Source organism: Micromonospora sp. NPDC003944, assembly GCF_053605225.1.
The window spans coordinates 55505-112267 of sequence record NZ_JBSGIV010000003.1 but is presented as its reverse complement, the minus strand read 5'-3'; the positions used below and the strand labels follow the sequence as shown (position 1 = coordinate 112267).

Sequence of the window (56763 nt, the reverse complement as noted above, 5' to 3'; positions counted from 1 at the left end):
CGCTGGAAGCGCAGGAACACCGCGACGGTGGGTACGGCGGCGATGACCGTACCGGCGGCGATGACGTTCCAGGAGGAGACGAACTGTCCCTGGAGGGCGAGCAGCGCCGGCGTCACCGGCATGTTGTCGTCGGTACGCAGCACGGTGATCGCCCAGAGCAGGTCGTTGAAGATCCAGGTGAAGGAGAGCGCCCCGAGCGCGGCAAGCGCTGGTCGGGTCAGCGGCAGCATCACCCGGGTGAAGATCTGCGCGGTGCCGGCGCCGTCGATTGTGGCCGCCTCCTGGATCTCGCCCGGCAGGTCCCGCATGAAGCCGTGCAGGACGAACGTGTAGAAGCCGAGCCCGAAGCCGACCTGCACCGCGATCAGCGCCCAGAGCGTGTCGTACAGACCGGTCAGCTCGCTGAACTTCGCCACCGGGATGAGCAGGATCTGCGGTGGCAGCAGGTTGCCGGCGAGCATCAGCAGCAGGATGGTCCGCCGGCCGGGGATCCGGAAGCGACTCAGCGCGAACGCGGCCATCGCGGCCAGAGCGAGGCTCACCAGCACGGACGGGACGGTGACCAGCATGCTGTTGATCAGCGCGCGCAGCTCGCCGCCGTCGGTCCACGCCTGCCGGTAGGTGTCCAGGGTGAACGACCGGGGCAGGCTGCCCACGCCGTGCGCGGCGATGTCGTCGAACGACCGGGTGGACATCACCACCACCCAGAGCACCGGGCCCAGCCAGAGCAGCGAGAGCAGGATCATGCCGGTGTGGAAGGCCCCGGTACGGAGCTTGTTCATGACGCTTCCTCCCGGAACGCCCGGACCAGGTAGCCGAGGATGACGGCGAGCGCGAGCACGAAGATCACGACTGCGATCGCCGAGGCGTAACCCAGCCGCAGGCTCTGGAACGCGGTCGAGTACATGTAGGTGCTGAGCAGCTCCGACGAGTGGTACGGCCCGCCCTTGGTCAGCGACCAGACGATGTCGAACGAGCGCAGCGAGTCGATCACGATGACCGACAGGACCACGGCGTTGACCCCTCTGAGCTGCGGGATGGTGACGTGCCGCAGCCGCTGCCAGGAGTTGGCGCCGTCCATCCGGGCCGCCTCGTGCAGCGCCGGGTCGATCGCCTTCAACCCGGCCAGGAACAGCACCATGACGTACCCGATCTGCCGCCACAGCGCGGGCAGGATCACCGCGTACAGGGCGGTCTGCGGGTCGGCGAGCCAGGGCCGGATCAGGTGCTCCAGCCCGACGGCCCGCAGCAGCGTGTCGGCGATGCCGTCGGGCTGGTAGAACACCCGCCAGACCAGCGCTGTCACCACGAGCGAGAAGACCACTGGCGTGAACAGCGCGGCCCGGTAGAAGCCGACCCCGCGCCGTTCCTTCTGCAGGACGAGCGCCATCCCGAAGCCGCCCAGCACGGAGAGGCCGCCGAACAGCACCAACCAGATCACCGTGTTGACGAGCGCGCCCCGGAAGGTGGCGTCGCCGGCCAGCTCGACGTAGTTGTCCGCGCCGACGAAGGTCGGCGGTGTCATCCCGTCCCAGCGGGTGAGCGAGAACCAGAAGCCCTGGAGCGCCGGCCAGAACACCCAGATGCTCTCGACCGCGAACGGCACGAGGACGAACGCCACCAGCAGCGGCGACAGTCGGGCCGACCGTCGCCGCCGCTGGTTGGGGGTGACCGAAGTCGGGGAGATCGTTGCTGTCACGTCAGCCCTTGAAGACCTTCTCGGCGCCGGCCTGCCACTCCCGCAGGATCGCGTCGATCTGGTCCGGCTTGTCGATGAACTTGGTCAGTGCGGTGTCCGCGGTCGGCTGGAGCGCGTCGCTGGAGTCCCGGTTGAAGAACTGGGTCAGCTCCTTGGCCTCGCCGAGCATCGCCTTGCCCTTGACCACCAGCGGCGAGTCGGACGCCTTGGCCTTGGGGTTGGCCGGCAGCACGATGCCGGAGCTGGCCTTGACGTACGCCTCCTGGGCCTCGACCCCGGCCAGGTAGCTGAGCAACGCCTTGGTGCCGGTCGGGTTGGCGGTCTTCGCACTCGCGAAGAAGCCGTCGGTGGGTGCCTCCTCGGCCAGCGGCACCGCCGGGTCGATGATCGGGAACCGGAAGAAGTCCAGGTCACCGAGCGCGTCCTTGGGCGCCGCGTCGGCGAAGAACGTGCCGATCAGGAACATGCCGGTCTTGCCGGCCAGCAGGGCGGTGGTCGCCTCCTGGAACGGGTACGCCTTGCCCTTGGGGTCGAAGTAGGGCAGGGCCTCGCGCCAGCGGGTGAAGACCGCCTTGACCTTCGGGTCGTCGAAGCGCTGCTTACCGGCGAGCAGCTCGCGGTGGAACGGCGCGCCGTTGATCCGGATGTTCAGGTAGTCGAACCAGGCCGAGGCCACCCAGGGGGTGTCGCCGAGACCGATGCCGATCGGCGGGACGCCCTTGCCCTTCAGCGTCTCGCAGAGCGCCAGGAACTCGGTCCAGGTCTTCGGCTCCTGCACGCCCCACTTGGCGAAGTTGGACTTGCGGTAGAAGAAGCCCCACCAGTAGTTGTTCATCGGCACGAAGATCTGCTTGCCGCTGGCGTCGGTGGAGAGGGTGCGCAGCGACTCGGGGTAGTCGCCGAGCGACTTCCAGACCTCGGAGACGTCAAGCAGCAGGTTCTTGCTCGCGTAGTCGTTGGCGACCGAGCCCGCGTACCAGGTGTAGAGGTCCGGCGGGTTGGCCGAGGTCAGGTAGGTCGGCAGCTGGGTCCGGAAGGTCTCCGCGGCGATCGTGTTGAGGCTCGCCGTGCCCTTGCCCTGCGCGTTGAAGGTCTCGATCAGCTTCTCCATCGCCGCCTTGGCCTGCGGCGAGGAGAGGTTGGACTGGATGGTGACCGCGCCCGAGCCGCCGCTCGTCGTCGGCCCGCTGGCGGAGCTGGCGCAGGCGCTGAGGAACGAGCTGGCGCCGAGCGCGCCCAGGCCGGCGAGCCCGAGGTGGCCAAGGAATCGCCGGCGACCGGGGTCGAAGTCGCTCACGGAGGTATCCCTTCCTTTACGACACTCAGCGTCACCACGCGATGTGTCGTCCATGTGAATGCTGTGACCAGAAGGTTGCATCGACCCTCGCCGGCTGTCAAGATATCTTCGTAATTAATGATTAGACGAGACCAAGGCGAGGGTCAGGTGGATCAGCCTATGCGCCGGCTTGAAGGCAAGAACGCGCTGGTCACCGGTGCCATGGGCGGGATCGGCGCGGCCATCGCCCGGCGTCTGGCCGCCGAGGGAGCGGCTGTCGCGCTGCTCGACGTCCACGATCCGACGCCGCTGGCCGACGAGCTGACCGCCGCCGGCCACCAGGCACTGTCCGTAATGGGCAGTGTCAGCGAGGAGAGCGACTGGACGGCCGCGGTAGCGGCGACACGAGCGAGCCTCGGCCCGGTCGACATCCTGGTCAGCACCGCGTACGCGGTGCGGGTCGCGCCGGCCCACGAGACCAGCCGGCAGTCCTGGGACGACCAGCTCGGCGTCAGCCTCACCGGCTCGTTCCTCGGCGTCCGCGCCTGCCTGGACGACCTGCGCGCCCGCTCGGGCGCGGTCGTGCTGATCTCCTCGGTGCACGCGCTCGTCGGGTTGCCCGGTCGGCCCGCGTACGCCGCGGCCAAGGGCGGCCTGGTCGCGCTCGGCCGCCAGCTCGCCGTGGAGTACGGCCCGCAGGTCCGGGTCAACACCGTGCTTCCCGGGCCGATCCTCACCGCCGCCTGGGCCGACGTGTCCGAAGAGGACCGGCAGCGCAGCGTCGCGGAGACCGTCGCGAAGCGCTTCGGCACACCGGACGAGGTGGCCGCCACCGTCGCGTTCCTCGCCTCGCCGGACGCCGCCTACGTCACCGGGGCGAGCCTCGTGGTGGACGGTGGCTGGACAGCGGTGAAAGCCTCGGCCTGAGAGATCGATACCGACCAGCGAAAAGGCCAGGAGCATTGGCACAGTACGCACGCCGCGGCGTCCACGGGCAGACCGTCGAAGCGATCGCCCGTCGCATCCTCACCGGCGAGATCGCGGCCGGCGCGACCCTGAACATCGTCGCGTTGCAGGAGGAGTTCGACGTCAGCCTCACGGCGCTCCGCGAGGCGCTGAAGGTCCTCTCGGCCAAGGGCATCGTCGACGCCCGACAGAAGCGCGGCACCTTCGTCCGCCCCCGGGCGGACTGGAACCTGCTCGACGGGGACGTGATCCGCTGGCAGTTCGCCGAGGGCACCGACCAGCGCTTGCTCGACCAACTGCACGAGGTGCGCGCCATCATCGAGCCGGCCGCCGCCCGGCTGGCCGCCACCCGTGCCACCGAGGACGACCTGACCGCCCTCGACCGGGCTCTGGCCGAGATGGCCCAGGCCGACGGTGACCCCGCCGCAGCCACCGCCGCCGACCTCGCGTTCCACCGCGCACTGCTCACCGCCACCCACAACGAGCTGCTGGAGCGGATGGAGGTGGTGATGGAGACCGGGCTCGCCGAACGGGACCGCCTGGTGCACGGCGGCACCGGGCACGACGACCCGGTGCCCAGCCACCGCGCGGTCGTCGACGCGTTGCGCGACCGGGACGAGACGGCGGCCGAGACCGCGATGCGTCAGTTGCTGGACAAGGCCGTCCGCGACGTCGAGAAGGCACGGGGACGAAGGGGCAGTCGGTGAAGATCGAGCGGATCGAGACCTTCCTGGTCGCGCCACGGTGGTTGTTCTGCCGGGTGGAGACCGACGACGGGCTGGTCGGGTGGGGCGAGCCGGTGGTCGAGGGCCGCGCCGAGGTGGTGCGCAGCGCGGTCGAGGTGCTCTCCGAACACCTGATCGGTGCGGATCCGCTGCGCATCGAGCAGCACTGGCAGGTGCTCACCAAGGGTGGTTTCTACCGGGGTGGCCCGATCCTCTCCAGCGCGGTCGCCGGCCTCGACCAGGCGCTCTGGGACATCGCCGGCCAGGCGTACGGCGCTCCGGTGCACGCGCTGCTCGGCGGGCCGGTGCGCGACCGGGTGCGGATCTACTCGTGGATCGGCGGGGACGAGCCCGGCGAGGTCGCCGACGCCGCCGCCGCACAGGTCGCCGCCGGTCTCACCGGGGTCAAGATGAACGCCTGCGGCCGACTCTCGCCGATCCCCACCTCCGCCGAGGTGGACGCGGTCGTCGGTCGGGTGGCCGCCGCCCGCGAGGTGCTCGGCCCCGACCGGGACATCGCCGTCGACTTCCACGGTCGCGCCGGGATGGCCGCCGTCCGCCGGATCCTGCCCGAGCTGGCCGCCCTGCGCCCGTTCTTCGTGGAGGAGCCGGTCCTGCCCGACCAGGCACACCACCTGAGCGACATCGTCGCCAGCACGCCGATCCCGGTGGCCACCGGCGAGCGGCTCTACGGTCGCACCGAGTTCCTCGGCCCGTTGCAGGCCGGGGTCGCCGTGGTCCAACCCGACCTGTCGCACGCCGGGGGGATCTCCGAGGTCCGCCGGATCGCCGCGCTCGCCGAGACGTACGGCGCGCTGCTCGCCCCGCACTGCCCGCTCGGCCCGATCTCCCTGGCGGCCAGCCTCCAGGTGGCCTTCGCGACGCCGAACTTCCTCATCCAGGAGCAGAGCATCGGCATCCACTACAACGCCGGCTCGGAGTTGCTCGACTATCTGGTCGACCCGGAGCCGTTCCGATTCGTCGACGGGCACATCGCCCGCTTCGACCGGCCCGGCCTGGGCATCACCGTCGACGAGGCGGCGGTCCGCAAGGCTGCCCAGACGCCGCACGCCTGGCGCAACCCGGTCTGGCAGCACGCCGACGGGTCGTTCGCCGAGTGGTGACCGGCGCGAGGCCGGTGGCACTGCGGGCGTCGTACGACGCGGCGCACGGCGGCCGGTGGACGAGTCTGCACGGCGGCGAACGGGAGTGGCTCTGGCGGGGCCCGGAACCCGGCCGGCACGAGGTACGCCCCGACGACGCGTTCGTCGACGCCGGCGGGCTGGAGGAGTGCCTGCCCACCGTTCGTGGCGAGCCCGACCATGGCGAGGTGTGGTCGCGGCCGTGGCGGAGCGCCGGCCCCGGCACCGTGGTCATCGAGCGGCCGTCGTTCACCCTCGCCCGCCGGGTCAACGACGAGGGCGGCGTGGTGGTCGCCGACTACCGACTGACCGCAGACCCCGGTTACCGATTCGTCTGGGCCGCGCACGCCCTGCTCGACCTCTCCCCCGCCGCCCGCCTCGACGCGCCCCTCGGCATCCCGACCCGGCTGCACCCGGAGGCCGCCGTACTCCTGCCGCCGGGCGGCTGGCCCACCGGCGAGCCCTGGCTGACCGGGCCGTGGCCGGCCCCGGCCGGGCTGACCCTGGACGCCTTCGGGCCGGACGACGGGACGGCGCTCGGTGCGGTGCTGCTCGACTGCGCCCGAGTCCAGGTGGTCGACGGGGCCGACCGACTCACCCTGGAGCTGGAGTGCGCGGACCAGCCCCGCAGCACCGCGCTCTGGCGCAACCTGGGCGGCTGGCCGGCGAGCCACCCCTACCGCAGCATCGGCGTCGAACCGATGCTCGGCGCGGCCTTCGACCTGGCCGACGCCGGCCCCGACGACGCGGCGGTCGTCCCGCCCACCGGCGAGGTCACCTGGCGACTCACCATCTCCGCCCACCGCATCCACTGAGGACACACCGTGTTGAACCTGCTCGACGAGCTGCGTACCCATCGACTGTTGGCCATCGTGCGCGGCCCGGACCCGGCGGCGGCGCTCGCCGCCGTGCTCACCCTGGCCGAGAGTGGCGTCGCCCTGGTCGAGGTCTCGTTGACGAGCGCCGACGCGCTCGGCGTCATCCGGCGCGCCAGAGCCGCCCTCGGGTCCGACTTCGCCCTGGGCGCGGGCACCGTGCTCAGCGCCGAGGACGCCCGCGCGGCAGCCGACGCGGGTGCCGGTTTCCTGGTCACCCCGGCGATCGCACCGAGCCTCGCCGAGGCCGGCCGACTCGGGCTACCGGTGCTCGCCGGTGCGCTCACCCCCAGCGAGGTGGTGCAGGCGAACAACTGCGGGGCCACCGCGATCAAGCTCTTCCCGGCCTCCCTCGGCGGGCCCGACTACCTCGGCGCCCTGCGCGACCCGTTCCCCGGCACCTCGTTCGTCCCGGTCGGCGGGGTCGACGCGGACGGCGCGCGGCGCTACCTCGACCGGGGCGCGACAGCCGTCGGCGTCGGTTCCCCGCTGCTCGGGGACGCCGTCCGGGGCGGGGACCCGACGGCGTTGCGTACCCGCGTCGCCTCCTTCCTCGCGGCGGTCCGGCAATGACCGACCTGCTCACGCTCGGCGAGACGATGGCGGCGTTCCGCACCACCGGCCCACTGCGGCTGGGCGGCACCGCCGGGATCACCGTCGCCGGCGCCGAGTCGAACGTGGCGATCGGTCTGGCCCGGCTCGGCCACCGGGCCGCCTGGGTCGGTGTCACAGGCGCCGACGAGCCCGGCGAGCTGGTCCGCCGTACGCTGCGCGCGGAGGGCGTCGACCTGACCTGGTCCCGGGTCGACGCGACCGCCCCCACCGGGCTGATCCTCTTCGAGAACCGGGTCGCCGACATCAACCGGGTCACCTACCACCGCGCCGGGTCGGCCGGCTCCCGGCTCGGCCCGGCCGACGTGACCAGGGCCTTCGACGCGTCCGGGTCGCCACCCCGACTGCTGCACGTCACAGGCATCACCTGCGCGCTCGGCGTCGAGCCCTACCAGGCGGTGGTGGAGGCCGTACGACGCGCCCGAGCGGCCGGTACCACGATCTGCCTGGACGTCAACCACCGCAACCGGCTCTGGTCGATCGTCCGGGCCGCCGGCGCGCTGCGTCCGCTGCTGCCCTCGATCGATCTGGTGATCGCCTCCGACGACGAGTTGGCCGTGCTCACCGACGCGACCGACCCCGCCTCGGCACTACTCTCGGCCGGCGTCACCGAGGTCGTCGTCAAACACGGCGCCGGTGGAGCGACGAGCCACAGCGCGACCGGCACGATCCACCGTCCAGCCCGGACGGTGCCGGTCGTGGACACCGTCGGCGCGGGTGACGCCTTCGTGGCCGGGCTGCTCTCCGGCTGGCTCGACGGCGACGACGCGTCGGCCCGACTGGACCGGGCCGTCACCACCGGCGCGTTCGCGGTCGCCACCCGGGGCGACTGGGAGGGCCTGCCCGACCGGGCCGAACTGGCGCTGCTCGACCAGGACCCCGGCGGTACGGTCCGCTGACCAACCTTTGGAGGAGCACCATGGAGTTGACCGAGCCGACCGTCTGGAGCACCGACCGACTGGAGCTGGGTGAGGGCCTGCGCTGGGTCGACGACCGGCTGGTCCTCGTCGACCTGCTCGCCGGGCGGCTGCTGGAGACCGACGGCGACGCCCCGACCCCGCTGCGCCAGTTGCGCCGCCTCGACGTACCGCTCGGCGCGGTCGCCCCGGTGGTCGACCGACCCGGCGAATGGTTGGCCGCCGCCGGGACCGGCGTCACGGTGCTGCCCGCCACCGGCGACCCCCGGCCGGTGGCCGAGCTGGTCGCCGACGCAGCCGAGCCGACCCGCATGAACGACGCGGTCGCCGACCCGCACGGCCGCTTCTGGGCCGGCAGCATGACGTACGCGATGGTGCCCGGCGGTGGCACGCTGTTCCGCCTCACCCCGGGCGCCGAGCCGGTCCCCGCGGTGACCGGGCTGACCATCCCGAACGGGCCGGCGTTCGACGCGGCCGGCACCACCATGTACCTGGCCGACACCCCGCGTGGCGAGATCGACAGGTTCACCGTCGACCCCGCCACCGGGGCACTGAGCGGGCGGGAGCCCTTCGTGCGGCTGTCCCCCGCCGACGGGGGCCCGGACGGCATGACGCTCGACGCGGCCGGTCACCTCTGGATCGCGCTCTGGGGCGGCTCCGCGGTACGCCGTTACCGGCCCGACGGCACCCTCGACCGGGAGATCCGACTGCCGGCCACCCAGCCGGCCGGCATCTGCCTGGGCGGCCCCGACCTGCGCCGACTCTTCATCGGCACCGCGCGGGTGGGGCTGGACACGCCGGGCCCGGCGGACGGGGCACTGCTCGCGGTGGACGTCCCGGTCCCCGGCCTGCCCGCCGCGCCGGCCACCGCGGGCGGCTCTACCTGACCTCGTACGAGCACGACGCGGTGCTGCGTCGACTGCCGGACGGCGAGTACGAGACGGTGGTGCACGACCCCCGACTGCTCTGGCCGGACACCATGTCGGTGGCCACCGACGGGTACCTCTACGTCACCGCCAACCAACTGCACCGGCAGCCGCAGTACCAGCGGGGCCAGGACCTGCGGCGCAAGCCGTACGCGCTGTTCCGCACCCGCATCGACGCCGGCCCGGTGCTGCTGCGCCGCTGAGCACCCGCCGCCCGGCCCACCGTGTCCACCGCGCCACATGGGCACCGCGCCCACCATGATCATGATCAAGTGATGAGAAGTAGGTCTCCGGATCGTTTCCGACCTACTTTTCATCACTTGATCACTGCGCCGCAGGGCGCCGCCGGCCGTCAGGCGGTGGGCCGCAGTCGTCAGGCGACGGGCAGGGTGCGGTCCAGGAGGTCGAACAGGGCGGCCCAGTGCCGCTCGGTGGCCTTCTCGTCGTACGCCGGGGTGTCGGCCATGGTGTAGCCGTGGTGGGCGCCCGCGTACAGCTCGGAGCGGTAGCGCACCCCGGCGTCGTCGAGCGCCTTCTCCAGCGTGGCGATCTGCTCGGGCGTCATCGACTGGTCGGCGTCGGCGTGCCCGAAGTACAGCTCACCGATGATCGGGGCGACGCCCAGGTGTGGGCTGTCCGGCGCGTCGGTGACGATCCGCCCGCCGTGGAAGCTGGCGACCGCGGCGATGCGGTCCGGGTGCGCCTCGATGGCCCGCAGCGCGTTCGTGCCGCCCATGCAGTATCCGGTGATGGCGACCGGGCCCGGCTGGACGTCCTCGCGGGAGGCCAGGAAGTCCAGGTACGCGGCGGTGTCCCGACTGATCACCTCGGGGGTCAGCGCGCCGACCAGCGGCATGATCTTCTGGAAGAGGGCACCACGCTGGTCCGCCTCGGCGAGTCGGGACAGGTCGAACAGCGGGGCCCGACCGGCCCGGTAGAACAGGTGGGGCGTCAGCACCAGATAGCCGCGCTCGGCGATCCGCTCGGCCATCTCGACCAGGCGCGGGCGCGGCCCGAAGGCGTCCATGAAGAGCAGCACCGCCGGGAACGGGCCGTCCCCGTCCGGTCGGGTCAGGCTCGCGTCCGCCACTCCGTCGCTGGTCGGGATGTCCACCGTCGTCGTCAGCACTGTGCCTCCTCGTACGCCGATCTTGGGCCGTTGGGAACGTTACTCGCCGTGTCGGCGCTCCCGGCCGGCAGCCGCGTGAACGCAGCGTCAAGAAATGGCGGTGGCCCGTCGAAACGGCGTATCGACTGGTGCGCCGCCGCCGACCGGGTGGTGACGATGGGTCCATGAGTCCTTGGCGGATGACACGCTGGGAACGCGGCGGCCTGCCACCCGGCACCGAGCCGGCCAGCGACCCCGGTGAGCCCGCGACCGGATCCGACGCGTCGGAGCGGCGGCACGAGGCGCTCGTGAGCGTCCGGCTCGGCCCGTCCGCGCCCGGCAGTCGGCTTGTGGAGTACCTGCGGCACGAGCCGTGCGCCGTCGCGGCGTGGTGGATCGCCGCCGACGTCGACGCCGTGGTCCGCCTCTCGGCCGACAGCATCACCGTGCTGCACCGCGCCGTGGCCGACCTGCGCCTGCGCGCCGGCGTGGAGGTGGTGGAGGCCAACTACATCCTGCGCGCGCTCGACCTGACCACGGCGGCCGACCCACTCGCCGCAACTGACGCCCGGATGGGGTCCGCCGCATGAGCCGCCCCGGCGGTGCCCACCGGGTCGTGGTGGGGGTCGACAGGTCGTTCGCCGGGATGCAGGCGCTGCGCCGAGCGACGCAGCTGGCCCGCCGCGACGGCGCGCAGTTGGACGCGGTCCGCGCGTGGGTCTTCGCCCCGACGTGGCGGCCCGGCACCCTGACCTGGCGCTGGCAGGACGAGTGCGACCGGGCGGCACTGGTCTACCTGCGCAGCGTGTTCGACGCGGCGCTCGGTGGGGTCCCCCGGGACGTGACCGTGCGGCTGGTGGCGACCCAGGGGTACGCCGGGCAGGTGCTCGTCGACCACGCCTGCCGGGAGTCGGACCTGCTTGTCGTCGGCAGCCCGGAACGCGGCCGGTTCGGTCGGTCCCGTGGCCACGTCACCAGGTACTGCGTGACACACGCGGACGTGCCGGTCATCGCGGTGCCCGCGCCGTCCTGGGCGCGGGCCGCGACGATCCGCCGCTTCGCCCATGACCTCGAACGATTCAGCAGATGACCCGTCGCCGTGGCGGCGCCACTCTTCCGACACGTCTGGAAAGGACCGACCCGACCATGGACGAGGCCCCGATAATCTTCGCTGTCCCGGTGCGTGACCTGCCGGGACGGCTTGTGCGGACGGTGCGGACCGGTCGTTCGCCGCAGGGGCAACGGGTGGGCATCGCCTTCACCCGACCGGAGCTGCTTGTCGCCGCGATGGGCGCGGACCAGCCCTGGGAGGAGCTGTGCGAGGCCGCACTGCGGGGCATGCTGCGCCCGCTCGGCATCGACGTGATCCAGGTCGACCCGCTGCTTGTGGCACCACCGCTGGACCCGCAGACCGCCGCCCGACCGCAGACCGCCGCCCGACCGGCCGCTCAGGCGCGGACGAAGCGGACCGCGTCGGCGACCACGTAGCCGTCGGTGTCCTCGGTACGGATCAACACGCTGCCGTCGGTGCCCGCCGTGAACGGGTAGGTGCCGAGCGCCACCCACTGGCCGCCGGCCTGCCGCTGGTCGACGGTCCTGGTGACCAGCCCGCCGGCGTACGCGATGTCGACAGGCACGTTCGTCGCCCGGTTCGGGTGCCCGGTCCAGCGCAGGTGCACCGTCCACGACCCGGAGGCGGGCAGCGTCGGGCGGAACCGCAGCCGGTTGATCCCCTTGCCGACGTTGTCGTCGTGCTCGTAGTCCGGACCGTAGTAGCCGCCGGTGCTGGTGCTGCGCAGCCACGTCCCGGCCCGGGTGATCCCGGTGGTCGACGCGTTGTCGAGGATCACCTCGCTTGTGGAGCCCCACTCCAGCACCGCGCCGTCCTGTCGCAGTCGGGCCTGGAGAGCGGGCACCGAGACGGCCTGCACGGGGAGGTTCCCGGCGAGCGCCAGGGACGCCGCGGTGGCCGCCGCCTGCCCGAGGATCATGAACACGGGTTCCATCCGGATCGAGCCGTACGCGATGTGGCTCGCCGAGAGGCAGACCGGGACGAGCAGGTTGGCGCACTGCGCCTGGTGCGGAACGATCGAGCGGTAGCTCACCGGGTACGGCGACGGCACGCCGATCTGCACGTCACCCTCGTTGCGGACCTTGCCGTCGACCACCACCCGCTGACAGTTGTGCGAGTCCATCGTGTAGCTGGCCAGGCCCACCGAGTCGGCGGCGCGTATCCGGCCCCGGCAGTCGGCCTCGGTCATCACGTACGCGGAGACCATCCGTCGGGCCTCGCGGATGTAGAGCAGCGGTGGCCACCCGCCGGTGCCGGTGAACTCGTCCACCGGCAGCCCCCACCGGGCCGTCGAGTCGCGCACCGACGCGGGCAGTCGGCTGTCGTTCGCCAGGAACCACATCAACCCCTGCTGGTAGGTGCGGTGCTCGGCGATGATGCTCTCCCGTACCGCCCAACTGGCCGTCGGGTATGAGTAGTTGAAGCCGATGTTGTCGGTCGACACGGCACCGTTGTTGTTGGAGTCGGTCTTCCCGCCGCCGATCGAGTGGGTGGTGAAGTACGGTCCGGCGTAGCCGGCCTGGATGTGCCGCAGCAGCAGCTCGTACCGGATCGGGTCGTAACCGGACGGCTTGCCGAACGGGATCCGGTTGGTCGCCTGGGTCAGGCACATCCGGAAGCAGTACGCCTGGATCCGGTCGTCGCCGCTGCCCTGTGGGGCGAGCGGAGTGGCCGAGATGCCCGGCAGCAGACCGCTGGCCGGCGAGCCGGCCGTGACGTACGGGTCGACGGGGTAGGCGAACTGGTGGGTGTTGCGCGACTGCACCCCGTTGATCGTCTCGCCGTAGGTGTCGTTGGACTCCCGCCCGACGGTGAACCCGACCCCGGCCATGGCCAGCAGGTCGCCCTCGTAGGTGGCGTCGACGAACACCCCGCCCCGGTAGATCGACCCGTCCTCGGTGCGCAGCTCGGTGATCCGGTTGCCGGTACGGCCGATGCCGCTCAGTCGGGCGTCGACGACCACCGGAACGTCCGCCTCGGCGAGCATCTCGGCGAAGACGGCGGTGGCGACGTGCGGTTCGAAGGTCATCCGCAGGGGCGACGTCGGGGTGAGGGTTCCGCCGTGGTACTTCACGTACACCCGGCGGTAGAACTCGGCGGCCAGCCCGCCGATGGACGCCTGGACGCCGGTGTCGGTGGCGCCCAGCCCGGCGGTGCTCAACCCACCGACGTGGCCTGTGGGCTCCACCACCACCGCGGTGCGGCCGAGTCGGCGCATGGTGATCGCTGCGGCCAGCCCGCCGGAGGTGGCGCCGTAGACGACCAGGTCGGCGGTGGTGACGGCGGCTCGGGCGGGGTCGGCCCGGATCGGGTCGTCGAGGCTGGCCAGGACGAGGCCGGCGCCGCCGACTGTCAACAGCCGACGACGGGACAGGTGCAGGGACACGGCGGGGCTCCCGGGGGGTCACCGGTGGAGGGGACGGTCGCAGAAGCACGCCGCTGCCACTGCGAGCGAGATTCTTCAATCTCTGCCGGCGGGTGTCAACAGGTCACGGCCGGTAACGGTAGCCCATTCCCGGCTCGGTGATGAGGTGCCGGGGGCGGGCCGGGTCGTCCTCCAGCTTGCGTCGCAGCTGAGCCAGGTACTGCCGCAGGTAGTTGGTCTCGTTCTGGTATTCCGGCCCCCACACGTCCTGCAGGAGTTGGCGTTGACTGACCAGCTTGCCGGGGTGACGCAGCAGCTTCTCCAGCACGCTCCACTGGGTGGGGGTCAGCTTGACCTCGGTGCCGTCGTCCCTGCGCACGCTGTGGTCGGCCAGGTCGACGGTGTGCTGGCCGATGCGCAGCGCCGGCACCGACTCGCTCGGTGCGCCGAGGCGGCGGGTCACCGCGCGGATGCGCGCCAACAGCTCCTCGACCCCGAACGGCTTGGTGACGTAGTCGTCCGCCCCCGCGTCGAGCGCCGCGACCTTGTCCTCGCTGCCGGCCCGACCGGAGAGCACGATGATCGGCACGGTGGTCCACCCGCGCAGACCCCGGATCACCTCCACGCCGTCGATGTCTGGCAGGCCGAGGTCCAGCACCACCAGGTCGGGCGGGTGGCTCGCGGCGGCCTTCAGCGCGGCGGCCCCGGTGCCGGCGACGTCCACGTCGTACCTGCGGGCACGCAGGTTGATGCGCAGCGCCCGCAGGATCTGCGGTTCGTCGTCGACGACCAGGATGCGCGTCATTCCTGCGGCCCCTCCGAGCTGGTCTGCGCGGCCGGCAGCCGCAGCACCATGGTGAGCCCACCGCCCGGGGTGGTCTCCGGGGTGATGCTGCCACCCATCGCCTCGGCCAACCCACGGGACAGGGCAAGACCGAGACCGACGCCGGTCTGGTTGTCCCGGTCGCCGAGGCGTTGGAACGGCAGGAAGACGTGCTCCCACTGCTCCTCCGGGATGCCCGGCCCCCGGTCGATCACCCGCAGCTCGACCTGGCCGGCGTGGGCGCTCGCGGTGATCGTCGGCGGCTGACCCGGCGGGCTGTAGCGCAACGCGTTGGCGACGATGTTGACGAGCACCCGTTCCAGCAGGCCCGGGTCGGCGGTGGCGGCCGGCAGGTCGGCCGGGATGTCCGTGCCGACGGTCGCGGCCGCCGGGCCAAGTTCGTCGAGCGCCAGGGGTACGGCGTCCTCCAGCCCGATCGCGGTCGCCGAGATGCCGAGGACGCCCGCCTGGAGGCGGCTCATGTCCAGCAGGTTGCCGACCAGCCGGGCGAGGCGGTCCAGCGACTCCTCGGCGGTCTCCAGCAACTCCTCGCGGTCGGCCTCGTCGAACTCGATGTCGTGGCTGCGCAGGCTGGTCACCGCCGCCTTCGCCGACGCCAGCGGCGTACGCAGGTCGTGGCTGACCGCCGCGAGCAGCGCGGTGCGCATCCGGTCGGCGGCGGCGAGCGGCCGGGCGGTGGCCGCCTCCTCGGCGAGCCGTTCCTGGCGCAGCGCGACGGCGGCCTGGGCGGCGAACGCCTCGACGATCCGCCGGTCGGCGGCCTCCAGCCGTCGCCCGCTGAGCACGACGGTGATCCGCTCGTCGACAGGCACCGCCGTCTCCCCGCCGTCGGGCGTGCAGGCGGGCTGCTCGCCGACGCTCGCCACCACGCACCACGCGTGCTCCTCGCGGGCCCGCTCCGGACGCCCGCTCGCCTCCTCGGCCAGCTCCAGCACGCTCACGGCGCGCAGCCCGAAGGTCTCGCGGAGCTGGTCCAGCAGGGCGGGCAGTGGGCGTTCACCGCGCAGCACGCCACCGGCGACGGCGGCGAGGGTCTGCGCGTCGGCGGCGGCCCGAGCGGCCTCCCGGGTACGCCTGGCGGCCACGTCGACGATCCAGCTCACCGCCAGGGCCACCCCGACGAAGACGGCCAGGGCGAGCAGGTTGTCGGCCTCGGCGATGGTGAGCGTGCGGAAGGGCGGGGTGAAGAACCAGTTGAGCAGCAGCGAGCCGCCGAGCGCGGCGACCAGGGCCGGCCACACCCCGCCGACGAGCGCGACCCCGACCACCCCGGCGAGGAAGAGCAGGATGTCGTTCGTCAACGTCAGGTCGGGCAGGGTCCTCAGCAGCAGGGTGAGCAGCGGCATGCCAAGCACCGCCAGGCCGAAGCCGAGCAGCCGGCGGCGGCGGGACAGCGCCGCCGGCACGGCCGCCGCCCGACGGCCCTTGCCGGCCTGCTTGTGGGTGACGAGGTGGACGTCGATCGAGCCGGAGAGGGCGGTGGTGGTCACCCCGACACCCCTGGCGAAGATCTGCGCGAGTCGGCCCCGCCGGCTGGCGCCGAGCACCAGCTGGGTGGCGTTCACACCCTGGGCGAAGTCGAGCAGCGCGGCCGGCACGTCGGTGCCGAGCACCTGGTGGTACGTGCCACCCAGGCTCTCCACGAGCACGCGTTGGCGGGCCAGCTGGGCCGGGTCGGCACCGGCCAGGCCGTCGCTGCGGGCCACGTGCACGGCGAGCAGGTCGGCGCCCTTGCTGCGGGCGGCTACCCGGGCCGCCCGACGGATCAGCGTCTCGCCCTCCGGGCCGCCGGTCAGCGCCACCACGACCCGCTCCCGGGCCTCCCAGGTGGCGGCGATGCCCTGCTGGCTGCGGTAGCGGTCGAGCTGCTCGTCGACCTTGTCGGCAAGCCAGAGCAGCGCCAGTTCGCGCAGCGCGGTGAGGTTGCCGACCCGGAAGTAGTTGCCGAGCGCGGCGTCGATCTTGTCGGGCCGGTAGATGTTGCCGTGCGCCATTCGCCGGCGCAGCGCCTCCGGGGTCATGTCGACGAGCTCGACCTGCTCGGCGGCGCGGACGATCTCGTCCGGCACGGTCTCCCGCTGGGTGGTGCCGGTGATCTGCGCGACGACGTCGTTCACCGACTCCAGGTGCTGCACGTTGACCGTGGACAGTACGTCGATCCCCGCGTCGAGCAGCTCCTGGACGTCCTGCCAGCGCTTGTCGTGCCGGGAACCGGGCACGTTCGTGTGCGCCAGCTCGTCGACGATCGCGATCTCGGGCCGGCGGGCCAGCACCGCGTCCAGGTCCATCTCGGTGAACTCGGCACCCCGGTAGTCCATGCTCCGGCGGGGCACCTGCTCCAGGTCGCCGAGCATCGCGGCGGTGTGCTGCCGGCCGTGGGTCTCCACGAAGCCGATCACCACGTCGGTGCCGCGCGCGGCGCGCCGCTGGGCCTCCTCCAACATGGCGTACGTCTTGCCGACGCCCGGGGCGGCTCCGAGGTAGATGCGCAGTTCTCCGCGTGGCACGGGAACATCCTCCCTGCTCAGATCGGCGGGCGGGGCCGTGCCCGGTGGACACGGCCCCGCCCGCGGTGTGCTCAGCGCGCGGCGAACTGCTTGTCGAGGGCGAGGTTGAGTTCCAGCACGTTGACGCCGGGCTCACCCATGAATCCGAGCGCCCGCCCGTCGGTGTGCTCCTCGACCAGCTTGCGCACCGCCGCCGGGTCCGCGCCGCGCTCGCGCGCGACCCGGTTCACCTGAAGTTCGGCGTACGCCGGGCTGATCTGCGGGTCGAGACCGCTGGCGCTTGCGGTGACCGCGTCGGCGGGTACTGCGGGGTCGGCGGGCGCGTCGCCCCGGATCGGGGTGACCACCCCGCCAGCGGCCACGTAGTCCTCGCCGGGCTTGGCCAGCTCCACCGGCACCCCCTGGTACTCGGCGACGAACGGTGTCGCCGGGGCGGCCTGGTTGACGCTTACCACCCGGGTGACCGTGCCGGTCAGACCGTCGGCGTGGAAGACCGCGAGCACCGCGCCCACCCCGTCGTCGGTGCAGTACGGACGCCGGCCGTCGACCCCGTTGAGTTCGCCGACGGACTTGCTGCGACCGCAGACCTGGGTGAGCAGGCTCTCGCTGGACTCCTCCGGGTCGGTGGCGATGGTGTCGACGACGCTCTCCGGGCCCAGGTTGCTTGCCGAGGTGGAGGTCGGGTCGTAGCCGTCGCCGGCGGCCGAGGGGCGGGACTGGAAGTACCGGGCGACCGGGTTGCCGTCCGCGTCGGTGAAGGACTGGCCGATCAGCGCGCTGCCGACGGTGTTGCCGCCCACGGTGATCAGCGAGCCGTCGGCCCTGTGGTTGAGGCCGGGCAGTTGGCCGAGCGCTACCAGGGCCAGCGGGTAGACCAGGCCGAGCAGCACCGTGAAGACGAGTACGGCGCGCAGCGCGGCGAGGTGTTGGGCGATCCAGGTGGGTAGACGCATCACGAAATCCCCGGGAAGAACTGGATGATCAGGTCGATGAGCTTGATCCCGATGAACGGCACGATGATGCCGCCCAGGCCGTACACCAGGAGGTTGCGGCTGAGCAGCTTCGACGCGGCGGCCGGCCGGTACCGCACGCCGCGCAGGGCGAGCGGGATCAGCGCGATGATCACCAGGGCGTTGAAGATGACTGCGGACAGGATCGCCGACTCCGGGCTGGCCAGGCGCATGATGTTCAGCGCGTCCAGGCTCGGGTAGAGGCCGGCGAACATGGCCGGGATGATCGCGAAGTACTTCGCGATGTCGTTGGAGATGCTGAACGTGGTGAGCGCGCCGCGAGTGATCAGCAACTGCTTGCCGATCTCCACGATCTCGATCAGCTTGGTCGGGTCGGAGTCGAGGTCGACCATGTTGCCGGCCTCCTTCGCGGCCGACGTGCCGGTGTTCATGGCCACCCCGACGTCGGCCTGGGCGAGCGCCGGTGCGTCGTTGGTGCCGTCACCGGTCATCGCGACCAGCCGGCCGCCCTCCTGCTCCCGCTTGATCAGCGCGAGCTTGTCCTCCGGCGTCGCCTCGGCCAGGAAGTCGTCCACCCCGGCCTCGTCGGCGATCGCCTTGGCGGTACGCGGGTTGTCGCCGGTGATCATCACGGTCCGGATGCCCATCCGGCGCATCTCGTCGAACCGCTCCCGCATCCCGGACTTGACCACGTCCTTGAGGTGGATGACGCCCAGCGCGCGGGCGGGCTCACCGTCGACGTGCTCGGCGACGACGAGCGGGGTGCCGCCGGTGCCGCTGATCGCGTCCACGATCTCGCCGACCTGCTCGGTCGGGTGGCCGCCGTTCTCCCGTACCCACTTCATCACCGCGGCGGCGGCGCCCTTGCGGACCCGACGGGCCGTGCCCACCGCGCCGCCGTCCACGCTGGCGTCCGGGGTCAGGTCGACGCCGCTCATCCGGGTCTGCGCGGTGAACGGTACGAAGGTGGCGTGTGGCATCACGCCGGGCTCGCGCTCGCGCAGCCCGAACTCGTTCTTCGCCAGGACGACCACCGAGCGCCCCTCCGGGGTCTCGTCGGCCAGGCTGGACAACTGCGCGGCGTCGGCAACCGTCGCGGCGTCGACCCCCTCGACCGGTACGAACTCGGCGGCCTGCCGGTTGCCGAGCGTGATGGTGCCGGTCTTGTCCAGCAGCAGGGTGTTGACGTCGCCGGCCGCCTCGACGGCCCGCCCGCTCATGGCCAGCACGTTGCGCTGGACGAGGCGGTCCATGCCGGCGATGCCGATGGCGGAGAGCAGTGCGCCGATGGTGGTGGGGATCAGGCAGACAAGCAGCGAGACCAGCACGACGCCTGTCACACCGGAGCCGGTGATCGCCCCGCTGTCCGGTGCCGCCGCCTGGTACGCCTTGGAGAAGATGGCGAGCGGCTGGAGGGTGACCACCGCCAGCAGGAAGATGACCGTGAGCGCGGCGAGCAGGATGTTCAGCGCGATCTCGTTCGGCGTCTTCTGCCGGTTGGCACCCTCGACCAGGGCGATCATCCGGTCGATGAAGCTCTCCCCCGGCTTCTGGGTGATCTTCACGATGATCTGGTCGGAGAGCACCTTCGTGCCGCCGGTGACCGCGCTGCGGTCGCCACCGGACTCCCGGATGACCGGGGCCGACTCGCCGGTGATGGCCGACTCGTCGACGCTTGCGATGCCCTCGACGATGTCGCCGTCGCCGGGCACGATGCCACCGGCCTCGATCAGCACGATGTCGCCCTGCCGCAGCTCCGGGGCGGGCACCGCCTCGTCGCGGTAGGTGTTGGCCCGTGCGCCCGGCTTCCAGTCGATCAGCCGGGTGGCGATGGTGTCCTTCTTGGCCTGCCGCAGCGTCGCGGCCTGGGCCTTGCCCCGCCCCTCGGCGACCGCCTCGGCGAGGTTGGCGAAGACCACAGTCAGCCAGAGCCAGATGGTGATCGCCCAGGCGAACACCGACGGGTCGGTCAGCGCCAGGACGGTGGTGAAGGCCGCACCGACCTCCACGATCAACATCACCGGGTTGCGCCACATCGTGGCGGGGTTGAGCTTGCGTACCGCGTCCGGCAGGGACCGGACCAACTGCTTGGGGTCGAGCAGGCCCCCGCCGATCCGGTTGCCCTGGGTGGCGGGCGTACCGGGGAGCTGCTCTGTCGGGGCGGACGTGACGGACATGTCCTCGTTCCTCATGATGGTCAGAGCCCCTCTGCCAGCGGGCCGAGCGCGAGCGCGGGCAGGAAGGTCAGCGCGACGAGGACCACCGTGACGCCGACGACCATGCCGATGAACAGCGGTCGGTGGGTCGGCAGGGTGCCCTCGGACGCGGGGGTGGGTGCCTGGCGGGCCAGCGAGCCGGCCAACGCGAGCACGAAGATGAGCGGCAGGAACCGGCCCAGCAGCATGCACAACCCCAGCGCCGTGTCCCACCAGGTGGTGTTGACGGTGATGCCGCCGAAGGCCGAGCCGTTGTTGTTGCTGGCCGAGGTGAACGCGTACAGCACCTCGGAGAGGCCGTGCGGGCCGACGTTGAGCGCCGTGGCGTTGTTGCCGGTGGCGAACGCCGCCGCCGTACCGACGAGCACCAGGATCGGCGTGATCAGGAAGTACAGCGAGGCGAACTTGATCTCACGCGACCCGATCTTCTTGCCCAGGTACTCGGGCGTGCGGCCCACCATCAGCCCGGCCACGAAGACCGTGATCACCGCGAGGATGAGCAGGCCGTAGAGCCCTGAACCGGTACCGCCCGGCGCGACCTCGCCGAGCATCATGTTGACCATGGTCATCATGCCGCCGAGCGAGGTGAACGAGTCGTGGAAGGAGTTCACCGCACCTGTCGAGGTGAGCGTGGTGGCGGCGGCGAAGGTGGCCGAGTTCGACACGTCGAACCGCACCTCCTTGCCCTCCATCGCCGCGCCGACCGCCTGCGGCACCGTGCCGTGGCCGGCCAGCTCGAAGATGTTGGTGATGGCGACGCTGAGGAACGCGAGGATGCCCATCACCGCGGCGATGGCGTAGCCCTGCCGGTTCTGCCCGACCATCCGGCCGAAGACCCGGGGCAGGCTGAACGGGATCAGGAAGATCAGGAAGATCTGGAGCCAGTTCGTCCAGGTGGTGGGGTTCTCGAACGGGTGCGCGCTGTTGACGTTGTAGAAGCCGCCACCGTTGGTGCCCAGCTCCTTGATCACTTCCTGGCTGGCGACCGGACCGCCGGTGATGGTCTGGGTGCCACCGGTGAGCGTGCTCACGTCGGTGCCGCCGGACAGGTTCTGCACAACCCCGCCGATCATCAGCGCGATCGCGCCGAGCACCGCGATCGGCAGCAGGATCCGCAGCGTGATCCGGGTCAGGTCGACCCAGAAGTTGCCGAGCTGCCCGGTACGGCTGCGCGCGAAGCCGCGTACCAACGCGACCGCCACCGCGATGCCGACCGCCGCCGAGACGAAGTTCTGCACGGCCAGACCGGCCATCTGCACCAGATGGCCCATGGTCGACTCACCCGAGTACGACTGCCAGTTGGTGTTGGTCACGAACGACACTGCCGTGTTCCACGCGCCGTGCGGCACCACCGGGTCGAACCCCAGCGACAGCCACAGGTGGTTCTGCACCCGCTGGAACAGGTACAGGAACAGGATCGAGACCGCGGAGAACGCCAGCACGCTGCGGGCGTACACGCCCCACGTCTGCTCGGCGGCCGGGTTGACCCCGACCAGTCGGAAGATCCCCCGCTCGACCCGCGACTGCCGGGTGCCGGAGACCGCCCGGAACATGTAGTCGCCGAACGGTTTGTAGACGGCGACGAGGGCCGCCACAAGCGTCACGATGAAGATGACGCCCGCTGTTGTCATGGTCATCAGAAGCGCTCCGGGAACAGCAGGGCGAACACCAGGAACGCGCCCAGGACGATCGCGAGCACCAGACCGACGGCGTTTACCGCGTTCACAGCTTCTCCACCGCCCGGACCACCAGGGCGAGCACTGCGAACAGCGCCACCGTCAGGACCACGAACACCACGTCAGACACGCTGACTCCTCATAGCGGAAAGGTTCGTCGCGACCGCCTTCCGATCGCGCCGGGCAATCAAAGCCCCACCACCCGCCGGACGGCAGGGGTCATAACGCGACCATGACGGCGGCGAACCCTTTCTTGACGTGGTTTTCACACAGGCACCCTGAACAGGTGAAATGGGGCACAGAACCCCCGCGCGGTCCGCGCGGTCAGGACTGGTTGTCCGCCCTTTGCTCTGCACCTGCGGAGGCACCAGCTACAGAGCGTGAGTGTCGCCTCCGCGGGTGCAGAGCAAAGGGCACGCGAGAGGCATGCGCGACCCGGATGGGGTGGCGCATGGGTGGCGGGAGCGGAGGTGCGAGGCCGGGTCAGACCGGGCGGCGGGCCACCAGAACGTCTCGCATGATCGACTGGTCCACCCGGTGCCGCAGCGCGCGGTAGGGCTCGTCGTCGACCACTGTCAGTCCCGCGTCGGCCAGCGCCGCCGCGGCGTCGTCGCGGCTGGCGACATGGGTGTTCCAGGAGATCCCGAGCGCACCGCCGGGGCGCAGCAACCGGGCCCAGACCGGCGCGGCGTCCGCGAGCAACGCCAGCGGGTCGCGCGCCAAACCTCGATCGGCGGTACGACTGCCGTGCTGTACGCCGTACGGCGCGTCGGCCACGACCAGGTCCACGGTCTCCGGGCGGAAGAACTCCGCCGACCGGGCGGTGTCGGCGTTGACCACGTCCAGCAACTGCGTCTGGCCGGCCTTGTGCTCCTCGCGGGTCGCCGCCAGCTCGATCCGCACCCGTCGCCCGACCACCTTGCGCTCCCGCCGCACCGGCCCCGACTCCAGCACCCGGTGCTTGACCCGCTTCTGCTTGAGCCAGGTGGTGATGAACGCCCGGTACGCCTCGACGTCCTTCTGGTCGCGCTCGATCCCGGCGGCGTCGAAGCCGTACATCAGTGCCTGGTTGAGGGTGGTGCCCCGACCGCAGAGCGGGTCCAGAACCCGGAACCGGCGGCTGGTCATCTCGGTGGCCCAGTCCGAGGCGAGCAGGGTGACGTTGAGCAGCAGCTTGGTGAACTGCTCATTGGTCTTGCCCGGGTACTTCTGGATGGTGAGCAGGTCGTCGTCGTAGCGATCCAGCCGGCGCCACTCGATCGGCCGCAGCAGCTCACCGACGATCTCGAAGAGCGCGTACCCGGCGGAGAGGTTGCCCAGGACGGCCAGGTCCCGCTCGGTCAAACCGTCGCCACCGAAGGTGACGTAGGAAGCCCCTCCGACAACCTCGGTGTCCAGCTCGCCGATCCGGCCCTCGAGCGCCGAGCGGCCGAAGATCTCCAGCTCGGCGCGGGTGAGGTCGACGGCGGCGCGGGCGTACACCCGGTTGGTGGCGGGCAGGATGAGCAGGCCGTAACGCGTCATGATCCGGCGAGTATTCCACAACCAGTCACGGTCGCCGGGAACCGGAGCGGCCGCCGGAGCGACTACCGATACATGGGGTGTGAGCAGTGGCGGGAGGTCCTGTCCGCGCAGCTGGACGGGGAGGAGACCGCCGCCGAACTGACGGCGGTGCAGGGGCACCTCGACGGGTGCGCCGAGTGCCGGGCCTGGTTCACGCAGGCCGCGGCGGTGACCCGTCGGGTTCGTACCCGATTGGTCGTTGAGGTGCCCGACCGCACGGCGGCGATCCTTGCCGCCACCGCGGCGGCGCCGGCCCGTCCGTCGTGGTGGCGGCGCGTGACCGGGCGAGGTCGGCTGGTGTCCGGGCCGCGCCCGGCGCGCGGGCGTGGTGGTGCGGTCGCCGGCCTGCGTGCGGTGTTCGGGCGCGGCCCGCTCGTCGTCGGCCTGCGGTCGGCGCTCGGGCTGCTCGGCGCGGTGCAACTGGTGCTCGGCCTGGCCCAGGTGGGCCGGGGCGCGACCGCCGACCACCTGCACCCCACCGGCCAGCACCTGTGGCACGAGTCAGCGGCGTGGAATGTCGCCGTGGGCGCGGGCTTCCTGTTCGTGGCGGTGCGCCGCAGCCCGCCCGCCGGGCTGCTGCCGATGCTCAGCGCGTTCGTCGGCACGCTGCTGCTGCTGTCGGTCAACGACCTGGCCACCGGATCGGTGGGTGGGGAACGACTGATCAGTCACGGCTTCCTGGTGGTCGGCTACCTGATCACCGTGCTGCTGTCCCGGCCCGGTCTGCGCCCAGGCGGGCCGGCACCGCAGCGGCAACCGACACCGTCCCGCTGGCGGTTCGGGGCCGACGAGGTGGACCGGCCGCTGCGGGTGGTGGGCCCCGAGTCCTACCCGGCCCAGGCCGCCGACAGGTACGCCGCCCCGGCAGCGCACACCGGCCCGGCCGACGAACGCCGCGCCGCCTGAGCGGCGCACGCCCTCACCCGTCGGCGCTCAGCTCTCTGGGCGTGCCGGCCCGTCGGCGAGGATCTGCGGCACGACCTGTTCGACAATCGTCAACAGGGTGGTGCTGAGCAGCAGGTGCACCTGGGGCCGGGTCAACGCGCCACGCTGGAGCCACTCCCGGGCGGTCGACGTCGCCAGCCCGCAGTACGCCCGGACCATGCCGCGCAACTCCTCGTGGTGCTCGGCCTCGCCGGCCAGCCCGACGGCGACAAGCATGCGGTCCGCGGCGACCTCCTCGGCCTCGGCGAGCACCCGCTCCACGTCGGCGTCGCCGCCCATCCCCCGGGCGGTGACCGCCGCCAGCCACGAGGTGCTGTGCCGGGACACCACGTCGAGGAACCAGCTGACGCTGGCATCGACCCGGGTCCGCAGATCACCCTTGGGCAGCCGCTCGACGGCCACCTCGGGGATGGTCACCATGACCCGGACGGCCTCCAGGTAGAGGTCCTTCTTCGCACCGAAGTAGTGGTTGACCAGGCCACGGGCGACACCCGCCGCACGGGCCACGTCGGTGGTCGACACGTCCGCGTACGGGCGCTCGCCGAAGAGCCGGACCGCACAGGCCAGGATCTGGCCGCGCCGGGCGTCCGGCTCCAAACGGCGGCGGCGCGGGGCCGTCTCGACACTCATCTGCCCGACCCTATCGACAGCTCACCGGTCAGCCACCGTTCCGCACCTCGATCGCCGAAGCCGGCCACGCCACACGCTCACCTCCTTGATCTTGGCTCACCATGGGGCGGGCGGCTTATTGACAGGTTGCCAACAGGGCGCGAGGGTGGTGCACATGTCGACGCCCGACGGTCCCCCCGCACCCTGGCGCGAGCCGGAACACGACGACCTGGCCGAGCTGGCCCGGGCGTTCTTCACCAAGGAGGTGCTGCCGCACGCCGAGCGGCTGTCGGCGCAGGGTCATCCGGACCGCGAGCACTACCGGCGCGCCGGCGAGCTGGGGTTGCTCGGCCTGTCGGTCCCGGAGGAGTACGGCGGTGGGGGCGGCGGGTTCACCCACGAGGCGGTGCTGCTGCACGAGCAGGCGTACACCGGGGAGAGCAGCCTCGGGCTGGCCGTGCACAGTGGGATCGTCACCGGCTACCTGGCCGCGTACGGCAGCGAGGAGCAGAAGCGGCGCTGGCTGCCCGGCCTGTGCAGTGGTGAGCTGGTCGGCGCTATCGCGATGACCGAGCCGGACGGTGGCTCCGACCTGCAGGCGATGCGGACCCGGGCGGTCCGCGACGGTGACGACTATCTGGTCACCGGCGCGAAGACGTTCATCACCAACGGCGGCCTGGCCGATCTGGTCATCGTGGCCGCGAAGACCGACCCCGAGCAGCGGGCGGCCGGGGTCTCGTTGCTGGTCTGCGAGGTGGGCGGCGACCCGGAGGGCTTCCGCCGGGGGCGCCTGCTGTCCAAGATCGGCCTGCACGCCAACGACACGGCAGAGCTGTTCTTCGACGAACTCCGGGTGCCGGCGGCGAACCTGCTCGGGGGCACCGAGGGGCTGGGCTTCGTCCAGCTCATGCAGCAACTCCCGCAGGAACGGCTTGTCATCGGCGTCGGCGCGGTCGCGGCCATGGAGCGGGCGGTCGCGCTGACCGTGGCGTACGCCAAGGAGCGCACCGCCTTCGGCAAGACCCTGATGGGTCACCAGAACACCCGGATGGTGCTCGCGGAGTGCGCCACCCGCGCCCGGGTCAGCCGGGTCTTCCTGGACGACTGCATCGTCCGGCACACGCGTGGCGACCTGGACGTGGCCACCGCGGCGATGGCGAAGTCATGGCTCACCGACGGGCAGTGCGAGGTCGTCGACAGGTGCCTTCAGCTCTTCGGCGGTTACGGCTACACGACCGAGTACCCGATCGCCCGGATGTACGCCGACGCCCGGGTCCAGAAGATCTACGGCGGCACCAACGAGATCATGAAGGAGTTGATCGCCCGTGCTCTCTGAGGCGTACGTCTATGACGCGGTCCGCACCCCGCGCGGACGCGGCCGGGACACCGGCGCGCTGCACGGGGTCAAACCGATCTCCCTGGTCGTCGGCCTGATCGACGCGTTGCGGGAGCGCAACCCCGGCCTGGACGTGGGCCGGTTGGAGGACCTGCTGCTCGGCATCGTGACCCCGGTCGGCGAGCAGGGCGGCGACCTGGCGCGGGCCGCCGCGCTGCTGGCCGGGCTGCCCGAGCAGGTGGGCGGGGTGCAGCTCAACAGGTTCTGCGCCTCCGGGTTGGAGGCGGTCAACTCGGCCGCCGCGCGGATCCGCTCCGGCTGGGAGCATCTGCTGCTCGCCGGCGGGGTCGAGTCGATGTCCCGGGTGCCGATGGGCTCCGACGGCGCGGCCTGGGCCACCGACCCGCAGACCGCGCTTGCCACGTCGTTCGTGCCGCAGGGCGTCAGCGCCGACCTGATCGCCACGCTCGAGGGCTTCACCCGCGACGACGTGGACGGCTACGCGCTGCGGTCCCAGGAACGGGCCGCCAAGGCGTGGGCCGGCGGGTACTTCAGCCGGTCGGTGGTGCCGGTCCGCGACGGCAACGGACTGGACATCCTCACCGCCGACGAGCACCCGCGCCCGGAGACCACCCGGGAGGCGCTGGCCCGGCTCACCCCGTCCTTCGCCATCATCGGCGAGGCGGCCGGCTTCGACGCGGTCGCGTTGCAGAAGTTCCACTGGTTGGAGGCGATCGAGCACGTCCACCACGCGGGCAACTCGTCCGGCATCGTGGACGGCGCCGCGCTGGTGCTGATCGGCTCGGGCGACGTCGGCCGCGACCTCGGCCTCACCCCGCGCGCCCGGATCGTCGGCGCGGCCGTCACCGGCGCGGACCCCACGCTGATGTTGACCGGCCCGATCCCGGCCACCCGCAAGGCGCTCGCCGTCGCCGGGCTGACGGTCGACGACATCGACCTGTTCGAGATCAACGAGGCGTTCGCCGCCGTGGTGCTCAAGTACGTCCGCGACCTGGGCCTCGACCCGGAACGGGTGAACGTCAACGGCGGCGCGATAGCGCTCGGCCACCCGCTCGGCGCGACCGGAGCGATGTTGCTCGGCACCGCGTTGGACGAGTTGGAGCGCCGCGACCTGCGCCGCGCCGTGGTGACCCTCTGCATCGGCGGCGGCATGGGCGTCGCCACCGTTCTCGAGCGCTGCTGACCCGGAGGACGACAATGACCGACACCATCCGGTACGACCGCGGCGCCGACGGCATCGTCACACTCACCCTGGACGACCCCACCCAGTCGGCGAACACCATGAACCGGGCGTACGCCGCCTCGATGAGCGCGGTGCTCGACCGACTGGAGGCCGAGCCCGACCTCGTCGGGGTCGTCGTGACGAGCGCGAAGTCGACGTTCTTCGCCGGTGGCGACCTGCCCGAGATGATCCGGGCCACCCGCGCCGACGCGCCCGCGCTGGCCGACCTGCTCGGCACCATCAAGCGGGACCTGCGTCGCCTGGAGACGCTGGGCCGCCCGGTGGTCGCGGCGGTCAACGGCTCCGCGCTCGGCGGTGGTCTGGAGATCGCGCTCGCCTGCCACCACCGGATCGCGCTCGACCGGCCCGACAGTCGGCTCGGGCTGCCCGAGGTGACGCTGGGGCTGCTGCCCGGAGCGGGCGGGGTCACCCGGACGGTCCGGATGCTCGGTCTGGCCGGCGCGCTGACCACGGTGCTGCTCACCGGCCGGCGGATGCGTCCGGCCGACGCCCTGGCCGCCGGGCTTGTCGACGAGGTGGTCGCCACGCCGACCGAGCTGCTGGAGCACGCCCGGGCCTGGATCGCCGCCAACCCGCACCCGGCCCAGCCGTGGGACCGGCCGGACTACCGGATGCCGGGCGGCACCCCGGCCAGCCGGTCACTAGCCGCACAACTGCCCGCCTTCCCGGCGACGCTGCGCAAGCAGCTCAAGGGCGCCCGGCTGCCCGCGCCCGAGGCGATCCTTGCCGCCGCCGTCGAGGGCGCACAGGTCGACCTGGAGACCGCCCTCACCGTGGAGACCCGACACCTGATCGGCCTGCTCACCGGGCAGGTCGCCAAGAACATGATCGGTGCCTTCTTCTTCGACCTGAAGGCCGTCAACGGTGGCGCGGCCCGGCCGTCCGACGTGGACGCCCCACCGGTACGCCGGGTGGCGGTGCTCGGGGCCGGCATGATGGGCGCGGGCATTGCGTACGCCTGCGCCAGCGCCGGGCTGGACGTCGTGGTCAAGGACGTCACGCCGGAGGCCGCCGGCCGGGCCCGGGAGCACGCCGAGCGGTTGCTGGCCCGCGCCGTCCGCAAGGGTCGCTCGACCGAGGCGGACGCCGGCGCCGTGCTGGACCGGATCACCACCACCGATCGGGTGGACGCCCTGGCCGGCTGCGACGCGGTCATCGAGGCGGTCTTCGAGGACCCGGCCCTGAAACAGCAGGTCTTCGCCGAGGTCCTGCCCGTGCTGGCACCCGACGCATTGCTCGCCTCCAACACCTCCACTCTGCCGATCACCGGGCTGGCCGCCGGAGTGGACCGGCCGGCGGACTTCATCGGCATGCACTTCTTCTCGCCGGTGGACCGGATGCCGTTGCTGGAGATCGTGGTGGGCGAGCGGACCGGGGACGTGGCGCTGGCTCGGGCGTTCGACCTGGGCCGACGCATCGGCAAGACACCGATCGTGGTCAACGATGGTCGGGGCTTCTTCACCAGCCGGGTGATCGGCCGGTTCATCGACGAGGCGGTCGGCATGGTCGCCGAGGGTGTCCCCGCCGCATCTGTGGAGCAGGCAGCCCTTCAGGCCGGCTACCCGACCGGGCCACTGGCGCTTGCCGACGAGGTCAGCCTCACGCTGATCCAGCGGATCCGCCGGCAGTTCGAGGCGGCAAGCGAGGAGTTCCGACCTCTGCCGGCACACCGCCTGGTGGACGAGCTTGTCGACGCGTACGACCGCCCGGGGCGGGCGGCCGGTCGCGGCTTCTACTCCTACGACGACGGCACCCGGGGCCGGCTCTGGCCCGGCCTCGCCGACCTGACCGCCGAGGCGGGTCGGGCGGTGCCGTTCACCGACCTCCAGGAGCGGATGCTCTTCGCCGAGGCGCTCGACGCGCTGCGCTGCCTCGACGAGGGGGTGCTGCGTACCGAGACCGACGCCAACATCGGTTCGATCTTCGGCATCGGCTTCCCCGCGTGGACCGGGCGGGGTGATCCGCTACGTCCGGCAGTACGCGGGCGGTCCGTCCGGCTTCGCGGCCCGCGCCACCGAGCTGGCCGACCGCTACGGCGACCGGTTCACGCCGCCCGCAGATCTGGTGGACCGGCTCGCCGCCCGCCCCGCCGAGCCCGCCGGCGTCTCCTGATGGCGTCGCCTGTAGATCCAGACGCGCCGACGCGTGCCGGGTCGGGCACACCGGCGCGCGGTGGGCCGCTCGCCGGGGTGCGGGTGGTCGAGCTGGCCAGCCTCGCCCCGGCGCCGTTCGGCTGCATGGTGCTCGCCGACCTCGGCGCGGACGTCGTACGGGTGGACCGGCCGGGCGCTCCGGGTGCGGGCCGGCTGGCCGCGCCGACGAGCGGGCCGTTGCAGCGCGGACGGCGGGTCACCACGCTGGACCTGAAGTCCCCGGGCGGGGTGGCGGACCTGCTGCGCCTCGTCGAGCGGGCCGACGTGCTCGTCGAGGCGTACCGGCCGGGGGTGGCGGAGCGGCTCGGCTTCGGGCCGGAGGTGTGCCAGGCCCGCAACCCCCGACTCGTGTACGCGCGGATGACCGGCTGGGGTCAGGACGGCCCGCTGGCAGCCCGGGCCGGGCACGACATCGACTACATCGCGGTGGCCGGGGCGTTGGAGCCGCTGGGGCGGGCCGGCGAGCGCCCGTACGCGCCGATGAACCTGCTCGCCGACTTCGGTGGCGGCGGAATGCTGCTCGCCGTCGGTGTGCTCGCCGCGCTGCTGGAGCGGGAACGCTCCGGCCTCGGCCAGGTGGTCGACGCGGCGATGGTGGACGGCTCGGCCCTGCTCACCTCGTTCCTGCACGGGCTGCTCGGCACCGGCCTGTGGGCCGCCCCCCGTGGGCGCAACGTGTTCGACGGCGGGGCGCCGTTCTACGACACCTACGCCACCTCCGACGGTGGATTCATGGCCGTCGGCGCGATGGAACCGGCCTTCTACGCCGTACTCCTTGCCGGCCTGGACCTTGCCGACGACCCGGACCTGCCGGCCCAGTACGACCCGAGCGGCTGGGACGAGTTGCGCCGCCGGTTCGCCGAGCGGTTCGCCGAGCGCACCCGGGACGAGTGGACGGCGGTCTTCGCCGACCTGGACGCCTGCGTCGCGCCGGTGCTCGCCCCCGGTGAGGCGCATGAGCACCCGCACAACGCCGCCCGGGGCACGTTCGTCGAGGTGGACGGCGAGGTCCAGCCGGCCCCCGCACCACGCTTCGCCCGCACCCCGACCGCACGCCCCACCCCAGCACCGAACCCCGACCAGGACGCCCTACCGATCGAGGAGATCCTGCCCGGCTGGCCGCAGCGCACCCCACCGCGATGATCAAGAGGTTTGCGTCAAGGATCCGTCCTCTGGTGACGCAAACCTCTTGATCACCACCTCGGGGGCGGGGGTGGGGGTGGGGGTGGCGGTGGGGTGGGGGTGGGGTGGGGTGGGGGCGCGCGGAGGGCCATGTGCCCGTTTCGCGACTCCCGGATGCCGCGCGGCATGATCATGCAGCCTGGAGGCAGCGACAGCCAGATCCCGAGGAGGAGGTGCCCGTGCCGGACGCGGACGAACTCGTCGCCAACGCGCTCGCGGCGGTGCGCGGCACTGACGTACGGCAGGCCGAACGGCAGCTGGACCACTTGATGGTCGGCACGGGCGCCGCGGACGGCACCACGGCGGTGGACGCGGCGTTGCTGCGTCACCTGGTCCGCGGTCTGGAACGGCTGTGGCCACGCGGTTGGCAGCCTGTCGACGTGGACCGGATCACCGCTCGTCGACTCGGCGCCAGCGCGGCCCGGCTGGTCCGCGACGCGATGGCCGCCCAGCGGCGCGGCCAGGCCGAGCCGGTCCCCGCCTGGTGGGACGACCAGCTCCGCGAGCTGGGGGTGACCGTGGGCGGAGCCGACGGAAACATGCTGACCGGCTGGGCCACCCGGGACGGTCTGGACCGGGTTGATGCGCTCCGCGCGGCCGTGGACACCATCGCGCTGCTGGAGAGCCTGCCGCCGATCGCGGTGCTGCGCCCGCCGCCGGGCGTGGCCGGGGCGGCGCTGCCTCGCACGGCGGGCACCGCTCGCAGCGGCTCGCCGATGTTGGACCGGGTACGCGCGCTGCTGGCCAAGGCCGAGTCGACCACCTTCCCGGCGGAGGCGGAGGCGCTGACCGGGAAGGCCCAGGAGCTGATCGCCAGGCACAGCATCGACGAGGCGCTGCTGGCTGCCGGGTCGGAGCGCGGGGACCTGCCCGGCGGGGTGCGCCTGGGCACCGACAGCCCGTACGCGGGCGCGAAGGCGCTGCTGGTGCAGGAGGTGGCGGCGGCGAACAGGTGCGAGGCGGTCTGGTCCGACGATCTCGGCTTCACCACGGTGCTGGGCTGGCCGGCCGATCTGGTGGCGGTGGAGTTGCTCTACACGTCACTGTTGGTGCAGGCGACGGCGGCGATGCTGCGGGGGCGTGCCGAGCGCCGGCCGGGCGCGGGGCGGCGGACGAAGGTCTGGGACGAGTCCTTCCTGAACGCGTTCGCGCTGCGGATCGGCGAGCGGCTGCGAACGGCCACCGAGGCGGCGACCGACGCGGCCACCGACGCGACGGACCAGGCGACGGGCGAGACGACCGGGGCGGAGCGGCTGTTGCCGGTGCTCGCGGCGCGCGGCGAGGCGGTCCGGGAGCGGCTGGATTCGCTCTTCCCCGGCGTCACCCGGCACCGGCTCAGCGTCCGCGACGCCGAGGGCTGGTCGTCCGGCACCTCGGCCGCCGACCGGGCGTCGCTGGATGTCGGGGGCGGTCGGAAGCCCCGGCAGGTGCCCGGCCGACGCGATCAGCGCTGAACCACCCGGCGTGGGACCACCTCCCGCGCAGGTTTCTGCGTTTTTCTTCGGTACGCGGTAGGGATCGGGGGAACGGCTCCGACCCTTCGGTGAGTCGGGCCCCGATCGGGGTGCGACCAGAGCCTGAGGAGTATCGCCGTGAAGTACATGCTGCTGATCTGGAACCGGCCGGGCTTCACCGAGGAGCTGACCGAGCAGGACCGCACCGCCCTCTTCGGTGAGGTCGACGAGATCATGAAGGAGCTGACCGAGACCGGCGAGTTGATCGGCGGCCAGGCGTTGGCAAACCCGTCGCAGACGTCGACGGTCCGGCTCGTAAACGGCCGCCCCGAGATCCTCGACGGCCCGTTCATGGAGAGCAAGGAGCAGTTCGCCGGTTACCTGGCCGTCGACTGCGACAGCCCGCAGCGGGCCGCCGAGATCGCCGCCCGCTGGCCGGACGTCAGGTACGGCGGGGCGATGGAGGTCCGCCCGATCATGGACGAGGCCGGGACGGAGATGTGACCGGGGACCGGACGGTCGAGGATCTGCTGCGCACTGTCGCGCCGCAGGTCCTCGGCCTGCTGGTCCGCCGGCACGGACAGTTCGACAGGTGCGAGGACGCGGTCCAGGAGGCACTTCTCGCCGCCGCGACGCAGTGGCCGGGTCAGGGCGTACCGGACAATCCGCGCGCCTGGTTGCTCACCGTGGCCACCCGCCGGCTCACCGACGAGTGGCGCAGCGAGAGCGCGCGTCGGGACCGCGAGGTGGCGGTGGCGCGGCGCGAGCCGGCGTACGCCGGGGTGGCGCCGGCGGCGGACGCGGAGCCCGTGGTTCCGTCCGACGACGACACCCTCACCCTGCTGTTTCTCTGCTGCCACCCGGCGCTGCCCGGCTCGGCGCAGGTGGCGCTGACCCTGCGCGCGGTCGGCGGCCTCAGCACCGCCCAGATCGCCCGGGCGCACCTGCTGCCCGAGGCGACGATGAGTCAACGGATCCGGCGGGCCAAGCAGCGGATCGAGGCCGCCGGGGCCCGGTTCACGATGCCGGGGCCGGCCGAGCGGGACGAGCGGCTGGGCACGGTGCTGCGGGTGCTCTACCTGATCTTCAACGAGGGCTACACCGCGTCGAGCGGCCCGGACCTGCGCCGGGCCGAGTTGACAGGTGAGGCGATCCGGCTGGCGCGCATCCTGCGCGGGCTGCTGCCGGACGACGGTGAGGTGGCCGGGCTGCTGGCGTTGATGCTGCTGACCGACGCGCACCGGGCGGCCCGGGTGGGGCCGGACGGGGAGTTGGTGCCGCTGGCCGAGCAGGACCGCTCGCGCTGGGACGCTGCCGCCATCGCCGAGGGGGTCGCGCTGATCACCGAGGCGTTGACCTGGTCGCCGCCCGGCCCGTACCAGCTCCAGGCGGCGATCGCCGCGGTGCACGCGGAGGCGTCGACGGCGACGGAGACGGACTGGCCGCAGATCGTCGCGCTCTACCGACTGCTGGCCCGGATCGCGCCGAACCCGATGGTCACCCTGAACCAGGCGGTGGCGGTGGCCATGGTGGACGGGCCCCGGGCCGGGCTCGACCTGCTCACGCCGTTGGACGCCGACGAACGCACGGCCGGGCACCACCGGCTTGCAGCCGTCCGGGCCCACCTGTTGGAGCTGGCCGGGGAGCGCGCTGCGGCACGGGAGGCGTACCTGGCCGCGGCACGTGGCACCACGAGCCGGCCTGAGCAGCGCTATCTGGAGGTGCGGGCAGCCCGGCTAGCCGGGCAGCACTGAGGGCACCCGTTGCCATTGAGGCAACTGTCACCCTGGCGGACATCACCGCCGACGTGGTCGTCCGCGCCACCCGGCGGCGCTGAGCCGGCCCCGGGCGGCGCGGACCACCCGGGGCCGGCGGCGCGATCACACCTCGGGTTCGACGGCCGGGCAACTGGCACCCCGGGCGGGCACCACCCGGTCGATCAGGTACGAGTCGACGGCTCGTTCCACGCACGGGCTGCTGGTGTAGCTGCCGTGTCCCCACCCTTGATAGGTGAGCAGCGCGCCGTGTCGACCCAACTGCCGGGCCACGGTGCGCGCCCAACCGTAGCCGCTGGCCGGGTCGTGCACGGTGGCGGCGAGCAGCAGCGGCACGTCGGTGTGGACCCGTAGCCGATGCTGCGGGTTGGCGACCGGCGTCGGTGCACCCAGGCAGGTGACCAGGGCGAACAGCGCCGGCGGGTAGCGCAGGTCCGGCGCGAGCAGGGCCGCCCGGCGCAGGTGTCCGGCGTACTCGCGGTAGTCGCGGACCGGCAGGCTCCAGTCCTGACAGAAGACCGCAAAGGGGTACGGAGCCACGGCCTCGCCCGTGAGCTGACGCACGCTCGGTGTGACGGTGGTGCGCTCCAGCCGGACGATCCACTCGGCCAACTCCGGCCACCGCCAGGTGTCGTAGAGCCTCTTGTGGGCGAGGCGGCTCAGCTCGAACGGGGCGAGCGCGGCCCCGGCCCGGTCCGGGTCGGTCAGCGAGCCGCGCTCGGCCCGGGTGTGCAGCCCGGCCCAGGCCGCTCGGACGTCCCGACCGTGCAGGACACAGTCGGTCGAGCGGGCGCACCAGGCCAGGAACTCGTCGAACGCGTTCTCCGCGGTCACCGCCTGGGAGTCCAGGAAGGCGCGGGTGCCGAGGCTGTGGTCCATCGCGGCCTCGAGCACCATGGCCCGGACCCGGTCGGGGTACAGCTCGGCGTACCGCTGCCCGAGCAGGGTGCCGTACGAGCTGCCGTGGAAGGTCAGCTGCCGTTCGCCGAGCGCGGCGCGGACGGCGTCCAGATCGTGGGCCGCACTCGTGGTGTCGACGTGGTCGTAGAGCGCCCCGGTGCGGGCCCGGCAGTCGGCACGCAGCAGCGCGTTGTCGGCCCGGACGGCGTCGAACTGGGCCGCGTCGGCGATCACCTGTGGTTGCCGGGCGAGCAGAGCCCGGGCGCACACCACCGGGTGGCTGCCGCCGGTGCCGCGCGGGTCGAAGCTGACGATGTCGAATCGCGCACGCAGGTCGGCGCTGAACCGGGAGCTGCCGTTCACCACCCGGTCGACCCCGCTGTCACCCGGCCCGCCGGGGCCGAAGACCAACGCGCCTTCCCGGGTGGTTGGGTCGGCGAGCCGGCGGGCCAACGACAGGTCGAAGCGCTCACCACGGGGTCGGTTCCAGTCGACCGGCAGCGACAGGGTGCCGCACTCGGCGCTGGTGTCAGTGGCGCAGGGCCGCCAGTCGATCGTCGGAGCGGGCTGTGCTCGGGCGGCTGCCGGGCTCGCCGGGGTCAGGCCGGCGGCCGTGAGGGCCAGGGCGACCGCCCAGCCGACTGCGGATTTGCGTACGCGCAGCATGAGGTGCTGTCCTCTCCTCGAAGGAGCGTTGCCGGTGAAACTCGCCCATCGGGCGAGGTGATGCTGCTTCCACCCGGGCCGTCGAGTAGCCGCTCGACGGCCCGGGGCCTCTCCCGTCCGCCCGGGTCAGTCGACCTCACGCAGGACGCGTTCGAGCGTGGTCATCCGGGTCTCCATCCCGCCCAGCCGGCCGTCCATCGCCGCGAGCAGTCGGGCGTTCTCCGCCTGGGCCTGAGCGGCAGTCTCGGCGAGCCGGCGGTAGTCGTCGGCGCGGGTCGTCTCGTACCGGGCCCGCCGCGTCTTGGCGAGCTGCACGACGCTCACCGTGAACACGCTGATCAGCAGGGCGAAGACGCCGATGGCGCCGACCACCTCGGTCCAGTCGTGCTCGCTCATCGCTGCGCCCCCGGCTGCTCGCCCGAGTCGGGCACGGTCAGCGTATCGACGGCCGCCGCGATGACCGCGGGGGTGAGTGTGAGCACGAACGGCTCCACCTCGTAGTAGTTCATGGCCTTCCCGTCCTCCGACAACTCCAGGCGGGCGGTGACCAGCCCGGCCGCCGCCAACTTCCGTAGGTGGACCTGCAACAGCGCTCGGCTGATGCCCAGTTGCCGGGCCAGCCCGCTGACGTACGCACGCTCGCGGGCCAACGCGGCGACGACCCGCAACCGGTGCGGGTTGGCCAGGGTGGCAAGCACCCGGACCAGGTCGTCGCCGGTCGGCGGTGGAGCGCTGCTCATAACCAGCCCTTGCACATGCCAACGAAAGTTAGCAGGTGTCGTGGTGTGGCGGTACGCGACGGAAGCGGAATCGGGGGCATCTCAGGGTCGCCGCTAGGGGGCCGGACACACAGCACGCCGGGCCGGTGATGATCACCGGCCCGGCGTGCGGGTTACGTCGTACGTCAGCTCTTGAAGGCGTCCTTGATCTTCTCGCCCGCCTGCTTGAGCTTGGCGGTCGACTGGTCGGCGCGACCCTCCGCCTCCAGCTGCTCGTTGTCGGTGGCCCGACCGGCGCCTTCCTTCAGCTTGCCGGTCGCGTCCTCGGTGGCGTTGTTGATCTTGTCATCGAAACCCATTGCCAACCTCCATTGCAAGCGTCGCTACGACCACAGAGGTACCCCCGCCGTCGCCGGTCCAACCATTACCGTCGTCACAGATCGGCGACGGCCGAACGGAAGCGCCGCAGCCGCAGGCTGTTGGCCACCACGAAGACCGATGACAGCGCCATCGTGGCGCCGGCGATCATGGGGTTGAGCAGCCCGGCGGCGGCCAACGGCAGGGCCGCCACGTTGTAGCCGAACGCCCAGAACAGGTTGCCCCGGATGATGCCGAGGGTGCGACGGGACAACCGGATGGCGTCCACCGCGGCGTCCAGGTCGCCCCGGACGAGGGTGAGGTCGGCCGCCTCGATCGCCACGTCGGTGCCGGTGCCCATGGCCAGCCCCAGATCGGCCTGGGCCAGCGCCGGGGCGTCGTTGACCCCGTCACCGACCATCGCCACCGACCGCCCCTCGGCCTGGAGCCGCTTGATCACGTCGACCTTCCCGGCCGGCAGCACCTCGGCGACCACCTCGTCGACGCCCACCTCGGCGGCGACCGCGCGTGCCACAGTGGTGTTGTCGCCGGTCAGCAGGACCGGCGTCAGCCCCAGCCCGCGCAGCCGGGTCACCGCCGCCCGACTGCTCGGCCGGACCACGTCCGCGACCGCGAGCACGCCGCGGGCCCGTCCGTCCCAGCCGGCGACGATCGCCGTACGGCCGGCGGCCTCCGCGTCGCGCACGGCCCACTCGACCTCCGGCGGTACGTCGATGTCACGCTCGCGCAGCAGCCGCACCCGACCGACGAGCACGGCCCGCCCGTCGACCGTGCCGGTCACCCCCAGCCCTTCGAGGTTGCCGAAGGCGGTCACCGGGGGCAGCGTGCCCGCCTCGGTGGCACCGGCGGCGACCGCACGGGCGATCGGATGCTCGGAGCCGGCCTCCACGGCACCGGCGAGCCGGAGCAGTTCGGCCCGGTCCACACCGCTCGCCGGCACGACGTCCACCAGGGTCATCCGGCCGGTCGTCACGGTGCCGGTCTTGTCGAGCACCACGGTGTCCACCCGGCGGGTCGACTCCAACGCCTCCGGCCCCTTGATCAGCACTCCGAGCTGGGCGCCCCGACCGGTGCCGACAAGCAGCGCGGTCGGGGTGGCCAGACCGAGCGCGCACGGGCAGGCGATGATCAGCACGGCCACGGCGGCGGTGAACGCGGCGGTGGGGCCGGCCCCGGTGCCGAGCCAACAGCCGAGCGTGCCGACGGCGAGGGTGATGACGATCGGCACGAAGACACCGGAGATCCGGTCGGCGAGCCGCTGCACGGCTGCCTTGCCGCTCTGCGCCTGCTCGACCAGCGCGGCCATCCGGGCGAGCTGGGTGTCCGCGCCGACCCGGGTCGCGGTGACGATCAGTCGCCCACCCGCGTTGATCGTGGCGCCGACCACGCCGTCACCCGGGGCGACCTCGACCGGCACCGACTCACCGGTGAGCATGCTGGCGTCGACGGCGGAGGTGCCCTCGTCGACCACCCCGTCGGTCGCGATCTTCTCGCCGGGGCGGACCACGAAGCGGTCGCCGACGGCGAGCCGGTCCACCGGGATCGGGGTCTCCACGCCGTCGCGCAGCACCACCACGTCCTTGGCGCCGAGGTCGAGCAGGGCGCGCAGGGCGGCGCCTGCGGTGCGCTTGGACCGGGCCTCGAAGTAGCGTCCGGCCAGGATGAACACGGTGACCCCGGCCGCCGCCTCCAGGTAGATGTTGCCGGCGCCGTCGGTCCGGGTGATGTCGAAGCGGAACGGGTGCGTCATCCCGGGCATCCCCGCGTCACCGAGGAAGAGCGCCCAGAGCGACCAGCCGAACGCGGCCAGGGTGCCGAGCGACACCAGCGTGTCCATGGTGGCCGCGCCGTGCCGCAGGTTGGTCCAGGCGGCCCGGTGGAACGGCAACCCACCCCAGACCACCACCGGGGCGGCGAGGGTCAGCGACAGCCACTGCCAGTAGTCGAACTGCCAGGCCGGGACCATGGCCAGCAGGACCACCGGCACGCTCAGGGCCACCGAGACCCAGAGTCGGGTACGCGGGCCCCGCAACGGGTCCGCCGGAGGCTCCGCGCTGGGCGGGGCCGGCAGCGCCGCCGTGTAACCGGTCTTCTGCACGGTGACGATGAGGTCGTCCGGCGTGACGCCGTCGGCGTACCGGACGGTCGCCTTCTCGGTGGCGTAGTTGACGGTGGCGCTCACCCCGTCCATCCGGTTGAGCTTCTTCTCGATACGGGCGGCGCAGGCGGCGCAGGTCATCCCGCCGATCGCCAGTTCGATCCGGTTCGGCGCCTCGGGCAGGGGTCTGCTGGTGGTGGTCATCGTCTGGTCCCGTCAGTCGTGTCCGTGCCCGGGGGTGCCGTGGTCGGCCCCACCCGTCGGTGCGGGTCCGCTCGGGGTTGCTCCGCTCGGGGTGGCGACGTCTCCGGTCGTGGCAGCGCCGGCGACCACCGTGAACTCGGCGGTGCGCACCCGCCCGCCGTGTTTGAAGTCGAGGTAGAGCCGGTAAGTGCCGGCCGAGGGGACGTCGGCGAGGAACGTGACGGCCGGGCCGGGCCGGGTACGACCGTCGCCCGGCGTCCCGTCCGGGTGCACGTGCAGGTAGGCCAGATCGCCCCGACGCAGCGCCACCAGGTGCCCGTACGCGCCCAGGTAGGGCTCCAGGTCGGTGACCGGCTGCCCGTCCCGGCTGACGGTCAGGGTCAGCGACGACGTACGGCCGGGCTGCGGCGCGCCGGCCAGGGTGACCGTGTAGCCGTCGACGGTGGTGCTTGTCGCCGGTGCGGGCAACTGCCGCTCGGTCAGCTCGCCGCGGACGGTCACGTCCACGCCGAGGGTCAGCGGCTCACCCCCGGTGGGCGTGAAGTCGGCGAACGCCCGCCACTGCCCGGGGCCGGCGAGCGGGCTGTCGACCCGCCAGGTGCCGTCCGGGGCCAACTCGGGGTGCACGTGGCGGAAGCCGGAGAGGTCCCGTCGGGCGACGATCAGGTGCATCTGCTTGTCGTGGGCCACCTCGTACCTGGTGACCGGGCGACCGTCCGGGCCGGCGACCCGGAAGGCGAACTCACCGGCCGGGGCGTCGAGCGGTTCGAGGGTGTAGCCGCGCTCGGAGACGAGCAGGCCGCCGGGGAGCCGGTCGGCCGTTCCGCTCGGCTCGCCCGTCGTCGGGGTGGCGGTGTCGTCGTGCCGGCTCTCGGCGACCGGGGCGGGGTCGACGACCCGACCGATCCCGTAGGTCACGCCGAAGACCGCCACCAGACCGGCGGCGAACCCGGCAAGTCTCGTCACCGTACGCACGCCGGCCCTCCGATCACGCGTCGACGAGGTCGTAGCCGGCCTCGTCGACGGCGGCCCGGACGACCGCGGTGTCCAGCGGCTGGTCGCTGCTGACGGTGACCCGGCCGGCCGCGAGGTCGACCTGGACGTCCCGCACGCCCTCGATGGCGCCGACCTCGGCGCTCACCGCGCTGACGCAGTGCCCACAGGTCATGCCCTGCACCTGGTACGTCGTGTTGACCATCGAATGACTCCCTTACCTGTACCGGGTGGGGGTATCCCACCGGAAGCGAACGTACCATACCCCCTGGGGGTACGCTATCCTTGCCGACATGACCGCACCCACTCCCATCCGCGGATACACCGCAAGCAAGGACCAGCTGCTCGCGCGGCTCCGCCGCGTCGAGGGGCAGGTCCGGGGGATCGAGAAGATGGTCGACGACGACCGCTACTGCATCGACGTGCTCACCCAGATCTCCGCAATCCAGGCCGCCCTGGACAAGGTGGCCCTCGGACTGCTCGACGGGCACGCCCGGCACTGCATGCACGAGGGTGCCGCCGAGGGTCGGGCCGACGAGATGGCCACCGAGATGATGGCGGCGGTCGGACGGCTCATGAAGCGCGGCTGACCAGCCTCACTCCGACGCCGGGTCGAGACGAACCATGCGCAGCAACTGCGCGTTGAGCGCCACCACGATCGTGGACGCCGACATCAGCACCGCGGCCAGCGCCGGGCTCAACGCCACACCCGCCCAGGCCAGCACTCCGGCGGCCAGCGGCAGCGCCACCACGTTGTAGCCGGCCGCCCAGGCCAGGTTCTGTCGCATCTTCCGGTACGACGCCCGGGACAGCCGGACCACGGCCCCCACCCCGCGCGGGTCCGAGGACGCCAGCACCACCGCGGCCGACTCGATCGCCACGTCGGTGCCCGCGCCGATCGCGATGCCCACGTCCGCCCGGGCCAGCGCCGGCGCGTCGTTCACCCCGTCGCCGACCATTGCCACGACCAACCCCCGCCGCTGGAGTTCGGCCACCCGGTCGTCCTTCTCCGCCGGCAGCACCTCGGCGAAGACCTCGTCGACGCCGGGTCGGAAACCGAGGTCCGCAGCGACCGCCTCGGCCACCGGCCGCGCGTCACCAGTGATCATCGCTATGGTGCGGACCCCCTCGGCCCGCAACTCGTCGAGCGCGCGCCGGGCCTCGGGCCGCACCTCGTCGGTCAACGCGAACGCGCCGAGCACGGTCTCCGGCATCCGCACCAGGTACAGCACCGCGGCACCTCGCGTCGACCACCGCCCGGTCGCGGCCCGCACCTGCTCCGGGAGTGAAAGGCCCAGCTCCCGCAGCAGCGCCGGCCCGCCCACCGCGTACTCCGTACCGTCGATTGCCGCCCGCACACCGCGACCCGGCAGCGACCGGAAACCGACGGCCCGAGCGGGGCCGGCGCGCCCTGCCGCCGCCACGATCGCCCGGGCCAACGGGTGTTCGCTGTCCGACTCGACGCCCGCCGCGATCCGCAGCACCTCGTCGCGCTCGACGCCGGGCGCCGTCACCACATCGGTCACCCCGTGCTCGCCCCGGGTCAGCGTGCCGGTCTTGTCGAAGAGCACCGCGCCGACGGTCCGCATCCGCTCCAGGGCCAACCGGTCCTTGACCAGGATCCCGGAGCGCGCGGCGAGCGCGGTGGAGAGCGCGACGACAAGCGGAATGGCGAGACCCAGCGCGTGCGGACAGGCGATCACCAGGACGGTGACCGCACGGACCACCGCCTCGTCCGGTCGACCGAGAGCGGTCCAGACCAGCACGGTCAGCACGGCGGTGCCGCTGGCCAGGTAGAAGAGCGCGGCGGCGAACCTGTCGGCCAACAGTTGGGCCCGTCCAGCGGAACCCTGGGCCTGCGCGACCATCCGCTGGATGCCGGCGAGGGCGGTCTGCTCACCCAACACCTCGACGCGTACCCGGATCGCCGAGTCGGTGGCGACGGTGCCGGCCACCACCCGGTCGCCCGCCCTCCGGGCGACAGGTCGCGACTCGCCGGTGATCATCGACTCGTCCAGCTCGGCGCCGCCGTCGACGACCCGACCGTCGGCCGGCACCCGACCTCCCGGCCGGACCAGCACCACGTCACCGATCCGCAGACCGGTCACCGGCACCGCCTCGACCCGCCCGTCCGCCGCCACCCGCTCGGCCTCGTCCGGCAACAGCGCGGCCAGCGCCGACAAAGCCCCCCGGGCCTGCCCGATGGCCTTCATCTCCTGCCAGTGCCCGAGCAGCATGATGGTGACAAGCGCAGCCAACTCCCACCAGAAGTCCAGGTCGAAGGCACCGACGCTGGTCGCCAGGGACGCGGTGTAGGCGACGGTGATCGCCATCGCGACAAGCAGCATCATCCCGGGCGCCCGGTCCCGCACCTCCCGGACCGCACCGACCAGGAACGGCCAACCGCCCCACCAGAACACCACCGAGCCGAGCACCGGGCCCACCCAGGACCGACCGGGGACGCCGTCCCCGGGCAGGTTGAGCTGGTCCGACACGAGGTGACTCGTCAGCACCACCGGGACGGTCAACACCAGGCAGAAGCAGAACCGACGGCGGAACATCGCCGGATCGTGCCCGGCGTGCTTGTCGTGCGGCACGGGTCCGGCGGGGTGCGGGTGGTCGGGGTCCGGCGGTGACGGAGCGGGCATGGCTCCAACATGCCGGTTTGCCGACCGTCACGCGGTCGGATCGGCCACCCGACACTCCGCCACGACCTGCAACCCCCGGGTGGGCTGGCTAGCATCTCCCACGATGGCCCTCCGTATGCCGCTGCACAGTCGGTCACCGGCGCCGCTCCGACGTGGCGTCGCCTTCGGCCGACCCGGCCGAGCGCTGACCGTGAGTGATCAGGCGGTCGTCAGGCAGCGATCCGCCCCGCCGTCCGCCGCGTTTCCGCCGAAACGGTGAACCGCCCGGCCCGCTGACCCGTACCCCGCACCGGATCGTTGGGAGTTCCACCTTGGCCGCCGACCACACACACTCCGCTCCGTCCGCCCCACCGAGGGTGCGACGGATCCTCGTCGTGACCGTGGTGCCCCTCTTCGTCGCCACCGTGCTCGCCGCAGCGCTGCTCTGGCCGCGGGGCGAGTCACCGCAGAGCGGTGGCGGCGCGGATGTGCCGCGCTACGCCGGCACGGTCACCCGGGTGGTGAGCGAGCCGTGCCCGCAGACACCGTCGGCCCCCGAGGGCAGCCCTCGGGTCGGCGAGGGGCGGTGTGGCACGGTCGACGTCCGGGTGGACGACGGGCCGGCCGCCGGGCAGGAGGTACGGACGCCGGTGCCCGACGGGCCGGGCGCACCCCGGGTCGAGGTCGGCGACGAGGTCATCCTGGTCGAACTGGCCGACCCGGTCGACCCCACCACGAGCAACTGGAACATCGCCGAGCACCAACGTGGCACACCGATGGTGTGGCTGGCGGTGGTCTTCGCGGCCGCGATCGTCGCGTTCGGTCGCTGGCGAGGTCTCGCCGCGCTCGCCGGCCTGGCCGCCAGCTTCGCAATCCTGCTCACCTTCGTGCTGCCGGGCATCGGCGCCGGCAAGTCACCACTGCTGGTGGCGGTGGTCGGCGCGGCCCTGATCATGTTCGTGGTGCTCTACCTGACGCACGGAATCTCCGCACAGACCTCGGTCGCGGTGCTCGGCACCCTGGGCAGTCTGGTGCTGACCGGCGTGCTCGCCACCATCGCCACGGCCGCGACCCACCTCACCGGCTTCGGCAGCGAGGACGCCACCACCCTGTCGATGTTCCAGGGCGACGTCGACCTGCACGGTCTGCTGCTCGCCGGAATCATCATCGGATCCCTCGGGGTGCTCGACGACGTGACGGTCACCCAGGCCGCCACCGTCACCGAGCTGGCGAACGCCAATCCAGGGCTGTCCCGGCTGCAGCTCTACACGGCCGCCACCCGGGTCGGTCGAGCCCACATCGCCTCCACTGTCAACACCATCGTGCTGGCGTACGCGGGCGCGTCGCTGCCCCTGCTGCTCCTGCTCACCGCCGACTCGCGGCCGATCGGGCAGATCCTCACAAGCGAGTTCCTGGCACAGGAGATCGTCCGCAGCGCGGTCGCCACCCTCGGCCTGATCGCCGCCGTGCCACTGACCACCGGGCTGGCCGCGGTGGTGACCGCCGCCGGGCGCACCGACACCACGCCGTCCACCGACGCCACGCGGCCCACCGACGCTCCCGCCTCGCGACCCCAGCCGGACCGCACCGAGGCACTTGCCGCACTCAGCTCACCGCGAACGGCCGGCTCCGACGAGCCGGACCAGCCGCGGACCGCACCCCCATCCCAGGCCACCGACAGGTGGCCGGAGTCGAACAGGAGCACGGATACGGCATGGTGACACTCCTCAGCGTGACCAGATCGGGCATCCACCCTGAGAACCGCGTCACTGGTCACTCAACGCTATGGCGAAATGACGCATTTGGTCGGCATCCAGGCGTAGCTCACCCGGTCGACTCTCGGGTAACCTCGCTGCCGGTTACCGATGAAGGCGCGAAGCGGCGCCTGCGGTGCCACCGCCCAATCGCCAACCGGCGAGCCGGGGACCCAGGTACCTGGGGTGAATCCGCGTCAGCGGTAGGGGCCACTTCCGCCCCGAACCCGTCAGCTAACCCGGTCGGCGGTCGACGGAAGGGAACATTGTGACGGCACCCCTACGCCGCTGGATGACACCCGTGGTGGCCGTGATCGCCGCACTCACCGTGTTCGCCGGGCCGTTCCCGGCGCACGCCGCCCCGGCGAACCCCACACCGTCCGGGCACGAGGAGGACGGCGAGCCCAAGCTGCTCAACGACGTCATCGAGCAGGCCAACCGCGACTACTCCGCCGCCAAGTCCAAGCTGGACAAGTCCAAGAAGCGGCAGGGCGAGTTGGCCGCGGAGGTCGACCGGGCCAAGGCCGACCTGGACGCGCTGGCCCCGCAGGTCGGGCAGATCGCCGCCCAGGCGTACCGGACCGGCCGGATCGGCGCGGTCGCGATGCTGCTGGAGAGCGACGCCCCCGACTCGTTCGTCCGGCGTGCCGGGATGCTCGACGAGATGAACATGGTCAACGAGAAGAAGCTCTCCGAGGTCAACGAGGTGAGGGCCCGCGCCGAGCAGGCCAAGCTGGCGCTCGACACCGAGGTCCGCGAGCAGCAGAAGCAGACCGCCCTGATGGCGAAGCGGAAGAGCGAGGCCGACAAGGCGCTCTCCCTCGTCGGCGGGAAGGGCTTCACCGGCGGCCTGGTGGACGCCACCTCCAAGGTCGCGAAGATCGGCCCGGGTCGCACGGCCGACGGTGACTGGAAGCCACAGTCGTGCAGCGAGAACGACCCCACCACCTCCGGCTGCGTCACTCCGCGCACGCTGCACGCGTACAAGGAGGTCAAGGCGGCCGGCTTCAACCGGTTCGTCGGCTGCTACCGCCCCGGCGGGCCGTGGGAGCACCCGAAGGGCCGCGCCTGCGACTGGTCGCTCCAGAAGAGCGGCTTCTCCCCGTGGCACAACAACGACACCCGGACGTACGGCAACAACGTCGCCGCGTTCCTCATCCGTAACGCCGACCGGCTCGGTATCTACTACGTGATCTGGAACCGGCAGATCTGGTTCCCGGCCACCGGTTGGAGTTCGTACAGCGGGCCGTCGAACCACACCGACCACGTACACATGTCGCTGCTCTGACCCGCACGATCCCCGTCGAGGGCCGTTCCGCGTGACGCGGAGCGGCCCTCGACGCGTCAGACGGCGGCAGCCGCAGCCGGGTCGGTCGACTCCGGCGATCCGGCCGGGGCGTCCCCGGTCGCGAAGCCGGCCGGCACGGCGGCCACCGGGCGCACCGCTCCGGCGGCCAGCCGGTAGGACACCCCCACCACCGCGCACCGCCCCCGCGCCACCTCGTCGGCAAGCACCGGCGACTGCTCGAGCAGCGTCTCGACGGTCTGTGCGATGTGGATGTCGACGATGCCGTCGATGTCGTCCACGCCCTCGGCCTCGGCCCGGCGCAGGCTGGGCAGCACGGCGTCGACCACCGCGCGCAGGTGGCCACTCGGTGCGGTACCCGTCGCGGCGGACTCCCGGGCGGCCTGCACCGCGCCGCACGAGTCGTGCCCGAGCACCACGACCAGCGGAGTGCCGAGCACGGTCACCGCGTACTCGACGCTGCCGAGCACCTCGGGGCCTGCGGTGTGGCCGGCCGTGCGCACCACGAACAGGTCACCCAGCCCACGGTCAAAGATGATCTCGGCGGCCAACCGCGAGTCGGAGCAGCCGACGATCGCCGCGAACGGGTGTTGCCCGTCGGCCACGGCTGCTCGGTGCCCGGCATCCTGGTTGGGGTGGCGGGGAGCGCCATCGACGAAGCGGCGGTTGCCGGCGACCAGCTCGGCGTACGCCTGGATGGGCTCGCTTGGCGCGGACGCCCGGTCGGTGGTCCGCTGCGAACCCGGCTGACCGCCGGAGCTCCCGGTATGACTCATCCCGCACCTCGTCTCCACGCGTTCGACCTGCTCAAGCCGGCTTTCCGCCGGCCGGGCGGCGGGCGCTGGCTCGTGCTCCACCGTCACACGCACCGTAAGATGCGTCAAGGTATGCGTGATTTAGATTTCATACGTTGACTCCGGTCGCCCCCTGGGCAACCTTCCCGGGGCGGGGCGGACCAGACTCTCGCGAGGGCAGGCGGACATCCGGAAGGCGGTCACACGATGGCGAACACGGCGGCGGGCGACACCAACGGGCGGAACTGGACGTTCCTCACCAACCACGGGCACGTGCTGCTGGCCATCGCCCGCGACCCGACCGCCCGGTTGCGCGACGTCGCGGCCGAGGTCGGCGTGACCGAACGGGCCGCGCAGGCCATCGTGGCCGACCTGGAGGCCGGCGGTTACCTGCACCGCACCCGGGTCGGGCGACGCAACGAGTACACCCTCAACCCGGCCGGCCGGTTCCGGCACCCCGCCGAAGCCGACCGGCAGGTCGGCGACCTGCTAGCACTCTTCGCCGACACCCCCAGCGCGAAGGCGGACCCTCGGGCCTGACCCCCGTCACCGGGGGCGGTCGACCGACCGTCCCGGCGGTAACCTTTGCGGGTGCGCGAATGCCCGCCGTTGAGCGCGACCCCGTCCCGACGTGCCCTTCGCGGCGTCCTCAGTGGAGCGCTGGCGACCCTGCTCGGCGCCGGCCTGGTGGCACCCTCCCCCGCGACCGCCGCACCACCCGTCTGCGGCCCTCGGGGCGCCGACAACCTGACCCAGACGCCGTGGGCACTACGCCGGCTGGAGCCCTCGTCGGCCTGGCCGCTGTCCCGGGGCGCCGGGATCACGGTGGCCGTGATCGACTCCGGGGTCTCCGCCGCGCACCCGCTCCTCAAGGGGCAGGTGCTCGACGGCCGCGACTTCAACGGCCTGGCGGCCCGCAAGGGCCAGTGCGACGAGGCCGGGCACGGCACCCTGATCGCCGGCATCATCGCGGGCCGGGAAGGCACCGTCGTCCCCTTCAGCGGCATCGCCCCGGCCGCCCGCATCCTGCCGATCCGGGTCCTGCCGCAGCTCGGCGAGGTCAACAACCCGCAGCTCCCGGGGCAGATCGCCGCAGCCATCGACTGGGCCGTCGACCAGGGCGCCGACGTGATCAACCTGTCCCTGACGACGATCCCCCGCCCCGAGCTGACCGCAGCCGTCGAGCGCGCGCTCGCCAGCGGGGTGGTGCTGGTCGCCGCAGCCGGCAACCGGAAGGAAGACTCGCAGAACCTGCCGGGTTACCCGGCCGCGTACCCGGGGGTGATCGCGGTCGGCGGGGTCGACGAGCAGGGGAGCCACGTCGGCACCTCGATCAGCGGCGACTACGTCGACATCGCCGCGCCGGGCATGAACATCGTCGGGCCGGCACCCGGAAACACCGGCTACCGCACCGTGCCGGAGGGCGGCACCAGCTATGCGGCCGCGTACGTGTCGGGCGTGGCCGCGCTCGTTCGGGCCGCCTACCCGAACCTCAACCCGCAGCAGGTCGCGGACCGGCTGAAGCGCACCGCGGACAACCCGCCCGAGGGTCAGAACGCCGACATCGGCCACGGGATGGTCAACCCGTACCGGGCCGTGTCGAGCCTGCTCGGCACCCGGGCGAACCCGCCCTCCAGCGCCATCCCGGCACCCGCCGTCGAGGACGACCCGCTGAGCTGGCAGCGCCCCGCCGCGGTCTGGGCGGCGGTGATCGGAGGGCTGATCGCCGTGCTGCTGCTGGTAGCGCGACCGATCATGGCCCTGGGTCGCCGACGCGACTGGCGCCCCGGTCGACGCACCGACGCACCGACTGCCGGCTGAGCGACACCGCACCGCATCGCGGTGCCGTCGCCCTGCGCGGTGCCGAGGCCCGGGCCAACGCAGAGCGGCTCCGGGCCGGACTAACCGGACCGGAGCCGCTCGGGCGAATGCTTCAGCTCCACACCTTGGAGTTGCTCATCTCCGTGGTGAGGTAGTTTTCGCGGGCGATGCCGACGGCACCGCCGATCTCGTTCAGGATCCGGTTGATGTCTCGGACCGCAGCGTCCCACTTCGCCTGGTGCTGCTCGTAGGCGACCCGGTCCTCGCCGTCCCAGTGCAGCTTGGTCAGCATCGACCGCAGCGTGTCGAGCTTCTCCTCAAGGGTCTTCGAGATGCCCTGCATCTGCTGGTTGCTGCTCTCGAGGACCGCATAGTCAACTTTGATCGTCACGATTTCCTCCTCTGCCGGCTGCGGATCACGGGTTGAGAGCAGAGTGGAACTTGTCCAGCATCTGCTGCTGCTCTTCGTCGTTGACCTGGTGCGTCGTACCCGACTTGTCGAGCAGGTCGGCGATGCTGTCCATCGCCGTCAGCAGCTTGACGGTGTCCTCGTTCCAACGCGTCATCAGCGACTGGAAACCCGTGGACGCCTGACCCTTCCACGCGATGGCCAGGTCGTCGACCACGTTCCACAGCTTCTTCAGCTCACCGTCGACCTCGCTGCGCGTGGACCGCACGTCACTCGCGGCGGTATGCAGAGTCGCAGCTTCGACCTCGAACGCCATGCTTCACACCCTTCCGTCTGTTGTGGTGGCGGCTTCGCCGCACCCCTCCCCCGCGGCAAGGCAGCAACACCCCACCGACGGACACTCCTGTGAAGACCGTAGCGGAACCTGTCCAGGCCTCGCAGCCCTGACCGGTGACGTTCGATGGATGGTGGTGAATCGGGCCGGGACGACCCACCACCCCCTACCGAACGGCCGACCGCGCTCAGGCCGGCTCGGACCACGCGGTCTGAATCAGCTGCTGGCCGTCGCGACGGCGGACCAGGGTGCCCCGACCTGGCGGCTGCGGGCTCGGTCGCAGCGTGCCGAAGACCGCGCCCTCCTCCCGGTTACCGGACATCAGCAGGCCCGGCGAGTCCAACTCGCGCAGCCGTTGCAACACCGGCTCGTAGAGCGCCCGGGACACACCGCCGACCCGACGCGTGATGATCAGGTGCAGACCGATGTCCCGGGCCTGCGGCAACAGCTCCTGCAGGGCGCTGAGCGGGTTGCTGCCGCCGGAGGCCACCAGGTCGTAGTCGTCCACCAGGATGTACAGGTCCGGGCCCTTCCACCAGCTCCGATCGCGCAGCTGGGCAGTTGTCACGTCCGGGCCGGGCAGCCGGTTGGAGAGCGCGCTGCGGATCGACCCGAGCCCCTGGGCGAACGCCTGGTTCGACGGGGCGTAGTCGAGCAGGTGGTCACCCTCCACCGCCCCCAGCAGGCCACGCCGGTAGTCGGCGATCACCAGCCGGGCCTGCGCCGGCGTGTACCGCTCGGTGATCCCCCGGGCGATCAGGCGCAGCAGGTTGGTCTTGCCGCACTCCGCGTCGCCGAAGACCGTCAGGTGCGGCTCGTTGGCCAGGTCCAGGTAGACCGGCGCGAGTGCCGACTCGTTGACGCCGATCGGCAGACCGGGTGCCGACCTGTCGATGATCCGGGCCAGCTCCGCCACCGGCAGCCGGCGCGGCAACAACCGCACCTTCGGTGCCGGGCGACCCGGCCAGTTCGCCGCCACGTGCCCGGCCAGGGACAGCGAGGCCTCGCTCAGATCCTCGATGTCGCGGCGACCGTCGATCCGCGAGATGGCGGTGAGGAAGTGCAGCTTGTCGCGGGTCAGGCCCCGACCCGGCGACTTGTCCGGCACGTTGTTCGCGGCGCGGCGGTCGATCTCGGACTCCGACGCGTCGCCGAGGCGCAGCTCCAACTTGGTGCCGAGCAGATCCCGCATGTTGATCCGGATCTCCGCCCACCGCACGGCGGTGAGCACCACGTGCACACCGAAGCCGAGGCCCCGGTTGGCCAACGTGGTGATGGTCTGCTCCAGCTCCTCGTACTCCTGGCGCAGCGTGTTCCACCCGTCCACCACCAGGAACACGTCGCCGAACGGGTCGTCCGCGAACTCGCCGGCAGCACGGCGACGGCGGTAACTCGCCACCGAGTCGATGCCGTGCTGCGCGAAACGGCTCTCCCGGTCGTCGAGCACGGCGACCACCTCGGCCACCGTCCGGCGGACCGCCTCGACGTCGCGTCGACCAGCCACCCCGGCCAGGTGCGGCAACCGCTCCATGCTGCGCAGCGCGCCCCCGCCGAAGTCCAGGCAGAAGAACTGCACCTCCCGCGGCGTGTGCGTGAGCGCCAGCGAGGCGAGCAGCGTCCGCAGCATCGTGCTCTTGCCACTCAGCGACCGACCGACGATGACCACGTTGCCGCCGGCACCGGCCAGCTCGACCATCATCGGGTCCCGGCGCTGCTCGTACGGGCGGTCCACGACACCGACCGGCACGGTCAGCCGGCCACGCCCGGGCCAGGACGCGGTGCAGAGCCCGTAGGAGGGGTCGACCGCCAGCGGGCCGAGCAACTCACCCAGGCCCGGCGGGTCGGCGAGCGGCGGCAGCCAGACCTGGTGCGCCGGACGGCCCCGACCCTTGAGCTGGTCGATGAGCACGTCGAGCATCGCCACGGCCTTGCCGTCGGCCGGCTGCTCCGGCTCCGGGGCGGTGTCCACCGGCACCTGCGGGACCTGCACCGGAACGAAGTCGAGGCCGTACGGCACGATCCGCCGCTGCACCAGCGCCTGCGAGGCGGAGGCCTGCTGCCCCGGCGCGCGGTACGCCCCCGACACGTACGCCGCCCGGAACCGCAGCATGGTGCTGGTGTCCGTCTTCAGATAGCCGTGGCCCGGCGCGTTCGGCAGCTCGTACGCGTCCGGCACGCCGAGGACGATCCGGCTCTCCACCGCGGAGAACGTCCGCAGACCGATCCGGTACGACAGGTGCGTGTCGAGCCCCCGCAGCTTGCCCTCCTCAAGGCGCTGGCTGGCCAGCAGCAGGTGCACGCCGAGGGACCGGCCCAGCCGGCCGATCATCACGAACAGGTCGATGAAGTCCGGTTTGGCGGCGAGCAGTTCGCTGAACTCGTCGCAGATGATCAACAAGCTGGGCATCGGCGCCAGCGGCTCACCGGCCGAACGCGCCTTCTCGTACTCGAAGCGGGAGACGTAGTTGCCGGCGGCCCGCAGCAGCTCCTGCCGGCGCACCATCTCGCCGGCGAGCGCGTCGCGCATCCGGTCGACGAGCGGCAGCTCGTCGGCCAGGTTGGTGATCACCGCGCTGGTGTGCGGCAGCGCTTCAAGCGAGGCGAAGGTCGCGCCGCCCTTGAAGTCCACCAGGACGAAGTTCAGCTCCTCCGACGAGTGGGTCACCGCCAATGCGGCCACCACCGTACGCAGCAGCTCGCTCTTGCCGGACCCGGTCGCGCCGATCACCAGACCGTGCGGGCCCATGCCCTCGTGCGCCGACTCCTTGAAGTCCAGCTCGACCACGTTGCCGTCCGGCCCGACGCCGAGCGGGATGCGCAGCCGGTCGCGGTGACCGCGCGGGCGCCACGTGTTCTGCACGTCGACCGCCGCGGCGTCACCGACACCGAGCAGGTCCGGCAGCTCGGTGCTGCGGGCCAGCGGCTCGTCGCCGCCGGTCTGCTGTTGGCTGAGCCGGAACGGGGCGATCTGGCGGGCCAACCCCTCGGCGGCCTCGGCGCTGAGCTTGTCGGGTTGCCCCAGCGTCGACGACGAGCTGCCGCGGACCAGATCCAGTGAGTTTCCGTCACCCACGTCGAGGCAGAGCAGCCAGCGGCCGGCGTCGCGCGGCACCGTCCCGGAGAGGTCGATCACGGTGGCGCCGAGCAGCCCCGGCCCCACCAGCTGGCAGGTCGGTGAGATCTCGCCACCGTCGATCACCACGACCAGGTGCGGAGCGGTGGTCAGCGGCTTGGCCTCCGGCGCGAACCGGGGCCGCCCGGCCAGCTCGGCGCTGAGCGACGCCTCGGCCTCGGCCAGACTGGCGAAGACCAGCCGACGCGCGCCGGCCGCGTCGGTACGACCGCTGTGGTGGGCGTGTGGTAGCCACTTGACCCAGCCCCAGGACGACTGCCGGTCCGGTGCGGCGACCACCGCGATCACCAGATCGTCCGGGGCGTGGAAGGTCGCCAGCTGCCCGAGTGCCGCCCGGGTCAGGTCGAGCACGGGCTCGCGGTCCCCGCGCAGCACCACCCGGCTGAACGCACGCACCGACAGCGCCGTCGGCAGGTCCGGCACCGTGGAGTGTGCACGGACGAACCGGCGGAGCGCGATGGCGCTCATCGGCTCCAGGTCCTCCACCGGCTTCGTCTCCGGTGGAACGATCTCCACAGCGAGCCGCTGCGGGCCGAGGGCGATCCGGGTCTCGCCGAAGTCGTCCTCGGTGATCCGCCGTTCCCAGAGTCGGCGGGACGCGGCGATCGACCAGAGCGCGTCGGGCTCCGGGTGCCGCCAGGCCATCGCGGCCCGCTGCTGCTCCGCGGCGCGCCGGGTGCGCTTGCGCATCTGCGCCAGGTAACGCATGTAGTCGCGGCGGTCGGCGTTCAGCTCGGCCTTGTCCTTGCCACCGCTGTTGGCAAGCGAGCCGATCGCCATCCCGAGCATCGAGACACCGAACAACCCACCGGCGACGTACGTCATCATGCCGCCGCCCTTGCCGGCGTAGAGGAACGCCATGGCTCCGACACCGCAGAACATCGGCAGGATCATGAGCAGCTGCCCCATCCCGCGCGGTGTCGGCTCGGGCAGCTCGGGAGGCGATTCCAGCAGCACCTCGCCGCGCGGTAAGGCCGGCCCCGGCTGACGCGGGAGCCGGCGGAACACCACCGTGCTCACGGCTGTCTCCTCCCCAGAAGCGGCCCTGATGACGTGCGGCCACGGAACACCGCCCGCGGGTGGGCATCGTACGTGCCCGTCATCGTAGGTAATCTGCCGTGTGCGCGGTGGACCCGGACCGCGGCATCCCAGCCAGCCGATCACAGACGCACACCTGGAGGCCACTGTGGCGACGAAGACGGCGACCGGTGGGCTGAGCCGGATCACCATCGTGGCCCCGCGTACCCGGATGGACCTGGCGCTGCCGTCGGACGTGCCGATGGCCGACCTGCTCCCCACCCTGCTGCGCTACGCCGGCGAGGACATGGCCGACGAGGGCGCGCGGCACGGCGGGTGGGCACTGTCCCGGTTGGGTGGTGCGCCCCTCGACGGTGGTCGTACCGCAGCTCAGCTCAGTGTCCGCGACGGCGAGGTCCTCTACTTCAATCCTCGGTCCGACGCCGCTCCGGAGATCGTCTTCGACGACGTGGTGGACGCGGTCGCCACCGCCACCAACCAGCGCCCCGGCGCCTGGCAGGCCGGGGCGACCCGCTCCTTCGCGGTGGTCTTCGCGGCGGCGGCGCTCGGCGCCGGCGCGCTCGCCGCGCTCTTCGCCGGCCCGCCGCACCTGCCCGGCGCGGTGGCCGCGCTGCTTGTCGCGGTGGCGCTGTTGGTGGGCGCCGCGGTGCTGTCCAGGGCCGCCGGGGACAGCGGCATCGGCGCGGTGCTGGCCCTGGTCGGTCTGGTGCACGCGGCCACCGGCGGCCTGCTGCTGCTCGCCGGCGATCGATCGCTGACCGAGCTGGCCAGCCCGCACGTCCTGCTCGCGGCAACCGCCGCGGTGGTGGCCGGCGCGGTGGCCGTGCTGGCGGTCGGCGACAGGTACCCGCTCTTCTTCGCGGCGATCGGGGTCGCGGCCGCGACCGGCCTGGGTGCGGTGCTCTGCCTGGTGCTCGGCCTGGACGCGGCGGCCTCCGCGGCGGTGGTCGCGGCGGTCGCGTTCGGCGTGGTGCCGGCACTGCCGATGATGGCCTACCGGCTGGCCCGGCTGCCGGTGCCGTCGATCCCGACCGGCCCGGAGGACCTGAAGACCGACAGTGAGTCGGTGGACGGCCGGCAGGTGCTCCAGCAGAGCGAGCGCGCCGACCAGTTCCTGACCGGTCTGTTGTGGACCGTGTCGCTGCTGGTGCTGGGCGCGCAGTTCGTGCTGGCCCTGGACGGGCGTCTGCCCGCGGTGCTGCTGTGCCTGGTGCTGGCGCTGCTGTCGCTGCTGCGGGCCCGCCCCCTGCTGGGCCGGGCCCAGCGCACCCCGGTGCTGCTGGCCGGCACCGTGGGGCTGGGCCTGGCCGCCGCGACCACCTTCGCCGGTGGGTCCATGCCGGTCCGGCTCGGCCTGATCCTGGGCGGGCTGGTGCTCGCCGCCGTGATCAGCCTGATCTACGGTCTGACCGTCGCCGGCAAGCGCATCTCGCCGGTCTGGGGCCGGCTGCTCGACATCGCGGAGATCCTGCTCATCATCTCGCTGGTGCCGCTCGCGTTCTGGGTCTGCGGCCTCTACGGCTGGATCGTCAACCTCCGACCCTGACCGGGCCTCGCCGCCGCGCCGGTCAGCGCGACCGCAGGCTGGTGGAGACGCCGAGCGTCGACGCGACCGGAGCGGTGGCGTAGACGCCAGGCGCGTGCTGACCGTCCGCCGGCCGGGTGGCGGCGCCCACCCGGTCGGCGACCTCGCGCACCACCTTGACCAGGGCCTCGACGTGGTTGTCCATTGCCGCGACCCGCAGCAGCGGCGCCGCCACCCGACCATCGCCCGCAACGGTCACGGCCACCGTGTGCGACGGCGCCGAGGTCGCGGTGATCGCGTCCACGAGCGGGCCGAGCGGCGCGTCGGAACGGCCCCGCAGCGTCATGCAGCGGTGCGTCCAGCCACCGCCACGCAACCCGTCCCAGCTCTCGGCCGGCGCCTCCGGCACCAGGTCCAGGCCGGCGGCCGAGACGATTGCCGCGCGCAGCTCCTCACGACCCAACGGGCGATGGGCCAACCCCGCCGAGGTCAGCGCCTTACCGAGCCGGCCGACCCCGGCGGCCACCGTCCGGTGCACACCGGTCAGCCCGCCGCCCCGGCTCACCGACTCGACCCGGGCGTCGCGGACGGTGAGCCGCACCGCCACCCAGACCGTCCGGTGTGCGGCCGGCGGCGCGCCGGGTGCCGGATACCAGACGAGCGTGTGCGCGACGACCTGCGTCCGGGAGACCGGGGCGCTGAAGTCCGCGAGCACCCGCAGCGCACGGTCCACCGCGGAGGCGTCGACGGAGCCGACCGCCGCACCGGTGGCCGACTGCAGGGCGACGGCCGCGAACCAGCCCTGGTCGTCGCGCCCGATGCCGAGCCGGGTGCCCCGGTCGGTCAGCTCGATGACGCTCAGCTCGGGGGCGAGCGCGGCCAACCGCGGGTCGGTCGCCGTGCCGCTCGTCAGCGCGGCCGACGCGCGCTCGGCGCGCCGACGCAGTCGGCGGCGCAGCAGCAGGTCCTCGAACCACCAGCGGCCACCCCGGCGGGCGAAGGCCGCCAGCACGACGAGCAGCGCCGCCGCGCCCGCCGCGGGGAGAACCCAGCTGGGCCCGGCCGTGGCGGCCCAGACCCCGACCACGCACAACTCCAGCACGACGAGCTGCCCGACCAGCACGGGGCCGATCCGTCCACGACCGGGCCGCTCCGCCGGTGGCACCGGCCGGGTCGGAACGTCGACAGGGTCCGTGACCGCTCGGGCGGGTGGCGCCTGAACCTGCGTCATCGCTGACTGTCCCTCCTGCACGGTACGGCTCTGCGCCGGGTCGGTCCGGTGCCGGCCAACAGCGGTGGTCCCAAGGAACCATCGTCGGCCCCTTATCGTAGGGAAGCCCGCGACGACACCTCGACCTGATCGTCGCGGATCCACCCCGCCGGAGGTAAGTCATGCGGACCCGCCGCGATCAGGTGCAGGCGTACCGCTTCGTCACCCGCCGCATCGTCTCGGCCCTGCTGTCGGGCGATCCGGAGACCACAAACCTGCCGATGCGACGGCTCGGCATGGCCGTCTTCGGCAGCGTTCTCGCCGCGGCCATCGTGCTCGGTGGGGTGGGCGCGTACGGCCAGCTGACCGGCGGCTCAGCGCCGCTGGACGACAAGACCCTGGTCATCGAACGGGAGACCGGCGCGACGTACGTGTTCATCGAGGGGAAGCTGCACCCGACGCTCAACTACACCTCGGCGCGTCTGATCGTCAACGATGCGAGTGCCGAGGTGCGGACGATGTCCCAGGCGTCCCTGCGGGACCGGCCCCGCGGCGTGACCGTCGGCATCGTCGGGGCACCGGACGCCCTACCGGACCGCAAGTCGCTGACCGGGCTGCCCTGGTCGGTCTGCGACGTACCGGACCCGGTCGACCGGCAGCGGTCCAGTACCCGGTT

51 protein-coding genes, 1 pseudogene and 1 riboswitch (2 of these 53 only partly in view) are annotated in these 56763 nt (G+C 72.3%); of the genes and pseudogenes, 26 read left to right on the top strand and 26 right to left on the bottom strand.

Annotated elements, in window-relative coordinates; translation table 11 throughout:
- The 3 genes in view from ACWER9_RS02625 to ACWER9_RS02615 are tightly spaced (at most 1 nt apart) and all read right to left on the bottom strand, a layout consistent with a single transcriptional unit that may run on beyond the window.
- Positions 1–782, bottom strand: the 5' portion of a protein-coding gene (locus ACWER9_RS02625; protein WP_387172644.1) for a carbohydrate ABC transporter permease. Its footprint begins 40 nt before the window's first position; only the first 782 of its 822 coding nucleotides appear in the window; it begins with the start codon at positions 780–782; the stop codon falls past the left edge of the window.
- On the bottom strand, positions 779–1699 hold the full coding sequence (locus ACWER9_RS02620) for a carbohydrate ABC transporter permease (RefSeq protein ID WP_452300124.1): 921 nt from the start codon (positions 1697–1699) through the stop codon (positions 779–781). The genes ACWER9_RS02625 and ACWER9_RS02620 overlap by 4 nt, the downstream gene beginning before the upstream one ends.
- 1 nt (position 1700) lies before the next feature.
- A complete protein-coding gene (locus ACWER9_RS02615) occupies positions 1701–2996 on the bottom strand; it encodes an ABC transporter substrate-binding protein (protein ID WP_452300123.1) in 1296 nt (431 codons plus the stop codon).
- A gap of 159 nt (positions 2997–3155) precedes the next feature.
- Between ACWER9_RS02615 and ACWER9_RS02610 the strand changes: the two genes are divergently transcribed.
- The 8 genes from ACWER9_RS02610 to ACWER9_RS02575 are packed head-to-tail and all read left to right on the top strand — an operon-like array spanning position 3156 to position 9341.
- Complete coding sequence (locus ACWER9_RS02610; protein WP_452300122.1) at positions 3156–3902, top strand: SDR family NAD(P)-dependent oxidoreductase; 747 nt, start codon at positions 3156–3158, stop codon at positions 3900–3902.
- A gap of 35 nt (positions 3903–3937) precedes the next feature.
- Positions 3938–4648, top strand: coding sequence for a FadR/GntR family transcriptional regulator (locus ACWER9_RS02605; RefSeq protein ID WP_452300121.1), 711 nt, complete (start codon positions 3938–3940; stop codon positions 4646–4648).
- The gene (gene dgoD / locus ACWER9_RS02600; RefSeq protein ID WP_452300120.1) at positions 4645–5790 is read left to right on the top strand and encodes a galactonate dehydratase; all 1146 of its coding nucleotides are present in this window, start codon (positions 4645–4647) and stop codon (positions 5788–5790) included. The genes ACWER9_RS02605 and dgoD overlap by 4 nt, the downstream gene beginning before the upstream one ends.
- The gene (locus ACWER9_RS02595; RefSeq protein ID WP_452300119.1) at positions 5787–6623 is read left to right on the top strand and encodes a hypothetical protein; all 837 of its coding nucleotides are present in this window, start codon (positions 5787–5789) and stop codon (positions 6621–6623) included. Before dgoD ends, ACWER9_RS02595 begins: the two co-directional genes overlap by 4 nt.
- Positions 6624–6632: 9 nt before the next feature.
- On the top strand, positions 6633–7256 hold the full coding sequence (locus tag ACWER9_RS02590) for a bifunctional 4-hydroxy-2-oxoglutarate aldolase/2-dehydro-3-deoxy-phosphogluconate aldolase (protein ID WP_452300118.1): 624 nt from the start codon (positions 6633–6635) through the stop codon (positions 7254–7256).
- Positions 7253–8194, top strand: coding sequence for a sugar kinase (locus tag ACWER9_RS02585; protein ID WP_452300117.1), 942 nt, complete (start codon positions 7253–7255; stop codon positions 8192–8194). Before ACWER9_RS02590 ends, ACWER9_RS02585 begins: the two co-directional genes overlap by 4 nt.
- 20 nt (positions 8195–8214) lie before the next feature.
- The gene (locus tag ACWER9_RS02580) at positions 8215–9099 is read left to right on the top strand and encodes an SMP-30/gluconolactonase/LRE family protein (protein ID WP_452300116.1); all 885 of its coding nucleotides are present in this window, start codon (positions 8215–8217) and stop codon (positions 9097–9099) included.
- Between the two features lie 20 nt (positions 9100–9119).
- Positions 9120–9341, top strand: coding sequence for a hypothetical protein (locus ACWER9_RS02575; protein WP_452300115.1), 222 nt, complete (start codon positions 9120–9122; stop codon positions 9339–9341).
- A gap of 170 nt (positions 9342–9511) precedes the next feature.
- Here ACWER9_RS02575 and ACWER9_RS02570 read toward each other — a convergent pair whose 3' ends face one another.
- A complete protein-coding gene (locus ACWER9_RS02570; protein WP_452300114.1) occupies positions 9512–10267 on the bottom strand; it encodes a dienelactone hydrolase family protein in 756 nt (251 codons plus the stop codon).
- Positions 10268–10431: 164 nt separating this feature from the next.
- Here ACWER9_RS02570 and ACWER9_RS02565 point away from each other — a divergent pair, with 164 nt between their 5' ends.
- From ACWER9_RS02565 to ACWER9_RS02555, 3 genes are read left to right on the top strand one after another with little or no spacing between them, the layout of a single operon-like run.
- Complete coding sequence (locus ACWER9_RS02565) at positions 10432–10836, top strand: hypothetical protein (RefSeq protein WP_452300113.1); 405 nt, start codon at positions 10432–10434, stop codon at positions 10834–10836.
- Positions 10833–11336, top strand: coding sequence for a universal stress protein (locus ACWER9_RS02560; RefSeq protein ID WP_452300112.1), 504 nt, complete (start codon positions 10833–10835; stop codon positions 11334–11336). Before ACWER9_RS02565 ends, ACWER9_RS02560 begins: the two co-directional genes overlap by 4 nt.
- A complete protein-coding gene (locus tag ACWER9_RS02555; protein ID WP_452300111.1) occupies positions 11333–11734 on the top strand; it encodes an SAV_915 family protein in 402 nt (133 codons plus the stop codon). Before ACWER9_RS02560 ends, ACWER9_RS02555 begins: the two co-directional genes overlap by 4 nt.
- Here the strand turns inward: ACWER9_RS02555 and ACWER9_RS02550 are convergent.
- The 8 genes from ACWER9_RS02550 to ACWER9_RS02515 form a co-directional block, all read right to left on the bottom strand.
- Positions 11695–13704, bottom strand: coding sequence for an FAD-dependent oxidoreductase (locus tag ACWER9_RS02550; RefSeq protein ID WP_452300110.1), 2010 nt, complete (start codon positions 13702–13704; stop codon positions 11695–11697). The two genes, ACWER9_RS02555 and ACWER9_RS02550, sit on opposite strands and share 40 nt — an antisense overlap.
- Before the next feature lie 103 nt (positions 13705–13807).
- Positions 13808–14488: a response regulator gene (locus ACWER9_RS02545; RefSeq protein WP_357758729.1), complete on the bottom strand. Its 681-nt coding sequence runs from the start codon at positions 14486–14488 to the stop codon at positions 13808–13810.
- Positions 14485–17034, bottom strand: coding sequence for a DUF4118 domain-containing protein (locus ACWER9_RS02540; RefSeq protein WP_452300109.1), 2550 nt, complete (start codon positions 17032–17034; stop codon positions 14485–14487). Before ACWER9_RS02540 ends, ACWER9_RS02545 begins: the two co-directional genes overlap by 4 nt.
- A 71-nt stretch (positions 17035–17105) precedes the next feature.
- A complete protein-coding gene (locus tag ACWER9_RS02535; protein ID WP_452300108.1) occupies positions 17106–17987 on the bottom strand; it encodes a potassium-transporting ATPase subunit C in 882 nt (293 codons plus the stop codon).
- Entirely contained in the window at positions 17987–20182 is a 2196-nt protein-coding gene (kdpB, locus tag ACWER9_RS02530; protein WP_452300107.1) for a potassium-transporting ATPase subunit KdpB, read from the bottom strand. The genes ACWER9_RS02535 and kdpB overlap by 1 nt, the downstream gene beginning before the upstream one ends.
- A gap of 20 nt (positions 20183–20202) precedes the next feature.
- The gene (kdpA, locus tag ACWER9_RS02525; protein ID WP_452300106.1) at positions 20203–21858 is read right to left on the bottom strand and encodes a potassium-transporting ATPase subunit KdpA; all 1656 of its coding nucleotides are present in this window, start codon (positions 21856–21858) and stop codon (positions 20203–20205) included.
- Positions 21858–21947, bottom strand: a complete 90-nt coding sequence (gene kdpF, locus ACWER9_RS02520; RefSeq protein WP_036390805.1) for a K(+)-transporting ATPase subunit F — start codon at positions 21945–21947, stop codon at positions 21858–21860. Before kdpF ends, kdpA begins: the two co-directional genes overlap by 1 nt.
- A 433-nt stretch (positions 21948–22380) precedes the next feature.
- Positions 22381–23421: a TRM11 family SAM-dependent methyltransferase gene (locus ACWER9_RS02515; protein WP_452300105.1), complete on the bottom strand. Its 1041-nt coding sequence runs from the start codon at positions 23419–23421 to the stop codon at positions 22381–22383.
- Positions 23422–23493: 72 nt separating this feature from the next.
- Here ACWER9_RS02515 and ACWER9_RS02510 point away from each other — a divergent pair, with 72 nt between their 5' ends.
- Positions 23494–24366, top strand: a complete 873-nt coding sequence (locus ACWER9_RS02510; protein ID WP_452300104.1) for a zf-HC2 domain-containing protein — start codon at positions 23494–23496, stop codon at positions 24364–24366.
- Between the two features lie 27 nt (positions 24367–24393).
- On the opposite strand, the gene ACWER9_RS02505 is transcribed toward ACWER9_RS02510, so the two are convergent.
- On the bottom strand, positions 24394–25035 hold the full coding sequence (locus ACWER9_RS02505; RefSeq protein ID WP_452300103.1) for a TetR/AcrR family transcriptional regulator: 642 nt from the start codon (positions 25033–25035) through the stop codon (positions 24394–24396).
- Between the two features lie 154 nt (positions 25036–25189).
- Here ACWER9_RS02505 and ACWER9_RS02500 point away from each other — a divergent pair, with 154 nt between their 5' ends.
- The 7 genes and pseudogenes from ACWER9_RS02500 (at position 25190) to ACWER9_RS02470 (ending at position 34157) form a co-directional block, all read left to right on the top strand.
- The gene (locus tag ACWER9_RS02500; protein WP_452300102.1) at positions 25190–26350 is read left to right on the top strand and encodes an acyl-CoA dehydrogenase family protein; all 1161 of its coding nucleotides are present in this window, start codon (positions 25190–25192) and stop codon (positions 26348–26350) included.
- Positions 26340–27554: an acetyl-CoA C-acetyltransferase gene (locus ACWER9_RS02495; protein WP_452300101.1), complete on the top strand. Its 1215-nt coding sequence runs from the start codon at positions 26340–26342 to the stop codon at positions 27552–27554. The genes ACWER9_RS02500 and ACWER9_RS02495 overlap by 11 nt, the downstream gene beginning before the upstream one ends.
- Before the next feature lie 14 nt (positions 27555–27568).
- Positions 27569–29726, top strand: a pseudogene (locus ACWER9_RS02490) (3-hydroxyacyl-CoA dehydrogenase NAD-binding domain-containing protein).
- A complete protein-coding gene (locus ACWER9_RS02485; RefSeq protein ID WP_452300100.1) occupies positions 29726–30910 on the top strand; it encodes a CaiB/BaiF CoA transferase family protein in 1185 nt (394 codons plus the stop codon). The pseudogene ACWER9_RS02490 and the gene ACWER9_RS02485 overlap by 1 nt, the downstream one beginning before the upstream one ends.
- Before the next feature lie 218 nt (positions 30911–31128).
- Positions 31129–32403 carry a DUF2786 domain-containing protein gene (locus ACWER9_RS02480; protein ID WP_452300099.1) on the top strand — a complete coding sequence of 425 codons (1275 nt, stop codon included), beginning with the start codon at positions 31129–31131 and terminating at the stop codon, positions 32401–32403.
- A 147-nt stretch (positions 32404–32550) separates the two neighbouring features.
- Positions 32551–32907 carry a YciI family protein gene (locus ACWER9_RS02475; protein WP_452300183.1) on the top strand — a complete coding sequence of 119 codons (357 nt, stop codon included), beginning with the start codon at positions 32551–32553 and terminating at the stop codon, positions 32905–32907.
- Complete coding sequence (locus ACWER9_RS02470) at positions 32904–34157, top strand: RNA polymerase sigma factor (RefSeq protein WP_452300098.1); 1254 nt, start codon at positions 32904–32906, stop codon at positions 34155–34157. Before ACWER9_RS02475 ends, ACWER9_RS02470 begins: the two co-directional genes overlap by 4 nt.
- A gap of 126 nt (positions 34158–34283) precedes the next feature.
- On the opposite strand, the gene ACWER9_RS02465 is transcribed toward ACWER9_RS02470, so the two are convergent.
- The 7 genes from ACWER9_RS02465 to ACWER9_RS02435 form a co-directional block, all read right to left on the bottom strand.
- Positions 34284–35744: an alpha/beta hydrolase gene (locus ACWER9_RS02465; protein ID WP_452300097.1), complete on the bottom strand. Its 1461-nt coding sequence runs from the start codon at positions 35742–35744 to the stop codon at positions 34284–34286.
- A 126-nt stretch (positions 35745–35870) separates the two neighbouring features.
- Positions 35871–36140, bottom strand: a complete 270-nt coding sequence (locus tag ACWER9_RS02460; protein WP_452300096.1) for a hypothetical protein — start codon at positions 36138–36140, stop codon at positions 35871–35873.
- Positions 36137–36484, bottom strand: coding sequence for an ArsR/SmtB family transcription factor (locus tag ACWER9_RS02455; protein ID WP_452300095.1), 348 nt, complete (start codon positions 36482–36484; stop codon positions 36137–36139). Before ACWER9_RS02455 ends, ACWER9_RS02460 begins: the two co-directional genes overlap by 4 nt.
- A 164-nt stretch (positions 36485–36648) precedes the next feature.
- Positions 36649–36822 (bottom strand): CsbD family protein, encoded by a 174-nt coding sequence (locus ACWER9_RS02450; protein WP_036410891.1) that lies wholly within the window; start codon positions 36820–36822, stop codon positions 36649–36651.
- A gap of 74 nt (positions 36823–36896) precedes the next feature.
- Positions 36897–39143 carry a heavy metal translocating P-type ATPase gene (locus ACWER9_RS02445; protein ID WP_452300094.1) on the bottom strand — a complete coding sequence of 749 codons (2247 nt, stop codon included), beginning with the start codon at positions 39141–39143 and terminating at the stop codon, positions 36897–36899.
- Between the two features lie 12 nt (positions 39144–39155).
- On the bottom strand, positions 39156–40118 hold the full coding sequence (locus tag ACWER9_RS02440; protein ID WP_452300093.1) for a hypothetical protein: 963 nt from the start codon (positions 40116–40118) through the stop codon (positions 39156–39158).
- Positions 40119–40131: 13 nt separating this feature from the next.
- On the bottom strand, positions 40132–40341 hold the full coding sequence (locus tag ACWER9_RS02435; RefSeq protein ID WP_363609356.1) for a heavy-metal-associated domain-containing protein: 210 nt from the start codon (positions 40339–40341) through the stop codon (positions 40132–40134).
- 88 nt (positions 40342–40429) lie between these two features.
- Between ACWER9_RS02435 and ACWER9_RS02430 the strand changes: the two genes are divergently transcribed.
- Positions 40430–40726, top strand: a complete 297-nt coding sequence (locus ACWER9_RS02430; RefSeq protein WP_030329541.1) for a metal-sensitive transcriptional regulator — start codon at positions 40430–40432, stop codon at positions 40724–40726.
- Positions 40727–40732: 6 nt separating this feature from the next.
- On the opposite strand, the gene ACWER9_RS02425 is transcribed toward ACWER9_RS02430, so the two are convergent.
- Positions 40733–42784: a copper-translocating P-type ATPase gene (locus ACWER9_RS02425; protein WP_452300092.1), complete on the bottom strand. Its 2052-nt coding sequence runs from the start codon at positions 42782–42784 to the stop codon at positions 40733–40735.
- A gap of 311 nt (positions 42785–43095) precedes the next feature.
- Between ACWER9_RS02425 and ACWER9_RS02420 the strand changes: the two genes are divergently transcribed.
- Both ACWER9_RS02420 and ACWER9_RS02415 read left to right on the top strand, forming a co-directional pair.
- A complete protein-coding gene (locus ACWER9_RS02420) occupies positions 43096–44484 on the top strand; it encodes a YibE/F family protein (protein WP_452300091.1) in 1389 nt (462 codons plus the stop codon).
- Positions 44485–44650: 166 nt separating this feature from the next.
- Positions 44651–44781, top strand: a riboswitch (cyclic di-AMP (ydaO/yuaA leader).
- Between the two features lie 4 nt (positions 44782–44785).
- On the top strand, positions 44786–45805 hold the full coding sequence (locus tag ACWER9_RS02415; RefSeq protein WP_452300090.1) for a coiled-coil domain-containing protein: 1020 nt from the start codon (positions 44786–44788) through the stop codon (positions 45803–45805).
- A 56-nt stretch (positions 45806–45861) separates the two neighbouring features.
- Here the strand turns inward: ACWER9_RS02415 and ACWER9_RS02410 are convergent, their stop codons facing one another.
- Positions 45862–46599, bottom strand: a complete 738-nt coding sequence (locus ACWER9_RS02410; RefSeq protein ID WP_452300089.1) for a carbonic anhydrase — start codon at positions 46597–46599, stop codon at positions 45862–45864.
- A gap of 225 nt (positions 46600–46824) precedes the next feature.
- On the opposite strand from ACWER9_RS02410, the gene ACWER9_RS02405 reads away from it, so the two are divergent.
- Together ACWER9_RS02405 and mycP are read left to right on the top strand one after the other, a co-directional pair.
- The gene (locus ACWER9_RS02405; RefSeq protein WP_452300088.1) at positions 46825–47157 is read left to right on the top strand and encodes a helix-turn-helix transcriptional regulator; all 333 of its coding nucleotides are present in this window, start codon (positions 46825–46827) and stop codon (positions 47155–47157) included.
- Positions 47158–47208: 51 nt separating this feature from the next.
- Entirely contained in the window at positions 47209–48438 is a 1230-nt protein-coding gene (gene mycP, locus ACWER9_RS02400; protein ID WP_452300087.1) for a type VII secretion-associated serine protease mycosin, read from the top strand.
- A gap of 112 nt (positions 48439–48550) precedes the next feature.
- Here mycP and ACWER9_RS02395 read toward each other — a convergent pair whose 3' ends face one another.
- From ACWER9_RS02395 to eccCa, 3 genes are all read right to left on the bottom strand, one after another.
- Complete coding sequence (locus ACWER9_RS02395) at positions 48551–48829, bottom strand: WXG100 family type VII secretion target (RefSeq protein ID WP_452300086.1); 279 nt, start codon at positions 48827–48829, stop codon at positions 48551–48553.
- Positions 48830–48854: 25 nt separating this feature from the next.
- Complete coding sequence (locus ACWER9_RS02390; RefSeq protein ID WP_030329557.1) at positions 48855–49163, bottom strand: WXG100 family type VII secretion target; 309 nt, start codon at positions 49161–49163, stop codon at positions 48855–48857.
- 205 nt (positions 49164–49368) lie between these two features.
- A complete protein-coding gene (gene eccCa, locus ACWER9_RS02385; protein WP_452300085.1) occupies positions 49369–53334 on the bottom strand; it encodes a type VII secretion protein EccCa in 3966 nt (1321 codons plus the stop codon).
- A 166-nt stretch (positions 53335–53500) separates the two neighbouring features.
- Between eccCa and eccD the strand changes: the two genes are divergently transcribed.
- Positions 53501–54898 (top strand): type VII secretion integral membrane protein EccD, encoded by a 1398-nt coding sequence (gene eccD, locus ACWER9_RS02380; protein WP_452300084.1) that lies wholly within the window; start codon positions 53501–53503, stop codon positions 54896–54898.
- Between the two features lie 22 nt (positions 54899–54920).
- Here eccD and ACWER9_RS02375 read toward each other — a convergent pair whose 3' ends face one another.
- A complete protein-coding gene (locus ACWER9_RS02375; RefSeq protein WP_452300083.1) occupies positions 54921–56108 on the bottom strand; it encodes a type VII secretion protein EccE in 1188 nt (395 codons plus the stop codon).
- 161 nt (positions 56109–56269) lie between these two features.
- Here ACWER9_RS02375 and eccB point away from each other — a divergent pair, with 161 nt between their 5' ends.
- Positions 56270–56763 carry the start of a type VII secretion protein EccB gene (eccB, locus tag ACWER9_RS02370; protein ID WP_452300082.1) on the top strand. It continues 1147 nt past the right edge of the window, so the window shows 494 of its 1641 coding nt (coding positions 1–494); it begins with the start codon at positions 56270–56272; the stop codon falls past the right edge of the window.

What these genes read in the sequence shown, in the direction of transcription:
- ACWER9_RS02565 (WP_452300113.1), top strand. Translation starts at nt 10,432, where the DNA reads ATGAGTCCTTGGCGGATGACACGCTGGGAACGCGGCGGCCTGCCACCC.
- kdpB (WP_452300107.1), bottom strand. Translation starts at nt 20,182, where the DNA reads ATGTCCGTCACGTCCGCCCCGACAGAGCAGCTCCCCGGTACGCCCGCC.
- ACWER9_RS02435 (WP_363609356.1), bottom strand. Translation starts at nt 40,341, where the DNA reads ATGGTCAACACGACGTACCAGGTGCAGGGCATGACCTGTGGGCACTGC.
- ACWER9_RS02510 (WP_452300104.1), top strand. Translation starts at nt 23,494, where the DNA reads ATGGGGTGTGAGCAGTGGCGGGAGGTCCTGTCCGCGCAGCTGGACGGG.
- ACWER9_RS02475 (WP_452300183.1), top strand. Translation starts at nt 32,551, where the DNA reads ATGCTGCTGATCTGGAACCGGCCGGGCTTCACCGAGGAGCTGACCGAG.
- ACWER9_RS02560 (WP_452300112.1), top strand. Translation starts at nt 10,833, where the DNA reads ATGAGCCGCCCCGGCGGTGCCCACCGGGTCGTGGTGGGGGTCGACAGG.
- ACWER9_RS02450 (WP_036410891.1), bottom strand. Translation starts at nt 36,822, where the DNA reads ATGGGTTTCGATGACAAGATCAACAACGCCACCGAGGACGCGACCGGC.
- ACWER9_RS02465 (WP_452300097.1), bottom strand. Translation starts at nt 35,744, where the DNA reads ATGCTGCGCGTACGCAAATCCGCAGTCGGCTGGGCGGTCGCCCTGGCC.
- ACWER9_RS02610 (WP_452300122.1), top strand. Translation starts at nt 3,156, where the DNA reads ATGCGCCGGCTTGAAGGCAAGAACGCGCTGGTCACCGGTGCCATGGGC.
- ACWER9_RS02455 (WP_452300095.1), bottom strand. Translation starts at nt 36,484, where the DNA reads ATGAGCAGCGCTCCACCGCCGACCGGCGACGACCTGGTCCGGGTGCTT.
- ACWER9_RS02505 (WP_452300103.1), bottom strand. Translation starts at nt 25,035, where the DNA reads ATGAGTGTCGAGACGGCCCCGCGCCGCCGCCGTTTGGAGCCGGACGCC.
- ACWER9_RS02580 (WP_452300116.1), top strand. Translation starts at nt 8,215, where the DNA reads ATGGAGTTGACCGAGCCGACCGTCTGGAGCACCGACCGACTGGAGCTG.
- ACWER9_RS02585 (WP_452300117.1), top strand. Translation starts at nt 7,253, where the DNA reads ATGACCGACCTGCTCACGCTCGGCGAGACGATGGCGGCGTTCCGCACC.
- ACWER9_RS02410 (WP_452300089.1), bottom strand. Translation starts at nt 46,599, where the DNA reads ATGAGTCATACCGGGAGCTCCGGCGGTCAGCCGGGTTCGCAGCGGACC.
- ACWER9_RS02545 (WP_357758729.1), bottom strand. Translation starts at nt 14,488, where the DNA reads ATGACGCGCATCCTGGTCGTCGACGACGAACCGCAGATCCTGCGGGCG.
- ACWER9_RS02485 (WP_452300100.1), top strand. Translation starts at nt 29,726, where the DNA reads ATGGCGTCGCCTGTAGATCCAGACGCGCCGACGCGTGCCGGGTCGGGC.
- ACWER9_RS02430 (WP_030329541.1), top strand. Translation starts at nt 40,430, where the DNA reads ATGACCGCACCCACTCCCATCCGCGGATACACCGCAAGCAAGGACCAG.
- ACWER9_RS02460 (WP_452300096.1), bottom strand. Translation starts at nt 36,140, where the DNA reads ATGAGCGAGCACGACTGGACCGAGGTGGTCGGCGCCATCGGCGTCTTC.
- ACWER9_RS02535 (WP_452300108.1), bottom strand. Translation starts at nt 17,987, where the DNA reads ATGCGTCTACCCACCTGGATCGCCCAACACCTCGCCGCGCTGCGCGCC.
- ACWER9_RS02515 (WP_452300105.1), bottom strand. Translation starts at nt 23,421, where the DNA reads ATGACGCGTTACGGCCTGCTCATCCTGCCCGCCACCAACCGGGTGTAC.
- ACWER9_RS02445 (WP_452300094.1), bottom strand. Translation starts at nt 39,143, where the DNA reads ATGACCACCACCAGCAGACCCCTGCCCGAGGCGCCGAACCGGATCGAA.
- ACWER9_RS02405 (WP_452300088.1), top strand. Translation starts at nt 46,825, where the DNA reads ATGGCGAACACGGCGGCGGGCGACACCAACGGGCGGAACTGGACGTTC.
- ACWER9_RS02500 (WP_452300102.1), top strand. Translation starts at nt 25,190, where the DNA reads ATGTCGACGCCCGACGGTCCCCCCGCACCCTGGCGCGAGCCGGAACAC.
- kdpA (WP_452300106.1), bottom strand. Translation starts at nt 21,858, where the DNA reads ATGACCATGACAACAGCGGGCGTCATCTTCATCGTGACGCTTGTGGCG.
- ACWER9_RS02555 (WP_452300111.1), top strand. Translation starts at nt 11,333, where the DNA reads ATGACCCGTCGCCGTGGCGGCGCCACTCTTCCGACACGTCTGGAAAGG.
- ACWER9_RS02390 (WP_030329557.1), bottom strand. Translation starts at nt 49,163, where the DNA reads ATGGCGTTCGAGGTCGAAGCTGCGACTCTGCATACCGCCGCGAGTGAC.
- ACWER9_RS02375 (WP_452300083.1), bottom strand. Translation starts at nt 56,108, where the DNA reads ATGACGCAGGTTCAGGCGCCACCCGCCCGAGCGGTCACGGACCCTGTC.
- ACWER9_RS02425 (WP_452300092.1), bottom strand. Translation starts at nt 42,784, where the DNA reads ATGCCCGCTCCGTCACCGCCGGACCCCGACCACCCGCACCCCGCCGGA.